This is a genomic window from Nocardia alni (assembly GCF_019038435.1).
In the GTDB taxonomy this organism is placed as follows: Bacteria; Actinomycetota; Actinomycetes; order Mycobacteriales; family Mycobacteriaceae; genus Nocardia; species Nocardia alni.
The window spans coordinates 1-54,614 of sequence record NZ_JAGPOX010000061.1 but is presented as its reverse complement, the minus strand read 5'-3'; the positions used below and the strand labels follow the sequence as shown (position 1 = coordinate 54,614).

Below are 54,614 nucleotides of genomic sequence, written 5' to 3'. Positions count from 1 at the left end.
CACCCGCCCCGCGTGCACGGCCGCGATGACCCCGGCCTCGTCGTCGGACAGCAGAATCGGCACGCAGTCGGCTGTCAGCACCACCAGCGCCAGCCCGGGCACGGTGGTGACCAGCGCGTCGGTCACCGGAACCGGTTCGGCGCGCGGCCCGTCCACGATCGCCACGGTCCGGCTGTGCACCTGTTCCATCCAGACCAGCCGATCCGGCGCGAGCCCGATCCCCTCGGCCAGCCGCACCCGGTTGCGCCGCACGGTCTCCGGATCGTCACCGACGTGATCCCCCAAATTGAACGACCCGTAGGGAGCATGGGAGAACCCGCCCGCCCGCGTCGTGGTAACCCGCCGAGTCTTGACCGTCACAGCCGCTGTCATACCCAGAGATTAGTGGTCCACACCGACCGATCGTCCCCGCGAACCCCTGAACGCACCCTCCGCACATCACTGAGGCTCGACAGCGACTTGTTGCTGCCGAGCCTCGGACGGAACAACCGATTTCCGGGAAGCGGATAACCTGCCGGGGACGGGCCGCCCCGGCCCCGCTTCACCGACGCATGAACGAGGGCACATCGACGTCGTCGTCGGAGTCCTCGTCCGGCGGCTGGATGTGGGTGCGCGGGTTGTGCGCGACCGTGGGCTCCACCGCCGGACGCGGTTCGTAGGACGGGGCCGGACCACGGGACACCGCCGGGGTGGGCGCGGCCGGTTCCGCGGTGTGCGCGGGGAAATCGGCGCTGCGGGACTGGCCCTGGCCGATCTCACCGGCCCGGCTCGCACTGATCGTGGAGCGGCTGATCGGCGCCTCGATCCGGCGGGTGGGTGCGCCGCTGTCGAAGCCCGCCGCGATCACCGTGACGCGCACCTCGTCGCCGAGCGAATCGTCGATCACCGTACCGAAAATGATGTTGGCCTCGATGTGCGCGGCCTCCTGCACCAGCGAGGCGGCCTCGTTGATCTCGAACAGGCCCAGATCCGATCCGCCGGCGATCGACAGCAGCACGCCGTGCGCACCGTCCATCGAAGCCTCGAGCAGCGGTGAATTGATCGCCGCCTCGGCCGCCTTCACCGAGCGGCCCTCGCCGCGTGAGGAGCCGATACCCATCAACGCGGAGCCCGCGCCGCTCATCACGCTCTTCACATCGGCGAAGTCGACGTTGATCAGGCCGGGGGTGGTGATCAGATCGGTGATGCCCTGAACACCGTTGAGCAGCACCTCATCCGCCGAACGGAAGGCGTCCATCAGGCTGACCTGCGCGTCGCCGAGCTGCAGCAGCCGGTCGTTCGGGATGACGATCAGCGTGTCACAGGACTCGCGCAGCCCCTGGATACCGGCCTCGGCCTGGTTGCTGCGGCGCTTGCCCTCGAAGGAGAACGGCCGCGTCACCACACCGATGGTCAGCGCGCCGAGCTTGCGGGCGATGCTGGCCACGACGGGCGCGCCGCCGGTACCCGTGCCGCCGCCCTCCCCCGCGGTGACGAAGACCATGTCGGCGCCCTTGAGCACCTCTTCGATCTCGTCCTTGTGATCCTCGGCGGCCTTGCGGCCCACCTCCGGATCGGCGCCGGCGCCCAGGCCGCGGGTGAGTTCCCGCCCGACGTCGAGCTTGACGTCCGCATCACTCATCAGCAGCGCCTGCGCGTCGGTGTTGACGGCGATGAACTCGACTCCCTTGAGTCCCTGTTCGATCATTCGGTTGACGGCGTTGACGCCGCCGCCGCCGATGCCGACGACCTTGATCACTGCAAGGTAGTTGTGCGGGGGCGTCATGGGCTCTCGCCTTCCTTCGATCTAAGCCTGTCGTTTTCGGATTCTCGGCAGAGGGCCGACCGGTCGGTTTAGGTACGGCATGCCCGAGCCTCATCCCGGGCAAACCCTAAACCTCAACCATAGGGCTAGCATTATGTCAAGTATCCGACTGTTGCGGAACGCTATTCGTACCCGCCGCGATCCGCGCGCAGGCGCGCCGACGCGAGATCCAGAATCTTGCCTGATCCGTCTCGTTCGAGCCCGCCCCGCATCGTATCGCGATCGGCCGCCTACGGCATGCCGAATCGCGCCATGCGCCCGCCGAAACGGACGACATCATCACGACACACACCGAAATCTCCAACGGCACAACGGGTATCATTCACCTTACAGTGACAAGGTCGGGACTCGAAACGTCGTACACCTGACCGGGCCTGGTGAGCACCGGGCCCACCACCGCGGCCTTGCGCGCGGAATCGTCCGAGCCACCCCACAACACGGTGCGCCCGTCCCGCAGATTCAGCGCGATGTCCGAAACCGACCGCGCCACAACCTCACCCACCTGCACCCGCAACCCCGGCGGCAGTGTGGTCGCCACCGCCACCGCGGCCCGAGTGACCGGGTCGCTACCGCCCGGATGCTTCGTTGTGAGCTTGGGCACCCCGGGAGGCGGTGGCTGGATGGCGAATTCGACGCCGTCCGCGTCCAGCAGGTGCGCACCCTGCGGACTGTCGAAGTACAACACCGGGGTGCGCTCCACCACGCTGACGCGCACGGTGGACGGAAACACCCGCTGCACCCGCGCCGAGCGCACCCTGGGTATCGCGGCCACCCGCTCGGCGATGGCGTCCGTGTTCAGCCGCAGCATAGACACGCCGTCGGGCACCTTCAGCACGTCGCGCACCTGCGACTGCGGCACCGCCACCAGACCCTCGATGCTCACGGTGCGCACCGCCAGCACCGGGGTGAACAGGGCCACCGCGGCCGCTACCAGCAGGACCACGACGACCGCCGCGACTCCCAGCAGTATCCGGCGCGCGGACAGACTGGTCATCGCTTACCGCCCGGCGGACGGACGCACCCGCAGTCCGTCCAGGATCTGCCCGCCGAGCATCGTCACGTCGCCCGCCCCCATCGTGATCACGACGTCGCCGGGCCGGGCCAGCCCCGCGGCCTGCCGCCCCACCCGCGACATATCCGGTTGATAATGCACGGGTTTGGTGACCGACTGCGCGACCAGCGCGCCGTTCACCCCGGGCAGCGGCTCCTCCCGCGCGCCGTACACGTCCAGCACCACGACCTCGTCCGCGACGTCCAGGGCCGCGCCGAAGTCGGCCGCGAATGTCGCTGTACGGCTGTATAAATGGGGCTGGAAAACCACGATCACCCGGCCCTGCCGCGAGCGCGCGCCGTCGGCGGCCTCCTGGCGGACCAGTTCGGCCGCCGCGCCCAGCACCACGCGCACCTCGGTCGGATGGTGTGCGTAGTCGTCGAACACGCGCACGCCGTTTTCCCGCCCGACGAACTGGAAGCGCCGGTGCACGCCGCCGAAACCCTCGAGGCCCTGCAGCACCTCGCCCACCTCGGCGCCGGCGTCGCGCGCGGCCAGCAGCGCGGCCAGCGCGTTGAGCGCCATATGCCGCCCGGGCACCGCCAGGCGCAGCGTGCGCGGGGCGGGCTCGTCGGAGAGGTGGAAGGTGGCCATACCGCCCACATCCCGAGGCTCCCAGTCCAGCAGGCGCACCCCGACCGGAACCGGGGCATCGGGCAGCTCGCCCGATCCGTAACCGAGTACGCGGATATCGAGATCCCGGCTCGCGACCCGCTCGGCCAGGGCGCGCGAGCCCGCGTCGTCCAGGCACACCACCAGCAGTCCGCCGGGCTTCAGGCGCTCGACGAAGTCGTCGAAGACCTGCACATATGCCTCGTCGGTGCCGAAGAAGTCCAGGTGATCGGATTCGATGTTGGTGACCACCGCGACGTCGGGATCGTATTGCAGCAGTGAGCCATCGGATTCGTCCGCCTCGGCGACGAAGAAGCCGCCGGTGCCGTGGTGCGCGTTGGTGCCCGCCTCGTTCAGCTCGCCGCCGACGGCGAAGGACGGATCGAACCCGCAGTGCTGCAACGACACCACGAGCATCGAGGTGGTCGAGGTCTTACCGTGCGTCCCGGAGACCAGCAGCGTGTGATGCCCCTGCATCAGCTCCGCCAGCACCGTGGGGCGAAGCAGCACCGGAACCCCGCGCCGCGCGGCCTCCACCAGTTCGGGATTGGTCTTCGGGATGGCGGCGTAGGTGGTGACCACCGCGGTCGGACCGTCCGGCAGCAGATCCAGCGCGCTCGCGTCGTGGCCGATGCGGACCTGTGCGCCCCGGGCACGCAGGGCCAGCACGCCGCGGCTCTCCTTCGCGTCCGATCCGGACACCGCGCCCCCGCGCGCGAGCAGGATCCGGGCGATCCCGGACATCCCGGCCCCGCCGATACCGACCATATGCACCCGGCGCAGCAGCTCTGGTAGTTCCGTCTCCACAACGGTCTTCTTCTCAGCCGTCACCGCCGCGCTACCTCCACTACGATCCGCGCCACCGCGTCGGCGGCGTCCCGATGCCCGGCGCCGGCGGCGGCCGTGGACATCGTCGACAGCCGCGCCGGATCGGTGAGCAGCGGAATCACCTTGTCGATCACATATTTTCCGGTCAGCTCCGCATCGGGCACGATCGTGCCGCCGCCGCGCGCCACGACCGGACGCGCGTTGAGCTCCTGTTCCCCGTTGCCGTGCGGCAACGGGACGTAGAACGCGGGCAGGCCCACCGCCGACACCTCCGCGACTGTCATCGCGCCCGAGCGGCACACCGCCGCGTCGGCCGCCGCATAGGCCAGATCCATGCGCGATACATACGGCACCGCAATATATTTCGCGACATCATCCGCGCCGGGCTCAGGGACGTCGACGACGTTGCGCGGACCGTGCGCGTGCAGCACCGAGATCCCCGCCGCCAGCAACTGCGGCGCGGCCGCGGATACCGCCTCGTTCAACGTGCGCGCGCCCTGCGATCCGCCGAACACCAGCAGCACCGGCCCCTCGGCGGGCAGCCCGAAATGCTCCCGCGCCCGGGCTCGCAGCCCCGCCCGATCCAGCGTCGCGATCGCCTGGCGCACCGGAATCCCCACGATCTCGGCGTCACCGCGCATCCGCACACCCGATTTCGGCACCGCGGCCAGGACTCGCGCGGCGCGCAGCGCGCCGACCTTGTTCGCGATGCCCGCCTTCACATTCGCCTCGTGCACCACCACCGGCACCGGCCGACGACCCCGTCGCGCGGCCAGATACGCGGGCAGCGCCACATATCCACCGAATCCGATGATCACGTCGGCGTGCACCGCGTCGATCACCGCCCGGGTCTGCACCACCGCACTGCGCACCCGTGCGGGCAGGCGCAGCAGATCGGCGGTCGGCTTGCGCGGCAGCGGGACCGGCGGAATCAGCTCCAGCGGATATCCGCGCTCGGGCACCAGCGTGGTCTCCAGACCGCGCTGGGTGCCCAGCGCCGTCACCTGGATCCCCGGATCCAACCGGCGCAGCGCGTCCGCCACCGCCATGGCGGGTTCGATATGTCCGGCGGTACCACCGCCCGCGACGATCACCGAGAGCGTCCGTCCCCCGGCGTCATTCGCACCGGGCCGCTCCGCGGATGTTGTCACCTGGACTTACCCCGTTCTCTCGCGTGTTTGGTCGGATAGGCCGGCTCCCAGGCCCGCGTGGTACGCCACGAGGCCGTGCCTGGTCTGTCACGTCTGGCGGAATCCGAATCTACCCGCCTTCGCGACGGGGGCAGCTCACGTCGGGGCGGCGCGGCCCGCAATCCGCCGCGCGCACCGGCCGCCTGTGGCCGCACGGGGTGGTACAGCTCCGGTTTCGGCAGCCGCAGCAACCGGCTGAACCGGCCGTCCTGTCCGGCGTGCAGCGCCGCGACGGCCTCGGGTTCGTGACGTGCGGCGCTGGCTATGACGCCGAACATCAGCAGCGTGATCGCCAGGGAGGAACCGCCCGCGGACACCAGCGGCAGCTGCAGACCGGTCACCGGCAGCAGCCCGACGACATAGCCGATGTTGATCAGCGCCTGACCGGTGATCCATGTCGTCGCGGTGGCGACCACCAGCCGCAGGAACGGGTCCACCGATCGGGTGGCGACGCGCAGACCGGTGTAGACCAGCAGCGCGAACAGACCCACCACCAGCGCGCATCCCAGGAATCCGAGTTCCTCGCCGATGATCGCGAAGATGAAGTCGTTGTGCGCGTTGGGCAGATAGCTCCACTTGGCCCGGCTCTGCCCCAGCCCGCGACCCCAGATCCCGCCGTCGGCCAGGGAGAACATGGCCTGACGCGCCTGATATCCCATGCCCTGCGGATCGTCGCCGGGATTGAAGAACGCGCGCATGCGATCCGAGCGATATCCGGCGGTCAGCGCCAGCACCACCGCGGCGATCATGCCGGACACCCCGATCGTCACGAACAGCCGCACCGGGAGCCCGCCGAACCACAGCAGCGCCACGAGAATGATGCCCACCGCGATCGTGGTGGAAAGGTTCGGTTCCAGAACGATCAGCAGACAGCACAGCAGGCCCGCCGGGACCAGCGGCATCAGAATCTCTTTATATCCGGCCCGTTCCACCTGACGCGTGGCCAAAAGGTGAGCGCCCCAGATGATCAGGGTCACCTTGACGATTTCCGAGGGCTGCACGTGCAGGAACCCGAAACTGAACCACCGCCGCGAACCCTGCACCTCGGAACCGATCCCCGGAATCAGCACCAGCACCAGCGCCAGCAGCGATATGGCGAACATCGGAAACGACAGCCGCCGCAGCGTGCGCAACGGAATTCGCAGCGCCAGATAGAACAGCACCGCACCCAGCGTCGCGAATACCGCCTGCTGAATGAACAGCGAATAGGCCGAGCCGTCGTCGGCGTACGATTCCACGCTCGACGCCGAGAGCACCATGACCAGCCCGAGCACGGTCAGCAGCGTCGCGATCGTGACGACCAGATGGAACGAGGCCAACGGGCGCGCCAGCCAGGCACCGAACCACGTACCCGAAATTCCGCGCGCCGGACTACTCACTCTGTGCTCCCGATATCTCCTTCGTCGAGCGCCTGCACCGCCGCGACGAAACTGCGTCCTCGGTGGGTGTAGTCGGTGAACATGTCCAGGGACGCCGCGGCGGGCGCCAGTAATACAGCGTCGCCACGGCGGGCGTATCCGGCGGCGATGCGCACCGCGCGGTCCATCACCGCGTCGGCTCCGTCGAATTCGGACGTGAGTTCCGCACCCATACCAGCATCGTCACCCGAACCGAGCTCGACGACCGGTACATCGGAGGCGTGTCGCGCCAACGCCTCGGCGATGACCGGGGCATCCTTGCCGAAAAGCACCACCGCGACGAGCCGATCGGCGATCTCCTCGACCAGATCCTCCACGTGCGCGCCCTTGAGCAGCCCGCCTGCGATCCACACCACGCGCTCGTGCGCGAGCACCGACACCCGCGCGGCGTGCGGGTTGGTCGCCTTGGAGTCGTCGATGAAATCCACGCCCGCCAGCTCCCGCACCGGCGTCGAGCGATGCGGGCCCACCTTGTGCTCCTGCAGACCCTCTTTGACGAATTGCGGTGCCACGTCGATGGATCGGGTCAGCGCCGCGGCGGCGAGCGCGTCGGCTATTCCGGCCGGACCCGGCATGCTGATATCGCGCACCTCGGCCAGGATCGCGGCCTTGGTGAAGGCGCGGTCGAGCAGTTTGCCGTCGACCACACCCAATTCGCCGTCGGCAGGCACGCCGATGCGGAAGCCGACCGTGCGCCGCGCACGGGATTTGCGTGCGAGGGAGGCGGCCACGGCATCGTCCAGTCCGACGATGCCCACCCGGCCCATCAGCGCCCGCGCCTTCGCCGCGGCGTACGCGTCCAGGCCGCCGTGCCAATCGAGGTGATCCTCCGCCACGTTCAGCACCACACCGGCCTCGGGACGAACCGACGGCGCCCAATGCAGTTGGAACGAGGACAGTTCCACCGCCAGCACCTGCGGACCGGGGGTGCGTCGCAGCGCGTCCAGGATGGGCAGCCCGATATTGCCGCAGGCGACGCTGGGGATGCCGGCCGCGCGCAGGATGGCGTGCGTCATCTGGGTCGTGGTGGTCTTGCCGTTGGTTCCGGTGATCACCAACCACTTGCGCACCGGGCCGTACAGCCGGGCCTGATCCACCCACCAGGCGAATTCCACATCGCCCCACACAGGTATGCCCTCGGCCACCGCTGTCGCCAGGACCGGCGAGTCCGGCCGCCAGCCCGGGCTGGTGATCACCAGCGCGAACCGTTGCAGCCCATCGGGTTCCAGGAGGCTGGGTCCGGTGGCGGTGGCCAGCCCCAATTCGGCGGCCTCGGCCATCGCGCCGGGCCCGTCGTCGGTGACGACCGGGCGCGCGCCGATATCGTGCAGCGGTTCGATCAGCGATCGACCCGACACGCCCCACCCGGCCACGAGAACGTCACGGCCGCGCAGGAATTCGAGCATGGGCCCCGGCGATCGAAGGGCCCGCGGAGTATGTTCGACCATTGCTGCTTTACCCGACCTGAGAGAGGTATTCGCTGTAGAACAAGCCCAATCCGATCGCCGAGGCGATCGCCGCCAGCAACCAGAACCGTATGATCACCGTAGTTTCGGCCCATTTGCTGAGTTCGAAGTGGTGATGGAACGGCGCCATCTTGAACAGGCGGTTGCGGGTCGTACGGAACACCACCACCTGTAGCACGACCGAGGCGGCCTCGGCGACGAACAGCGCGCCGATCACGACCATCAGCAGTTCGGTGCGGGTGGTGATGGAGATGCCCGCGATCAGGCCGCCCAGGGCCAGCGAACCGGTGTCGCCCATGAAGATCTTCGCGGGCGCGGCGTTCCACCACAGGAATCCGACGCAGGCCGCGGCGCCCGCCGCGCACACCAGTGCCAGATCCAGCGGGTCGCGCACGTTGTAACAGCCCGCCTCGGCGTGCACCGAGCAGGCGTTGCGGTATTGCCAGAAGGTGATGATCACGTAGGCGCCCAGCACCAGGCTCATCGACCCCGCGGCCAGACCGTCCAGGCCGTCGGTCAGATTCACCGCGTTGGACCAGGCGATCACGACGATGCAGACGAAGACCAGGAAGATGATCACGCCCATCGAGACCGTGGTCATGTCACGCACATACGACAGGTGCCTGCTGCCGGGAGTCTGCTTGTTCATGCCGGGCCACTGCAGGACCAGCACGCCGAAAACCACCGCCGCCGACAACTGGCCGAGGTACTTGCCCGCGGCGGTCAGCCCCAGGTTGCGGCCCTTGCGCAGTTTGATGAAGTCATCGATGAACCCGACCAGGCCCAGCGCGGTGGTCAGCGCCAGCACCAGCAGGCCCGACACCGAGGGGCCGTCGGCGTGATAGCCGATGCCGATCAGATGCGAACCCCAGTATCCGGCCCACAGTCCGGCCAGGATCGCCACGCCGCCCATCGTCGGGGTGCCGCGCTTGCGCTGATGGCTGGCCGGTCCGTCGACACGGATCTCCTGGCCGAAACCGCGCTTGGCGAACAGGCGAACCAGCAGCGGAGTCAGCAGGATCGACACCGCCAATGCGATGGCCGCCGCGAAAAGTATCTGCCTCATGCGCCTGCCCCTGCCAAATGCTCTGCCACCGTCCACAAACCGACGGAGTTCGACGCCTTCACCAGCACGATGTCACCGGCCGCCAGCTCGTCGTCCAGGATCTCGATCGCCGCGGCGATATCCGGGACCAGGATCGACTCCTCGCCCCACGAACCCTCCTGGACCGCGCCCTGATGCAGTGCGCGCGTGGGCCGTCCGGCGCCGACGACGATCAGCCGGTCCACGTCCAAGCGCACCGCCAAGCGTCCGATGCGGTCGTGCTCGACCACCGAATCCTCGCCCAGCTCGCCCATTTCGCCCAGCACCGCCCAACTGCGTCGCGGCTGATCGCTCGCGCGGGACATGGTCACCAGCGCCTTGAGCGCCGCGCGCACCGAATCGGGGTTGGCGTTGTACGAGTCGTTGACGACGGTGACGCCGTCGGCGCGGGTGCGCACGTCCATCCGATGTTTGGAGGCGGCCGACGCGCCCGACAGCGCCGCGGCCACCGTCGCGAGATCCGCGCCGCACTCCAGGGCCACCGCGGCGGCGGACAGGGCGTTGCCGACCTGATGCTCGCCGTGCACGGCCAACTGTACGGGGATCTGAGAACCGTTGGCATGCAAGGTGAATCGGGGACGCGCGGTCTCGTCCAGCTGTACGTCCACCGCGCGGGCATCCGCGTTCTCGGACTGCCCGACTGTGACCACGCGACCGCTCGTCCGTGCGGCCATGGCCGCCACCCTGGGGTCGTCGGCGTTGAGCACAGCCACACCGGTGCTCGAAAGCGCTTCCACGAGTTCACCTTTGGCCTGCGCGATGGCCTCGCGGCTGCCGAACTCGCCCAGATGCGCGGTGCCGACGTTGAGCACCACCGAGATGCTCGGCGGGGCGATTTCGGTGAGCGCCTTGATATGTCCGGGTCCGCGCGCGGAGAACTCCAGCACCAGGAAGCGGGTGCCGGCGTCGGCGCGCAGCGCGGTCCAGGGATGTCCGAGTTCGTTGTTGAACGACTCCGGCGGAGCCACCACCGGGCCGAGCGGTGCCAGCACGGCCGCCAGCAGATCCTTGGTCGAGGTCTTACCGGACGATCCGGTGACCCCGACGACGGTCAGGCCGCCGGCGACCAGGCGCCGCACGCTCGCCCGGGCCAGGTCCGCCAGCGCGGCGAGTACGGCCGCACCCGATCCGTCGTGGTCGTGCGCGAGCACCATCGCCCGGCCGTGCTCGCCCTGCGCCGGTGCGTCACCGGGCGACCGGGGCGACACCACGATCGCCGGGACACCCACCGGCCGGGCCGCCAGCACCGCGACCGCGCCCGCAGCCACCGCGGTGGCCGCATAGTCGTGCCCGTCCACCCGCTCGCCGGGGAGCGCCAGGAACAGGTCACCGGAACCGACGCGACGCGAATCGAATTCGACCGCACCGGTCACCGTCGCCGCGGGGTCGGGCACATCGTGCAGCGTGCCGCCGACGATCTCCGCGATCTCCCGCAGGGTCATCTCGATCATGAAAGCGCAGCCTCCGGGCCGGTCATCTTCCGCGAGAGCGCCTCTGCCAGCACCTCGCGGTCATCGAACGGATACTTCACACCCGAAATCTCCTGCCCTGTCTCATGCCCCTTCCCCGCTATCAAGACCACATCCCCACCGCGGGCCCAGTCCACGGCCGCGGCGATGGCGTCCGCGCGCTCACCGATCTCCAGAACCTCACCGCCGTCACCGCCCTCGCCGTGCGAAATCTCGCGCGCACCGGCGAGGATCGCCGCGCGGATGGCCGCGGGATCCTCGGTGCGTGGATTGTCGTCGGTGATGATCACCAGCTCGGCGCCGCGCGCGGCGGTCGCGCCCATGAGCGGGCGTTTGCCCGGATCGCGGTCGCCGCCCGCGCCGACGACCACGGCCAGCCGTCCCCCGGTGCCGCGCAGATGCCGGCGCAGCGTGCCGATCACCGATTCGACCGCGGCCGGTTTGTGCGCGTAGTCGACCACCGCCAGGAAGTCCTGTCCGCGGTCCACCCGCTGCATGCGGCCGGGCACGTCGACCTCCGCCAGCGCCTGCGCCGCGGCGTCCGGGTCGGCGCCCGCCGCGGCGCACACGGCGATCGCCAGCAGCGCGTTGGCGATGTTGTACCGGCCCGGCAGACGCAGGCGTACACCGAGTTTCACGCTGTGTCGAGTGGACATGATCGGGGGGCTCGCGTGGTTACGCTCCGCTGCCGCCTCCGGTCCTGACTCGACGATGTCGTGTCCGATGGCCGTGAACTGCTGACCGCCGCCGTCCAGGGTGGTCGGCGCGACCGCGGTCCACTGCGGCTCGGCGCCTTCACCGGAGCGGCGTTGCTCGGTGCCCACCGTCACCACGGTGGCCCGCCCGCTCACCTCGCGGACCAGGCGGCGGCCCCACGCGTCGTCCACGCAGATCACGCAGGTCTGCGCGGCGACCGGCGAATCCGGATCGAACAGGCGGCGCTTGGCGGCGTAGTAGTCCTCGAAGTCGGCGTGGAAGTCCAGATGATCCTGCGACAGGTTGGTGAACGCGCCGACCGCGAACCGCACCCCGTCGACCCGGCCGAGGGCCAGCGCGTGACTGGACACCTCCATCACCACCGCCTGCACGCCCTGCTCGACCATCACCGCGAAGATCGCGTGCAGTTGGGGAGCCTCCGGCGTGGTGAGGGCGCTGGGCACGCGCCGACCGCCGATGCGCGTCTCGATGGTGCCGATCAGCGCGGTCCGCAGGCCCGCCGCGGACAGACCCGCTTCGACGAGATAGGCGGTGGTGGTCTTGCCGGACGTGCCGGTGATGCCGAGCACCCGGAGTCGCCGCGAGGGATGGCCGTAGACCGCCGCGGACAGCTCTCCCAGTACCGCGCGCAGATCCTCGCGGACCAGGACGGGCACCGAGACCTCGCCGACCAGCTCGACCCCGGCGGCATCGGTCAGGATCGCCACCGCGCCCCGCGCGATCGCGTCGGCGGCGAACCGCGCCCCGTGCGCGTTCTTACCGTCCAGACCGACGAACAGATCGCCCGGCAGCACCGTCTGCGACCGCTGCTCGATACCGGTGATCACGACATCGCCGAACCGCGCCGCATCCGAGGCACCGGACCAGCGCGCCCCCGCGAGTTCGACGACCTTCTGCAGCGGCGTCGACGGCGGCGCCGCCGGACGCAGCACCTGCGGGCTGGGCTGCACGGGCACGAAGCTCCTCTCGGTCACACTGCGATACTGCTCGGCATGGCGTCCACGGACGGGTGTCGGATCGACGAGTCAGGTTACCGACGCTCGATCACAGCCAGGCAACGCGGCTGGGTATTCTGCCTGTCCCAGCGCATGGTATTAGTCGCTCGCAACCGACGCTCGACCGGCCTGCCGTTCACATCGCCTGCAAGACAAGCTCTTTCGCCGGGGGCGAGGGAGGAACCCGGTCGCGCTGCAGCGCCCAGGAGGCGATGCTGTGGAACAGCGGAGCCGCGGACAGGCCGCCGCTGCCGTCCGAACTGCGGATCGGGGCGTCGAGCATGATGCCGATGACGTATCGAGGATTGTCCGCGGGGGCGATCCCGGCGAAGGTGATCCAGTAGCGGTCGTCGAAATAGCAGCGGCACTTCTGGTTGATCTGCTGGGCGGTGCCGGTCTTGCCGGCGATCTGGTAGCCGTCGATGGCCGCCGGGGTTCCGGTGCCCTGCTGATACCCCATGGGATCGCGCTGCACCACGGCCTCGAACATCTGACGTACCGTCTGCGCGGTCTTCGGGCTGACCACCCGCACGCCGTCGGGCTGCTTCTCCTCGGTGCGGGTGCCGTCCGGGGCGACCTCGGCTTTGACGATGCGCGGCGGAATCCGCACGCCGTCGTTGGCGATGGCCTGATACATCCCGGTCATCTGCAGCAGGCTCATCGACAGACCCTGGCCGATGGGCAGGTTCGCGAAGGTGGAGCCGGACCACTGATCGCGCGGCGGCACCCGGCCCGCACTCTCGCCCGGCAGCCCGACGCCGGTGCGCTGGCCCAGACCGAACCGCTTCAGCATGTCGGCGTAGCGGTCCTCGCCGACGCGCTGCGCGAGCATCAGGGTGCCGACGTTGGAGGACTTACCGAAGATCCCGGTCGTCGTATAGGGCGTGACGCCGTGGTTCCAGGCGTCGTGCACGGTCACCCCGCCCATGCTGATGCTGCCGGGCACCTGATGTACCTCGCCGGGTGTGGTCAGGCCGTATTCGATGGCCGCGGAGGCGTCGACGATCTTGTTCACCGAGCCGGGTTCGAACGCGTCGGTGACCGCCGGGTCACCGATCGAGGACGGATCCCAGTACTGCGCTCCCAGTGAGGGATTGAAGGTGTTGTCGTTGGCCATGGCCAGCACCTGGCCGGTATGGGCGTCCAGCACGACCGCCGAGGCGTCCTGCGCCCCGGAGTTGTCCTTGGCCTGCTGCACCTGTTGCTGCACGTAATACTGCAGATCGGAGTCGAGGGTCAGCTCCACGCTGGTGCCGTTGACCGCGGGCTGGCGGTTGCGCTCGCTGCCCGGGATCATCGCGCCGTCCGAACCGCGGTCGTAGGTGTACGAGCCGTCGGTGCCGGCCAGCGTGGAGTCCATCGACGCCTCCAACCCGATCTGGCCGTGCCCGTCCCAGCCGGTGGCGCCGATGATGTTGGCCGCCAGCGAACCACCCGGGTAGACCGGGCTGTCGTGGCGGTCGCTGCCGATCTCGGGGAACTGGTTGACGATCTGGGTGGCGACGCGCGGGTCGACGTTGCGGGCGAGGTAGACGAACTGGTTGTTGCTGCGCAGTTGGGCCAGCAGATCATCCTGCGACGGCCCGCTCGCGCCCAGCTTGGCGTGAATGGTCTGGGCGATATCCATCAGCCGCTGATCCACGGTGGGAGCCTTGGGGTCCTTGGCGTGCGCGTCCGCGAGTTGTTTGCGGACGATGAGCGGCTGGAAGTTGAGCCACTGGGTGGCGATGGTGAACGCCAGATCCCTGCCGTTGCGGTCCAGCATCGAGCCGCGCAGGGCGTAGTCGGGCTGGTGCACGGTACGCTGCAGGGCCGCCTCGGCGGACAGTTTGGGCGCGGAAACCGTTTGGATCCACAGCAGTTGGAGCACGACGACCAGCAGGGCCGAGAGCATCACGACACGACCGGTGCCGAACCGCAGGCGCGTCGAGGTGTCCAGACCGGATGCGGTCCTGGGTCTCCCCGACGGACGCGGGCGCGCGGACTGGCGGCCGCGCGGTGGAGTACGGCCGCGACCACTCGGACTCACTGGCCGCCTCCGGCCGGTTGGGGTGCGAGGCTCTGGGGCGGGGTCGCCCGGCCCGGCATGGGCACGACCGGAGCCGGGGCCGTACCTTGCTGCGGCACAGACCGATCCACGGCAGCGGCGGCCGCCTGCGGCGCGGGGTTCCCGGCGACCGGGGCGGCGTGCGCCGAGCCGGGTGCGACCGCAGTCGGCACGGCGGGTGCCGGGGCCGAATTCTGTTGTGCGACCGGCCGGTCCACGGGAGCCGCGGAAATCGGCACGCGCGGCGCAGGAGCGGCTTGATTCCGCAGGTCAGCAGCCGGAGCGGCGGCAGGGGCCTGCGGCGCGGGCGCCGGGACCGTGCTCTGAGCCGCGGGAGCGAGCGGAGTGGGCGCCACGGGAGCCGCGGCGGGAGCCGGCGCGGGCGCGGCAGGACTCTGCGCCAGGACCGGAGTCTGGGGAGCCTGCGCCGTGCCCGTCGGCTGCGCCGGATTCGCCTGCGCCGCACCCGGCTGGGCGGAGGCAGCCTGCGCCGCACCCGGGCCACTCGAATTGCGCTGTGCCGCTTGGTCTGCCGGATTCTGGTTCGGCACCGGGTTGACCGGCACCAGACGCTCCCCGTGTGCCTGAGTGAGATTCGGCGGCGGCGGGACGGGATCGGCCGGTGAGGTGTTCAGCGGCGGGGCCGGAGGACCCTCCTGGGCCGTCTCCTTGCCGACCACCGTCACCGTGCCGTCGGGCGCGACGAGCAGCCGGGCGGGATCCTTGGCCGGGATCATGCCCAGTTCCCTTGCCCGGCTGGCCAATTCCGGCGCGGAATCGGCGGCGGCCACCTGACGCTGCAGCTCGGCCTGCTCATCGGTCAGCCGCTGGTTGACCCGGCGGGCGTCGCTGAGCTGATAGCTGTCCTCGGCGGCGCGGGTGGTCAGCAGCAGCGTGCCCATCAGCCCGCAGCCCAGCAGCACGATGATGGCCACCACGAACGGAATTCGCCCGGACACCACCGAGGAGGCGCGACCCGGCGCCGGCGGCCGCGCCGGGCCACCGCCCTCGACCCGGTTGCGGCGGCGGGCGTACGCCCGCTTGGCCGCGCCCGAGCGCACATTCTCCGGGTCGTGCACCCGGCGCGGCGGTTTGGCCGTTGTCCTGGTGCGCGGCGAGTCCACCCGTGTCCGCACGCTCATCGTTGCTCCTCCCCTACTGTCGCCGCGCAGCCCGCCATCATCGCGCCGCCTGGATTCTTTCCGCCGCGCGCATCCGTACCGGGGCCGCTCGGGGGTTGTCGTCGATCTCCGCCGCCGACGCCTTCTCCGCGCCGCGCGTCAGTGCCGTGAACTCCGGCCCCATGCCGGGTAGTTCCATCGGCAGGCCGATCGGTGTACGCGAAGCGGACCGCTCGGCGAGCACATGTTTGACCACCCTGTCCTCCAGGGATTGGTACGACATGACCACGATTCGCCCGCCCACCTCGAGCGCGTCCAGGGCCGCGGGTAACGCGGCCTCGAGCGATTCCAGCTCCCGGTTCACCTCCACGCGCAGAGCCTGGAAGGTGCGTTTGGCGGGATGCCCGCCGGTACGCCGGGTCGCGGCCGGGATCGCCTCGTACAGCAGCTCGACCAGCTCGGCACTGGTGGCGAACGGCCGGCGCTCGCGGCGTTTGAGCACCTCGCTGGCGATGCGCCCCGCGAATCGTTCCTCGCCGTAGGTTTTCAGTACGCGGGCCAGGTCGCCATGGCTATAGGTGTTGAGCACGTCGGCGGCGGTCGGGCCGGTGCTCGGGTCCATTCGCATGTCCAGCGGCGCGTCGACCGAATACGCGAAGCCGCGCTCGGTCTCGTCCAGCTGCATCGAGGACACGCCGAGATCCATCAGGATCGCGCGCACCGAATCGGTGGCCGGTAACCCGGCCTCGGCCAGGGCGTCGGCGATCCCGTCATACCGGGTGTGCACCAGGGTGATCCGGTCTTCGAACGGCGCGAGCCGTGCGGCGGCGAGAGTCAGCGCCGAGGTATCGCGGTCCAATCCGACCAGGCGGATCGTGGGATAGGTACGCAGGAAGTGTTCGGCATGACCGCCCAGACCGAGTGTCGCATCGACCAGGACACCACCGGATTCCAATGCGGGACCGAGAATTTCGTCGGCTCGACGGAGCAGGACCGGAACATGACGGGGGGTGTGGCCCTCATGATCCACATCGACCTCCCGATCCTGCTCACGGTCGTACGCCACCGTCACGACACCTGGTGATTGGATTGCCTCGTCGGTGGGCCAATGCCCCGTGGTCTCTGACCGAAGCACGGCACCTGGCGTTGGGGAAGTACGTCAGGGTCCATGCCCGGGCAGAGGCCGCAGGGCACTCGCCTCGCTCGGGGGTTAGAAGATTCCGCCCAGCGACTCGTCTCCGGCCAGCGAGTAATCCTCCTCGTTCTCGGCGAGGTAGGACTCCCACGCCTGCTTGTCCCATATCTCGAGGAAGTCGACCGAACCGATCACCACGCAGTCCTTGGTCAGGCTCGCGTAGCGGCGGTGTTCCGCCGACAACGTGATGCGCCCCTGGGCATCAGGACGTTGCTCGTCCGTGGAGGCGGCCAGGGCCCGGACGAACGCGCGTGCCTGCGGGTTACTCCGGGACGCCGCGGCGGCTCGCCGCGCCAGCGCGGTGAACTCCTCCTTCGGATACACGGCAAGGCTGTGGTCTTGACCTTTCGTGACCATCAACCCTCCCGCCAACTCGTCCCGAAACTTCGCAGGCAACGTCAGTCGCCCTTTGTCGTCCAGCCGAGGCGTGTAGGTACCGAGAAACATGCTCGACACCTCCCGCTATCGATCTCCTCGTCCGGTCGGCCTCCGCTGGTGCGCGCTCCACATTACCCCACTTTCCCCCACTTTCAATCGAAAGACGTCGTGATCCCTGTCCTCACGAACCAGATTTCGCAGGTCATACCAGCTATCACCAGGGTGGGGAGATTTCTCCGAGATCCGCGACACGCTGACACGACACGACCCGCGACCCGAAAACCGTCAGCAAACCCGCAGATCGAACGAGGTCTCGATCGCCGTGGGGCCGAGTGGGGTATCTCGGTGGGGAAGTGTGGGGAACTCTGGTGGGCCGTGGTGGGGCTGCGCCCGCCGACCGGAAATGGCCCAGAAAAAGAAGCGACACGCCGCACAAGGTGCGGCGTGTCGCATTGAGCCGTGCCCCGGGACGCCCCGGGGTAATGAATTAGTTGTCTTGTTCGAACCGACGCCTGAAGCGATCCTCCATGCGGGCGGCGAACCCGCCCGACTTGCGCGGCTTACCTTTACCAGGGGCAGCCGGCCCCCCGTTACCGGCCTGCGAGGCATCCGCGCCACGACGCCCGCCACCCGTGCTGCCCAGGAGCAGCAGCACACCGGCGCCGAACATCACGATGAAGCCGAACAGGCTGATGATCGGGAACCCGCCGGGCTTGACGGGCAAGGCGATGCCTGCGACGAGTAGGCACAGCCCGAGGACGAAAAGCGCGGCCGACTGAATTCTGCGTCTGCCCGTGGCAGAGCGAAGCCGTCCACCTCGGACGGTCGAGGCGAACTTGGGGTCCTCAGCATAGAGAGCGCTCTCGATTTGTTCGAGCATGCGCTGCTCGTGCTCGGAGAGTGGCACGGTACCTCCCCTGGCACTAGGGCGTGGTGGTCGCCTCCGGGTAGACGACTAGTAGCCGACCTTGGCGGCTACCTGCCACCAATGATACGAGTTCGATCAGCGCGGTACCACCTACTCGCCGATGTTCACTCCGAGCCGTCGGCGAGCCACCCCGTGATCGGCCGCATTCTGCCCGCCGCGTCGATCGAATCCGCCACATCGTGAAGGAATGCGGCCACCCGCGAAACGAACTCGTCGGCCTGGCGCGCGTCGACCGGACGATCCAGTCCGGCCTCGATCGCCGCGCGTGTCTCCGAGAAGGAGCTGAAATAATCCGACCACATCACGAATTCGGGCGCGGCCTGCTGCATCAGCACCCAGGCATTGCGCGAGCGGGCCCGCGGCGCGCGGTCGGCGCCGGTGAGCGCGAGCACAGCGCCCGCACCCCGCAGCGCCGCCAGATACGCGGCGCGCAGGCGCTCGCGCGGATCCGGATCCCCGCTCGCTTCCAACAGCATCGCCTCGGCGCGGTCCAGCAGCCCACCGGCCCGCCCCGGATGCTCGATCCGACCAGCCATCACGGCACCTCCATAGCGTCGATATCCCGATCCCGCGCCGCACTTCGACGACCACACGAACCGAACAGATATTCGAACGTTTCAATTAAGTGTGAATATAGAGACGACCACCGACAAGTTTCGGCGCTCGCGGCCGAGAGGTCCATGCCGAGCGCCCCGGGCCGAACGAGAGCCACGCCGACCGGATATGACTGCCGTCAGACTTCACCCCGCCCCCGCACCCGTCGTCGTCGACCTCTCGGCCGCCGCCCTGCGAGTCCGCCTACACGACGCCCTGGCCGTGTACGTCGCGGCGATGGACTACCCCCGCGGCACCGAACACCACCGCGCCCCGATGTGGGCCGAACACATCTCCCGTCCCGGCTGGCAGGCCGTGGCCGCGGTGATCCCGGACGACAACGGGCGATTCGACCTGCGCAGCGCGCCCATCGTCGGCATCGGCTACGGCTATCACGGCGCGCCGCACCAGTGGTGGCATCAGCAGGTGCACAGCGGTATGCGCCGCTCCGGCTGGGCCGAGTACTCCGCGCGCGAGGTGCTCTCGGACTACTTCGAACTCACCGAACTACACGTCCATCCCGGCGCGCAGGGCCAGGGACTGGGCGAGACGCTGCTGGTTCGGCTGCTGCAGCACCGGCCGGAGCGGGCGACACTGCTGTCCACGCCGGAGGTGTCGTACGAGGACAACCGGGCCTGGCGACTGTACCGGCGGCAGGGATTCACCGACGTGGTGCGTAATTTCGTCTTCTCCGGCGACACCCGGAACTTCGCGGTCCTGGGCCGCCGGCTTCCGCTGTCGCTGCCGGGATCGGCCGCCGCGCTGCCGACACCCCCGCAGGCGCCCCGGACGTGACGATCCTGATCGTCGGTTCCGGCCACAACGCGCTGGTCGCCGGGTGCTATCTGGCTCGCGCGGGCGAGGCGGTCGAGGTGCTCGAACGCGACGAGGTGCTCGGCGGTGCGGTCTCCACGGTGCCGCGGTTCCCCGGACATCTGGTCGACCGCGGATCCTCGGCGCACATCATGATCCGGCACACCGGAATCCTCGAGGAGTTGGAGCTCGAGCGCTTCGGTCTGCGCTATATCGATTGCGATCCCTGGGGTTTCGCGCCCGCACCACAACACACGGACCGTCCGCCGATCGTTTTCCGCCGCGACCTCGACCGCACCTGCGCGGCCGTCGCGGCGGCCTGCGGCGAGCGGGACGCGCAGGCCTACCGGCGGTTCGTGCGAGTGTGGGGTCCGCGCACGCGACGGGTGATGCGCGCGTTCGGCGGCCCGCCCGGACCCGGTCGGCTGCTGCGCGCGTTCTGGGGTCTGGATGCCGGGGCGGGGGGCGGCGCGTTGTCCCGGGAGTTCCTGCAGTCCGGAGATGCCCTGCTGGACAGCTATTTCGACGATGAGCCGCTGAAGGCGGCGCTGGCCTGGTTCGGCGCGCAGTCGGGTCCGCCGATGTCGGAGCCGGGCACCGCGCCGATGGCCGGATTCGCCGCGCTCATGCATACGCTGCCGCCGGGCCGTGCGGTCGGCGGAAGTGGTGCGCTGACAACGGCTCTGGTGCGGCGGCTGCGATCGGACGGCGGGGTGGTCACGTCCGGCGACGCGGTGACCGGTATACGCCGCGAGGGCGCGGGCTGGCGCGTGCGCACGGCATCGGGCCGAAATCTGTTCGCACCCACCGTGATCTCGGGCACACATATTCTGACCACGCTGGACCTGTTGCGGCACGGCGGATTCGACGACGGCGTGCTCGACGACTGGCGGCGGCGGATCCGAGTCGGTCCGGGGATCGGCATGGTGGTGCGGGCGGCCACCAGCGCACTGCCCCGCTACCCGGGCGCCGCGGCGGCCGAATCGGCGCGCGGACTGCAGTTTCTCGCGACCGACCGTCGTCAACTGCGGCTGGCCCACGGCGCCGCGCTGGCCGGGGAGCTGCCGCCGCGGCCGGTCGTGCTGGCGATGAGCTTCAGTGCCCTGGACCCGACGATCGCGCCGCCCGGGCAGCACCAGCTCTCGCTGTGGGCGCAATGGCACCCACGGCACCTGGCCGACGGCAGCGAGTGGGCCGCGCACGCCGAGCGCGAGGGCGATCGAATCATCGCCGAACTCGACGCCGCCGCACCGGGTTTCGCCGACACCGTACTGGACCGGTTCGTGCAGACCCCGGCCGATCTGGAACGCGAGCTCGGGTTGATCGGCGGCAATGTGATGCACGTGGAGATGTCGCTGGATCAGATGTTCTTCTGGCGGCCGCTGCCGGAGCTGTCCGGGCATCGGGTGCCGGGCGCACCGGGCCTGTACCTGACCGGCGCGTCCACCCATCCGGGCGGCGGCGTATCCGGGGCCAGTGGTCGCAGCGCGGCCCAGGTGGCGCTACGAGACCTGCGCCGACCTCGGCTGACCGCGCTGAGCCACCGGCTCGGAAAGCGATGAGCCGCAGGAGGGAACCGGAGATCGCCGGGACACCGGCGTGAGCGGAGCGAACCATCGGCACAGCGTCCGGGGAGCCGACGGAGCCGAACGCCGGCGAGGTGAGGTCGCGAGCCTGCTGACGTGGTCGGCCGGTGCGGCCGTACCGGCGGTCGCCGCGGCGTTGCTGATCCTCGCCCAGATCACCTATCCGCTGACTGCCGGATCGGCACGAGACGGCGTGATCGCCGCGATCGTCGTGCTGTCCGCGCTGACGGCGCTCGCACACGCCTGGGTGACCCGCGGGCCGCGCTACGCGGCCGGGCTGCTGGTGATCGTGTCGGGTATCGGGTTGGTCGCCGAGATCGTGGGTACCGCAACGGGATTCCCTTTCGGCTGCTATCACTACGCGCACCGGCTCGGACCGGAACTCGCGGACGTGCCACTTCTGGTGCCGCTCGCCTGGACCGGCGGACTGTATCCGGTGTGGATCGCGGCCGGACTCGTGTGTTCCCGTTCCCGCCTGCGGATTCCGCTGACAGCGCTGGGAGCGGTCGGCTGGGATCTGTTCCTGGATCCACAGATGGTCGCCGCGGGACAGTGGAGTTGGTGCGCGCCGCGGCCCGGGCCGCCGGGCACGGATATCCCGTACACCAACTATCTCGGCTGGTTCGCCGTGGCGTTGCTCATGGCCGCGCTGCTGACGCTGCTCGACCGCGTCCTCGCGCGGCCCGCCGCCAGCCCGACGGTCCCCGTGCTCGTCCTGCTGTGGACGTGGCTGGGTTCGGCCCTGGCCCACGCGGTATTCCTGGGTTTGCCCGCCTCGGCCGGGTACGGATTCCTCGGACTGGGGATTGTCGGAATTCCGCTGCTGTGGACGCTGGTCAGGACCCGCCACGGCATCTCGGCGACAGTGCGCAGATGAGACGCCACGCCGACCCGCAGCCCGTCGCGTTCCGAAGCAGTCGGCGTGTCATGGCACGATGTGAGCCGTGCAGCCGAGTCCGACACCACCGAAACCCGACGTCACAACGACTTCGACCCGCCGCCGCGCCTGGTCGGCGGTGTTACTGCTGGCGATGTTGATGCCACTGCTGGCGGGATGCCTGCGGGTGCAGGTATCGATGGGGGTGTCCTCGAACGACCGAGTCTCGGGACGCATCGTGGTGGCGGTGGTGCCCGCCAACGCCAAGGACAAGGGCCCGCAGCTCAAGGTCCCGCCGACACTGGCCACCAAGGTGCGCGTGGAGCAGTACACCCAGGACGGCTACGTCGGCAGCCAGGTCTATTTCGACGATCTCACCTTCGGTGAGGTGGGCCAGCTCGGCATGCTGTCCGACCAGACACAGGGCATGTTCAGCCTGCAGTTCGTGCGCACCGGCGATCTGGTCACGCTCAACGGCCGCGCCGACCTGAAATCGGTTCCGCCACAGGGCTCGGACATTCAGCTCACCGTCGCGTTCCCGGCGCGGGTGGCCACCACCAACGGCACTCGCGACGGTGATTCGGTGGTGTCGTGGAAGCTTCCGGCCGGGGATTCGAGCACGGTGCACGCCGAGGCGAGCTACGCCGATCCCAACACCCGCTCCTTCGCGGGCTGGGCGGGGATCGTAGGGGGTATCACCCTCGCCGTCGCCGCGCTCGTCGCCGTGATCGCCTATATGGCACGCAATCCCATGGTGCCCGACCAGCGTGGGAGGGGCTGAACCAACGTCCTTGTGCGCTCAGATGTTCCTGTCGATCGCCTGTCAGGTGTCCTTGCCGGTGGATGTCGATTGGCCGAACGACCGCCCGGCTGGTATGTCCGAACGTAGGAGTGTGCCTTGGGCATTCGGCCGCGATCCCGAGGCGGCGCGATCGCGGGTCATCCGCGAGGACGGAGTGTGTATGCGAGGGACAGGGTGCGTATGAGAACAGCGTTCAGGAGATCCGCGACGGCCGCACGACTGGTGACTCCGGTGGTGGTGAAGACGGGGACGGCGATCGCGGCGAGCGGGTGCGCGCTGGCCGTGCTGAACCGTGTCAGTACCCGGCAGCTCGGGGTGCTGGGGCCACCGGTGATCGAACCGGTGACGGTGTGCATCCCGGCCCGCGACGAGGAGCGCAGACTGCCCGGCCTCATCGCGGACCTGCGCGGACAGCACGGGATTTCGCGCCTGCGGGTACTGATCCTGGACGACGGATCCACCGACAGCACGTACACCGCGGCCGTCGAGGCGATCGGTGACGACGACCGCTTCACCGTGATCTCGACCGGCGCCGACCCCCGACCGGGCTGGACCGGGAAATCCGCCGCCTGCGCCCGCCTGGCCGAGATCGCCACCACAGCAACAGGTTCCGACGACACCCCGAACGGAGTACTGATCTTCCTGGACGCCGATGTGCGGATCGGGGCGGGCGCGCTCGCCGCCGCGGTGGGCGAATTGCGCCGTACCGGTGCGGGTCTGGTGTCACCATGGCCGCGTCAGCGTGCCGGGACCCTGACCGAGGCGGTGGTTCAGCCGCTGCTGTGCTGGTCGTGGGCCTCGACGCTGCCGATGCGGATGGCCGGCCGCAGCCTGCGCGCGGCCACCGCGGTGTCGTGCGGGCAGTTCCTGACCTTCGATGCGGCGGCCTACCGCGCGGTGGGCGGGCACACCGCGGTGGCCGGAGCGATGACAGAGGACCTGGCACTCGCGCGCGCCCTGCGACGCGCCGGGCAACGCACCGTGCTGGTCGCGGCCGGGCGCATCGCGAGTACGCGCATGTACCGGGGGGCAACCGAACTCGATACCGGCTACACCCGTTGGCTGTGGTCGGCGTACGGATCGGCGACCGGCAGCGCGGCCGTCGGGACGGTCGCGGTGCTCGGGTACTGGGTCCCTCCGCTGGCGGCGCTGCTCGGACGCGGCGCCACCCGGCGGATCGGCCTGCTCGGCTACGCCTGCGCCGTCACCGGCCGCCTAGCCGCCCGGTCGCTGGAGTCCGGCGGCGGCCTCGCACCGGCGGATGTGGCGGCGGCCCTTGCCCATCCGGTCTCGGTGGCCGCCTACCTGCGCCTGTCGTACCGATCGCATCGCAGACATCGGGCGGGGCGGCTGAGCTGGAAGGGACGCGCCATCGCCGCCGGATCGGCCTCCGCCGCGCCCGCCGTGTGGATTTCCGCCGACACCATACGGAAATGACAGTGCTGCGATCCTGAGTTCAGCGCACCGCGGTGACGCCTATACCTGGACCGCCGCCGACGCCAAGCTGTACCCGAGGTTCACCAGCACCTCGGTGGTCGCCTTGGCGAAGTTCAAGGTGATGAAATGCAGACATGGCGCACCCTCGGCAATCAGGCGCTGACCGATCTCGGTGGCGATCTCGATACCGACCTCGCGCACCGCGTCGCGGTTGGCCTCCGGATCGTTGCCCGCCGCGCGCTCGAGTCGCGCCAGCAGCGGTGCGGGCAGTGCGCGGCCGGACAGCTCCTCCGCGCGCTGCACCGTCCGCAGCGAGGTGATCGGCATCAGTTCGGGGATGATCGGCTTGGCGCCCTGCGCCGGATCGCATCGCACCACCCGATCCCGCAGCCGCAGATAGTCGTCCACGTCGAAGAACATCTGGGTGATCGAATATTCCGCACCCGCACGCAGTTTCGCGCACAGCTGGCGGGTGTCGTGGTCGAGGTCCGGTGAGCGGTGGTGCCCCTGTGGGAACGAGGCCACCCCGACGTGGAAGTCGCCGAGATCACGAACCATGCGCACGAGTTCCTCGGCGTATTCGAGCCCCTCGGGATGTTTGTGCCACTGCCCCAGCGGATCGCCGGGCGGATCGCCGCGCAGCACGAGCAGATTGCGAATCCCGGAATCGGCGTACACGCCCATGATCGAGCGCAGCTCGGCCACGCTGTGCCCGACCGCTGTGAGATGCGCCACGGTCAGCAGCGTGGTCTCCCGGGCCAGCTGCCCGGTCACCCGCGCCGTGCGGTCACGGGTGGAACCCCCGGCCCCGTAGGTCATCGAGACGAATGCCGGATGCATGCGCTCGAATTCGCGTGCCGCGCGCCACAGCCGCGCCTCGGCGGCCATATCCTTCGGCGGATTGAATTCCACCGAGAACGGCACGGTCCCGTCTGATCGCGGCGCCAACCTCCCCACGACGGATGGAGTTCCGGAAACCTGCGGCGTCCGGGGTCGGCCAGGGCGCAATGTCTTCTCGGCTCCCGGTACGTTGTCGAAACTCACCGACCCAGTGTAATTGGGAATGGTGACGGCCCAGGTGGGCACCGTCCGGGCGCGAAATCAGACACAGTATCGTTCCCATCCGAGACGCCCGCGCGTCCGAACCCTGAGCGTCAGCGTTTCACAACCGAGCTGTCGCGGTGAATCACTCTCTGGGAGGTTCCGTTGTCGGCCGGAGCAGATATCTCGACGCGACCGAACCCGGCCACGGATGACCGGGGCGTGGGGGCGTACATGGACACCGCGTGGTTGGTCGGCGCCGTCGCCGAGGCGCTGAACCGGTACTTCACCACCCAGCGTGAATCCGTCGCCGCGCTCGGACCTGCCTACCTGGACGCGACCGAGACGCTGCGGGATTTCGTACTGCGCGGCGGCAAGCGCACCCGCCCGGCCTTCGCCTGGACAGGCTGGCTGGGCGCGGGCGGCGATCCGGACGGGCCGCAGGCCCCGGCGGTACTGCAGGCCTGCGCGGCGCTGGAACTGGTGCAGGCGTGCGCGCTGATCCACGATGACATCATCGACTCCTCGCGCACCCGGCGCGGCTTCCCGACCGTGCACGTGGACTTCGAACGCCGCCACCGCGCGCGCGGATGGAGCGGCGACGCGGGGCATTTCGGCATCAGCGTCGGCATCCTGATCGGCGATCTGGCGCTGGCCTGGGCCGACGACATGGTCGCCTCCGCGCGCCTGCAGCCGGCCGCGCGCGCCCGCTTCACCCCTGTCTGGGCGGCCATGCGCACCGAGGTGCTGGGCGGGCAACTGCTGGATATCCACGGCGAGGCCGGCGCCGACGATTCGGTCGAATCGGCCATGCGGATCAACCGGTACAAGACCGCCGCGTACACGATCGAGCGGCCGCTGCATCTGGGCGCGGCCCTGGCCGACGCCGATCCGGCGCTGATCGAGGCGTACGGCGCCTTCGGCACCGATATCGGCCTGGCCTTCCAGCTGCGCGACGATCTGCTCGGGGTCTTCGGCGATCCCGAGGTCACCGGCAAACCGTCCGGGGACGATCTGCGCGAGGGCAAGCGCACCGTCCTGATCGCGGAGGCGCTGCGCCGCGCCGATCGCACCGACCCGGCCGCGGCGGCGCTGCTGCGCTCGAGCCTGGGCACCGACGTCTCCGCCGAGGAAGTCACCCGACTACGTGCGGTGATCACCGACCTGGGCGCGGTCGACGACGTCGAGCGCCGCATCGCCGACCTCACCGATCAGGGCCTGGCCGCACTGGCCGCCAGCTCGGCCACCCCTGCCGCCAAGGAGCGCCTCGAGGCCATGGCCCTGGCCGCCACCAAGCGCGTCGCGTGAAAACAGTCCCGGGGAACACCGATCGTGTGGTCGTGGTCGGCGCGGGCCTGGCCGGATTGTCCGCGGCGCTGTACCTGACCGGCGCGGGCCGGGAGGTGACGGTGCTCGAGCGCGCCGACCATCCCGGCGGCCGGGTCGGGGTGTATCGCGGGGCCGATTACGAGATCGATTCCGGAGCAACGGTTCTCACCCTGCCCGGGCTGATCGAGGAGACGCTGGGCGCGGTCGGCGACAGCGCGCGGGCGCGGGGGCTGCGTATCCACCGCCTCGCCCCGGCGTATCGGGCGCGGTTCGCCGACTCCTCGACGATCGCGGTCTACTCCGATCCCGACGAGATGGCGGCCGAGGTCGCCCGCGCCTGCGGCCCGGACGAGGCGCCCCGCTACCGGCGACTGCGCGAGTGGCTGGCCCGCGTCTACGGCGCGGCATACGGCCAGTTCATGGACGCCAACTTCGACTCCCCGCTGGATATGGTCACGATCCCGGAGAAACGCGCGGGACTGACCGAACTGGCCCGCCTGGGTGCGTTCGGGCGGCTCGGGCCGCGGGTGGGCCGGATCCTGCGGGACGAGCGGCTCGCGCGGCTGTTCACCTTCCAGGCCCTGTACGCCGGAATGGCCCCCGCCGAGGCCTTGGCCGTATACGGCGCGATCCCGTACATGGATACCGGCCTCGGCGTGTATTTCCCCGAGGGCGGTATGCGCGCGGTCACCGCGGCCCTGGCCGAGGCGTTCGTCGCGGCCGGAGGGCGGCTGGAGCTGGGCGTGGAGGCGACCGGTATCGACTACCGCGACGGTCGCGCGCGGCGCATTCGGGCCCGAGCCGTCGGCGACCGCGCGAGCGGCGGCCCAGCCGTGGCGGACGACACCGACCGGACGACGAGCCCGGACTCACGCACCAGGGCGTACGACTGCGATGCGGTGGTCCTGACCGCCGACCTGGGCTCCCTGGAACGATTCGGGATCCGGCGCCGCCGCCCGCTGCGCGCCGCTCCCTCGGCCGTGGTGGCCCACGGCACCATTCCCGCCGACATCGCCGCGCGCTGGCCGGTCCAGGCGCATCACACCATCGACTTCGGCCACGCCTGGGACAGCACCTTCACCGAGATCGTCGCCCGGCCCGGACGCGGCCGGTTGATGAGCGACCCCTCGCTGCTGCTGACCCGCCCCGCACTGAGCGACCCCGGCCTGTTCATCGACCGCGCCCTGCGCTGCGAGCCGCTGTCCGTCCTGGCGCCGTGCCCGAATCTGGTTGCCGCGCCACTGGATTGGCCCCGCCTGGGACCGTCCTACCTGCGCGAGGTGCTGACGGTGCTCGAGCGGCGCGGCTATCGCGGCATCGCCGAGCATTTCCGCGTCGACCATCTGGACACGCCGCGGACCTGGGCCGACCGGGGCATGATCGCGGGCAGTCCGTTCTCCGCGGCGCATCTGTTCCGCCAGACCGGCCCCTTCCGCACCCGTAATCTGCCCCGCGTCGCCGCCAACGTGGTGCTCGCCGGTTGCGGCACCACTCCGGGCGTCGGCGTGCCGACCACGCTGCTGTCGGGAAAGCTGGCCGCACAGCGGATCACCGGCCCGGCGCCGGCGGATTCGGCACGATTACCGCACGATTCCGGGGTCGTCGCCGACGCCGCCCGACACTGACCGATGCCCGCCGGATCAATTTCGGCACGCCGCGGTGTGAACCTGGCGAACCGACGCGCTAGTCTTCCCGGTGGACTACTACACTGGCCCGCGACCTATTGACCGCGGTTTCGACCGCACCGGATTGCTGGGGGGAACGACAACCTCTATGCCGACCCCCGAACCGTCTACCGCCACCGCGGTACCCATGGCTACCACCGAGGCTCCCGAGATCGGGGCCACGGCGGTTCCGGCTGTGACGCGCCCGCGCTGGACGCGACTTTCGGCAGATTTCTTCCGTAGCCCCGAGGGCCACGCGGCCATACTGGGCTTCTGGGGTTCAGTCATGATCACCGTGGGCGGCATGGGCGCGGGTGCGACCCGGCGCAGCGACCCGCTCCTGGAGTCCGCGCACCTGTCGTGGCTGCGCTTCGGGCACGGCTACGCGCTGGCGACGATGGTCGTCTGGGTGGGCGTGCTTGCGATGATCTGGGCGTGGGTCCGGCTCGGTCGCATCACCATCGGGCGCGACGCACAGCACAGCACCATAACGCTCAACGAACTGCGCACCATCGTGGTCATGTGGGTCGTCCCGCTGCTGTTCGCCGTGCCGATGTTCAGCCAGGACGTCTACTCCTACCTGGCCCAGGGCGCGCTGCTGCGCGACGGATTCGACCCGTACAAGGTGGGTCCGGTCGCCAACCCGGGCATCCTGCTGGACAACGTGAGCCCGGTCTGGACCAACACCACCGCACCGTACGGCCCGCTGTTCCTGCTGCTCGGCAAGTGGATCACCGCCGTCACCGGGGACAACGTGGTGGCGGGCACCTGGGCCATGCGCCTGGTGATGCTGCCGGGCCTGGCGCTGGTGCTGTGGGCGGTCCCGCACCTGACCAAGCACCTCGGCGGTAAGCCGACGGTCGCGCTGTGGCTGGCGATGCTCAACCCGCTGGTGCTGATCCACCTGATCGGCGGGGTGCACAACGAGATGCTGATGGTCGGCCTGATGGCCGCGGGCATCGCGCTGGTGCTGGAGCGTCAGCACGTCTGGGGCATCGTGGTGATCGCGATCGGCGTCGCGATCAAGGCCACCGCGGGCGTGGCGCTGCCGTTCCTGGTGTGGATCTGGATGATCCACGAGCGAGAACGCAGGGCGGCCCAGAACGAGGGGCCGCTACCGCATCCGATCTGGACATTCGCCAAGATCGGCGGGCTCGGCGTCGCGGTATTCGCGGCGGTGTTCGCCGCGGCGACGGCCGTAGCCGGCGTGGGCATCGGCTGGCTGACCGCGCTGTCCGGGTCCAAGAAGATCATCAACTGGCTCTCGCTGCCGACGATCATGGCGCACATCGTCACCTGGTTCACGCCGTGGCAGCTGGATTCGGTGCTGACCTGGACGCGCATGCTCTGCGGTATCGCGCTGGTGGTGGTGCTGGTCTGGACGTGGTGGCGGTTCAAGCTCACCGAGAAGCAGGCCGTGCTGGGCATCGTGATCGCCCTGGTCGCGATCGTGATCCTGTCCCCGGCCGCACTGCCCTGGTACTACTCGTGGCCGCTGGCGCTGGCCGCCGGCTTCGCGCTGTCCACCGGCACGCTCCAGTGGCTGGTCGGGCTGTGTACGTGGCTGATGCTGGTGTTCGAGCCGGGCGGTGCGATCGGTCTGTACAACTTCTGGCACGTGTCGGTGGCGATCCTGGTCGCGGTGCTGGCGGCGGTGTCGCTGGTCAAGGTCGACCCGCTGCGCTTGCGCGCGGATCCGAACCGGCCACCGGGAGCCGGGCGCAAGAACCGCGGTTTCGTGGCGTCGGTGGTCGAATCCGGGATATCCGCGGCCGGAGGTCCGGTCGGTAACGGGCAGACGGCCATCGATGCCGCCGGTGCGGGCCCCGCGACACGATGACCCTCGTCGACTCCCCCTCGTCGGCACGGTCGGCGGGCGAGAGGTCCGCGTCTGCCGAGATCGGGCGCGGGGAGCTTGCCGACGCATATCGGCAGTGCCGCCGGATCGCCGCGGCACACGGACGCACCTACTTCTTGGCGACCCGGCTGATGTCGCCGGAGCGCCGACCCGCCGTGCACGCGCTGTACGCGTTCGCCCGCACGGTCGATGACATCGTCGACCACGGTACGGTCGATCACGGTACGGTGGACGACATCGTCGATCACGGTGTGGGACCGGACGTTTCAACGGACAGCGCGACGCACGACGACACGGGACTTCCCGACGCGGCGCGAGCACTGAACCGCATCGAGGAACGGCTGCGCGGGCTGCTCGACCGTCCGGTTCCCGGCGGTCCGACGGATCCGGTGCTCGCCGCGGTCGCCGATACGATCACCCGGTACCGCATCGCACCACAACACTTCTGGGTCTTCCTGGACGCGATGCGCATGGATGTGCCAGGCAGCGCACTGTTCCGCAACCGCTACCGCACCATGTCGGAGCTGCGCGGCTACATGCGCGGCTCCGCCGCCGCGATCGGCCTGCAGATGCTGCCGGTGCTGGGCGCGGTGGTCCCGGTGCACGAGGCCGAACCGGCCGCCGCCGCACTCGGCGAGGCCTTCCAACTGACCAACTTCCTGCGCGACGTCGGCGAGGACCTCGACCGCGACCGCATCTACCTGCCAACCGCAGAATTCGCCGCCTTCGGCGTCGACGAAGACCTCCTGCGACATTGCCACCACACCACCCGCACCGACCCCCGCCTACGCCGCGCCCTGGCCCACCTGATCGCAATCAACCGCGACCTCTACCGCATCGCCGCACCAGGCATCGACCTGCTACAACCACGCGTACGCCCCGCGATCCGAACAGCCGCGTCCCTATACGCCGAAATCCTCGACGAGATCGAACACGCCGACTACGAAATCTTCGCCCGCCGCGCAGTAGTCCCCCGCCACCGCCGCCTACTGGTCGCAGCCACCCACCTCGCCACGTCCCGGGCCGAACGCTGACCCACGCGGGGTCAGAACGGGTCGGCGGCGGCGCGGCGGAGCACCTCGCGGGCGAGCGGGCCGTGGATGGCGTCGATGGGACGGCCCGGCAGGGTCTCGTCGTTCAGGTAGATCCACCGCAGGATCTCCTCGTTGCTGTACTTCGCGTCGCGCATCACGGTGATCAAGCCCGGCACGTGTTTGGCGACGGCCCCGGTGGGATCGAAGAAATCCTTGGGGACCCCGGTGAAGCCGTCGCGGCGGACGGCGATGATCTGATGGTCGCGCAGCAGCTGATGCACCCTGCTGATCGCGAGACCCAGCTGATCGGCCACATCGGGTAGCGGGATCAGGGTCACCGACTCCGGCAGGACGTCGTCGCTGCATGGAAATGCACTCACGACGCATACGGTAGCCGGTCGCTCCGACATGGGGAGTTCCCGGTGCCCTGCGGAGAATGCGAACGTGTGATAAGACCGCCGTGCCGAACGTCATGGGACACCCTGTCGGCTCGCGCCTATACGATCGGGGGTGCCGCCACAGGGGCGGCGAGGCCCATTACCGCGCGTGCGCCGCGGATCGGCGCCGTCGTAAGAGGTGAGAGCTTTGTGAACGTCGGAGGAATGCAGTGATCGGTCAGATGCTGGACGGGCGCTACCGCATCGATGCACCGATCGCGCGCGGCGGGATGTCGATGGTGTTCCGGGGGGTGGACACCCGCCTGGACCGCCCGGTCGCGATCAAGGTGATGGATCAGAAGTTCGCCGGTGACCCTCAGTTCCTGACTCGTTTCGAGTTCGAGGCCCGCGCGGTCGCTAAGCTCAAGCACCCTTCCCTGGTCGCGGTGTACGACCAGGGCATCGACGGGGATCATCCGTTCCTGATCATGGAACTGGTCGTGGGCGGCACACTGCGCGAGCTGCTGCGCGAGCGCGGCCCGATGCCGCCGCACGCGGTCGCCGCGGTCGCCGAGCCGGTCCTGGCGGCGATCGGGGTCGCACACCACGCCGGGCTGGTGCACCGGGACGTCAAGCCCGAGAATGTGCTGATCTCCGATGCCGGCGAGGTGAAGATCGCCGACTTCGGCTTGGTCCGCGCGGTCGCCGGGTCGAATATGACCTCCGCGAGCGTGATCCTGGGCACAGCGGCGTACCTGTCGCCCGAACAGGTCACCGACGGCAACGCCGACGCCCGCAGCGACGTCTACTCCTTCGGTCTGCTGATCTTCGAGATGCTCACCGGTCGTACGCCGTTCACCGGCGACACCTCGCTGTCGATCGCCTATCAGCGGGTGGAGAAGGATGTGCCGAGCCCCGGTGCGCTCATCGAGGGCGTGCCGCCGGAATTCGACGCACTGGTCGCCCGGGCCACCGCCCGCGAGCCCGCCCACCGGTACGCCGATGCCGCCGAGATGGCCGCGGATCTGCGGCGCATCGCCCGGGAACTGGATCTACCCGCCTACCGAGTGCCCGCGCCGAAGAATTCGGCCGAACACGCCTCGGCCCGGTTCCGGGCGGTGGCGCCCGCCACGGGCGCGACCCGGGTCGTCGCGGACGCGACCACCCGCTTGGCCGCGGACCCACCCACCCGGCAGGTCGCCGGATCGCCCCACACCAGGGTGCTCACCACCGCCCGGTCGCGCTCCGAACCACCCGGATACGCGGAGCCGGTCGCGCCGGAGACCTACTACCCGGACTACGAGTACGACAACCGGTCTCGATCCCGCCGCCGGGTGTTGATCTGGGCATCGATCGTGGTCGCACTCGCGCTGATCCTCGGCGTGGGCGGCTGGTATCTGGGTGTCGAACGCTACTCGGCCGTTCCGGCAATCGCCGGAATGGACACCACCACCGCGACCACCGAACTGCAGAAGGCCGGATTCGCCGCCACCATCCGCAAGAAGGCCTCGGACACGATCCCCGTCGGCGGTGTGGTGGGCACCGATCCGGACGCCGGAGCCCGGGAGCTCAAGGGGTCCACGGTGGCGGTGCTCGTGTCGAGCGGTAAACCGCGAGTCCCGCAGTTCCAGCCGGGTCAGAATGTGCAAACGGTCGATCAGGCGATCCGCGACGCCGGGCTGATCCCGGTCGACAGCGGCGAGAAGCCGAGTACGGCGCCCGAAGGCAGTGTGGCGGCACTCGAACCGTCCCCGGGCACCGCGCTGCCGGCGAACGCGCAGGTGAAGGTGTTCCGCAGCAAGGGATCCGTGCAGGTCACCCTGCCGGATCTGAGCGGCAAGAGCTCCGGCGACGCCAAGGCGGCGCTGCAAAGCATGGGCATCACGGTGCAGGACACCCGATCCCAGTTCGACGCCCACTACCAGACCGACCAGGTCATCAACACCGACCCGCCCTCGGGCACCTCGGTGCTGTCCGGCACCTCGGTCACCCTGTATGTCTCGAACGCGGTGCAGGTACCCGACGAGACAGGTAAGTCCGCCCTCGACGCCCGCGCCGACCTGGAAAGCCAAGGCTTCAAGGTCAAGGTGGACCGAGTCTTCAGCTCCGAGCAGGGCACGGTTCGCGTACAGTCGCCGTCCGGCGGCGCCAACGTCCAACCGGGAAGCGTGATCAGACTGACGGTCCTACCGTTCTAGCTGTTCCGCCTCTCCGCGATTCAGCGCAGGCAGAGAGCCGTCGCGGGCTGCGTATGCGTGGTGGCGGATGGGTGCCGATCCGATTGTGGGCGTACCCGGCAGCTTGCCGCCGTCCTGACCGCAGTGGTTCTCCCCGCCTCTCCGCGATACAGCGCAAGCAAAGAGCCGTCGCGGGCTGCATATGCGTGGTGGCGGACGGGTGCCAATCCGATTGTGGGCGTACCCGGCAGCTTGCCGCCGTCTTGACCGCAGTGGTTCTGTTGAGATAGCGCGGTGGAGGGCTGTTCGGGTTTCGGGTAGCGGATTAGCTGTATGTCAAGCGACCATCAGCAGGGGGGTGCCGGTTTCCGGATCGTTGATCGCGACCACCGAGTCGGTGGTGAACACGTCCACCGGCGCACCGCCGATGCTCGGGCTGATATTCGTCGTCACCTGCGGCGCCACCGTTGTCGGGTCGTAGCCCCAGGCGATGTTGAAGATCAGCAGGCGGCTACCGTCGCGCAGCACCACCTCCGACGGGATGCCCTCGTGGTCCCGGTCGATCAGCATGCGCAGGATCGTCCGGTCGGCGGGGTCCACCCGCAGCATCCCAGGCAGACGAAAGACGAGATTCATCGCTCGCCTCTGTCCGCCCGCCGCGCTGAGTTCGACTCCTCCAAGATCAGCGCAGCATTTCCGCGACGAGGAAGGCCAGTTCCAGGGACTGCTGGGTATTCAGGCGCGGATCGCACGCTGTCTCGTAGCGGCCCTGGAGGTCCAGATCGGAAATGTCCTGGGCGCCGCCGAGGCATTCGGTGACGTCCTCTCCTGTCAGCTCGATGTGCAGACCGCCCGGGTGGGTGCCCAGCGCGCGGTGCACCTCGAAGAAGCCCTGCACCTCATCGACGATGCGGTCGAAGTGACGGGTCTTGTACCCGGTCGAGGACTCGTGGGTGTTGCCGTGCATCGGATCGCACTGCCAGATCACTCGATGGCCGGTGGCCTGCACCTTCTCGATGATCGGCGGCAGCACCTCGCGCACCTTGTGGTTGCCCATCCGCGCCACCAGCGTCAACCGGCCGGGCTCGTTGTTCGGATCGAGCCGCTCGACGTACGCCACCGCCTGGTCGGGCGTGGTGCCGGGGCCGATCTTGAGCCCGATCGGGTTGGCCAGCAGCTCCGCGAACGCGATGTGCGCGCCCTCGAGCTGGCGGGTGCGCTCACCGATCCACAGGAAGTGCGCGGACAGGTTGTAGAGCTTCGGATCGCCGGAGTCGCTCTGCGACAGGCGCAGCATGGCCCGCTCGTAGTCCAGCACCAGCGCCTCGTGGCTGGCGTAGATCTTGGCCGCCTGCAGGCTCGGATCCTGCACCCGGCAGGCCGTCATGAAACGCAGACCCCGGTCGATCTCCTCGGCCAGCTGCTCGTAGCGGGCGCCGGCGGGCGACTGCGCGACGAAGTCGCGGTTCCAGTCGTGCACCTTGTGCAGATCGGCCATGCCCGCGCCGGTCAGCGCGCGCACCAGGTTCATCGCCGCGCTGGCGTTGGCGTAGGCGCGCACCAGCCGGGACGGATCGTGCTCACGCAGTGCGGGATCGGCGACCAGGGAGTTGATCATGTCGCCGCGGTAGGACCGCAGGCCCATGGCGTCGGTGTCGGCCGAGCGCGGCTTGGCGTACTGCCCGGCGATGCGGCCCACCTTCACCACCGGCAGGCTGGCGCCGTAGGTGAGCACCACCGCCATCTGCAACAGGGTGCGGATGTTGCCGCGAATGTGCGGTTCGGTGTTGTCGGCGAAGGTCTCGGCGCAGTCGCCGCCCTGCAACAGGAACGCCTCGCCGCACGCCACCTCGGCCAGCCGACCGCGTAGCTCCTCGACCTCGGCGGGCACGCAAATCGGTGGCACGCTCTCCAGGACCGTGCGCATATCCGCGGCCACGGCCGGATCCCACGATGGTTGCTGCATCGCGGGGCGCGCGAGCGCCTCGTCGAGCCGACGGCGCAGCTCCGTGGGCAGCGGAGGCAGCTCCGGCAGGCGATCGATCGGTACGTCGACGGTCCAGTTCACCAGATAAGAATAAAGAGCCACACCGACACGCGCGAACCCGGAGTGCCCCCTATACCTCCACCGATGGCGATGGGGCGGCACGAACGCGTGTCGACCGAAGGTAAGGTTGCCTCCGCTTCGCTCCCACGGGGACCGTAACCTCTACCGACGGACGGGCACCGTGCCCACGTCCATAGAACGAGAAGTCAGGAGAGACCGATCCCGCTTCGCTATTTTTACGACTCGGAATTCATCGAGGACGGGGTGACGATCGACCTGATCTCGATCGGCGTGGTCTGCGAGGATGGGCGCGAATATTATGCGGTCTCCAGCGAATTCGACCCGGACAGGGCGGGCCCGTGGGTGCGCCGCAATGTCCTGCCGAAGCTGCCGCCGCCCTCCTCCGCCCTGTGGCGCACCCGCCGCCAGATCCGCGACGAGCTGTACCGGTTCGTGATCCCGCGCCCGGGCGTGGAGCCGGAACTGTGGGCCTGGGTCGGCGCGTACGACCATGTAGCGCTGTGCCAGCTGTGGGGTTCGATGGTCGATCTGCCCACGAACATGCCCCGCTACACCAACGAGCTGCGCCAGCACTGGGAAATGGCGGGCCGCCCGGCCCTGCCGCCGATCCCGCCCGACGCCCACGACGCCCTCGCCGACGCCCGGCACAACCTGGCCAAATTCGAGGCGATCGAGACCGCCCGCCGGATGTGACCGAACGGATTCCGCCTCGGGACCGGTCGTCTAGCTGGCGACCGACTCCGGGACGCGGTCGGCATCGCTGCGGCTCCCGGACGGGACGCCCTTCTTCAGGCTCTGCGCGTACACATCCACGTACTCTCGCTCGGACATCCGCATCAGCGCGTACATGATCTCGTCGGTGACCGCGCGCTCGACGAAACGGTTACCGCCCATGCCCTCGTAGCGGGAGAAGTCGATCGGCTTGCCGAACTTGACCGTCACCTTGCGCAGGCGCCAGCGGAACGGACCGGGCGGGCAGACCTCGTCGGTGCCGATCAGCGCGACCGGGATCACCGGGACGCCCGTCTCCAGCGCCAAGCGCGCGACGCCTGTCTTGCCCTTGTACAGGCGGCCGTCGGGCGAGCGGGTGCCTTCGGGATACAGGCCGACGACGCGACCCGCGTCCAGCAGTGTGCGCGCGGTGTTCAGCGCGCTCTCCGCGGCGTCGGCTCCGCTGCGGTCGATCGGGTACTGGCCGGCGCCGGCGAAGAACCACTTCTGCAGGCGGCCTTTGAGACCGGGAGTGGTGAAGTATTCGGCCTTGGCCAGATAGGTGATGCGGCGCGGACTCATCAGGGGGGTGAACAACCAGTCGGTGAACGACAGGTGATTACCCGCGAGGATGACCGGCCCGTCTGCCGGAATGTTCTCCACACCCTCGGCCGTCGGCCGGTTGAACAGGTGCATGAACGGCCCCGGGAACACGTACTTCAACAGCCAGTAGAACATTGTGTCCTTTCACCCAATGTGTTTTGCCAGGACCGGCCGGAACCAGCATCGTCGCGGGAACCATCATCCGATGCCGACTCTACCGCCGCCGACGAGCCACGACCAAGCCAGCACGGTGATTTCACGACACCCTTACCTCACCGTCAACGATGTGCGCCGTCCGTGCCCGATTTCCGTACGGCACCGGCCGTTTTGCGACCACGGGCGACCGGTTTCCCACCCTGGGCCGACGATGCCTCGGCCTTCCCGTTCGATGCCCGGCCCCGCCCGGCCGACGCCTTGTCGCGGGAGGTGGATGCCGTTGCGCGCCCCGGCGATCCCGGCGCGCGAGTCGGTACGGACGATGTGTCGTCCGGTGCGTCCTCGTCGCCCAGTGCCACGCGGGCCAGTTCGGCGGCCCCGATCATGCCGGCGCCCTCCCCCAGCTGCGTCGTGCGGATACGGGCGAGCGGGCGGTGCCGACCGCCGGTGATCGCCGCCGCGTAGTGCTCGCGGGCGTCGTCCAGATACAGCGCGGCCGAGGAGCTCACCCCGCCCGCGATCACGATCAGATCCGGATCGAAGATGTCGCTGACGAACGCCAGCCCCAGGCCGAGCCAGCGCGCGAAATCCGCGAGCGCCGCGAGCGCCACCGGATCCCCGTCCTGCGCCGCACCCGCCACCTTTCGCCCGGTCAGCGAGCCCGGATCCCGGTACGCCTCACGGGCCAGAATGGTCGAGCTGGCCGGGTCACGAGCCAGCATCTCGATCGCGGTATCCGCCAGAGCCGTTCCGCTGCAATACCTTTCCCAGCAGCCGCGCTTGCCGCAGGGGCAGGCTCGGCCGTGCGGGACGACCTGCAGATGGCCCAGTTCCGGTGCCACACCGTAACTTCCGCGATACAACTCGCCGCCCACCAGCAGCGCCGCGCCGATCCCGGTGCCGAGTGCGACCATCACGCCGTTGTGCGCACCGGCAGCGGCGCCGAACCGATATTCGGCCCACATGGCGGCATTCACATCGTGTTCCAGGATTACCGGCAGCCCGAGCCGGTCGGACAGCTCGTTCGCGACCGGCGAATCCTCCCACGGCAGATGCGGCGCGAAGCGCACGGTGGTCCGGGTCTCGTCGACGAATCCCGCCACCGCCAGGCCTACCGCGCCGATCCGATGCCGCGAACGCAGTTCCCGCACGGCACGTTCGAGCCCGTCCTGCAGTGCCTGTTCCGCGTGCGGGGTCGGGGCCTGCACAGTGTCGAGCACCTCGCCCGCGCCGTCCACGACGGACGCGCGAATATTGGTGCCGCCGACATCGATTCCGACGGTCAGGGGCCGCTCACGCCCGATACGCGTGGTCATCCCTTGATCTGCACCGGAATCGGGACGTACTCGGGTCTGCCGGACGTCATGGGTGGGGCATCGGACGATGGGCGCTCGGCGTCCGGATCTCCGCTGTCTCCGAACGTGTCCCGCGCGTCTGCCGACGGATCGCGCGGCGTCCCGGCATCGGCGCGCGGAACAGGATCGACAGGCACGCCGGCCAGCGCCTCGCGCAGGATCGTGATGATGGTGGCTCCGTATGTGGCGAGGGTCGTGACCATATCGTTGTTTTCGCCGCGGGCGAGCGCCGATGCCGCGCACAGGGGGCACCAGCCGCAACCGCTCCACTCGGCGCCCTCCTCGGCCGCCGCGCGGCGCAGCACCGGCTCGACGCGTTCCAGCACGACCTGGGCCAGCAGCCGCAGTTCCTCGGCGAGTTCGCCGAGATGCGCCTCGTGTCCGCGCGCGTGCCGGTCGTCGGGGCCGCCCGAGCCGTCGAAGTAATCGTTCATCGCGGCCATACCTCGGGGTCGGGGCGAAACCGCACGGTCAACCGGCCGTCGCCGAGTTCGGCGCCGTCGACCATGCATCGCCGCAGCACCGGCGCCAGGCGCAAACGACGCCGGATTCCGTCTGCTCCCACGATCAAATCGTCCTCCACTCGTCCCAGGCGCAATGTCGCCGGGTCGACCACGGGCAGTCGCAGGCGCAGCGTGAACACCGAGCCGAGGCCGGCGCCCGATTCCAGCCGCACCTGCGGTCCGGCCGATCGGGCATCGTCGGCGTCCACGCCGCCGCCGAGCACCCCGTCGCCAGGCATCTCGCCGCCAAGCATAGGGTCTGCCGCGATTTCCGCCCGGTTACCGCGCGTGTCCGCTTCCTGCGCACCCGTAGCCGCACCCAGCGATGCCGTCAACGCACCCAGTGATTCGACGCCCACCGGCTCGGGCCCGCTGTGGTGCACGATCCGCACCGGAACATCGGGCATCCGCCGCCGCAACTCGGCGACGACCTCGAGCTGTTCGGCCTGTCGCTGCGCGTACCACCGCACCGCCGGGTGCTCGTCGCGCGCGGATGCCGCGGCCGAGTCGACCGGTGGCAACACCTTGTTCACCACCACCTCGTCCAAGCGCAGTCCCAGCAGCGCCGCGGCCGAACGCATGCGGGCCGATTCGGCCACCGCGACTCGTTCGGCCACGGTGATCAGCCGCGCGCCGGTGCGATCCGGGTCGGCGAGCAGCTCGCGCACCCGGGTGACCGCCGCGGCGATCCGCTCCACCGTCACCGCCAGGATCGCCCGCCGCAGATCTGGTCCGGCCGCACTCATCGCGCGCGCATGGGCGGGCCAGATCCGCTCGAGATATCCCAGCAGCGTGTCGGGGGCGGTGACGACGCGGAGCATATCCGCCGACGGCGGGCAGTCCAGCACGATCACATCCCACTCACCCGCCTCGGCGAACGCGGTGATCTCCACCAGCATCAGCAGTTCCTGCACGCCCGGCAGACCCGTCAGCTCGGCCGGATCCAGCGCGGACAGATCCATCCCGTGCGCGTGGCCCGCGCCGCCGAGCACACCCATCGTCTCGCGGAACCGAACCTCCAGCAGCGCAAGGGAATCCAGCTCGATCACATCGAGATCAGGCAACACCGAGATTCGCCCGGCGACACTGCCGGGCACGTGCGGGAACCGGATATCCAGCGCATCGCCCAGCGAATGCGCCTGATCAAGCGAGACCAGCAGCACCCGTTCCCCGGCGGCACGCCACGCCATGGCGGCCGCGCAGGCCAGGGTCGTCTTACCGACTCCGCCTTTCCCCGCGAACAGCTCCAGACGGGTCCGGCGTTCGGTACGCGTCGTCGACACGACCTCGCCTCAGCCCTCGACCCGCTTCTTGAGCTCTTTCAGAGCGGTATCGGTGATGACCTTCTCGGCCTTGCGCTTGAACATGCCGATCATCGGGATGGTCAGATCCACGGTGAGCTCGTACACGACCTGGGTCGCGCCGTCCGGCTGATCGATCAGCTCGTAGCTGCCGTCCTGCGCCTTCTGCAGATCACCGCTGGACAGCTGCCAGCTCACCGCCCGGCCGTCGGCACGCCAGGTGTAGGTCAGTACATAGGTGTCCTTGACGACGCCGGCGTCCAGCACGAACCGCGCGGTGCGGGCGCGTCCGTCGGGGAATTTGTCGAGGATCTCCACCGTACGCGCCGCCGCCACCCACTCCGGGTACGACTCCAGGTCGGCGATGACCGCCATCACCCGATCCGACGGGGCATCGATGATGATCGACCTCTGAGTCCGATCTGCCATAACCGACAGCGTTTCCTTTCCGGCGTTACGGTACGGAGGGTGGTTCAGGTGAGCAGGTCGGCTCGCGGTGTCGGGGGCTCACCCGCAGCGCGCCCGGCCTCCAGACGCGCCTTGACCTCGAACGACATCTTCTTGCCCGCGACCCGGCGATCCCGGCTGACCGCGAGCAGTTCGCGCGGCGCGGACAGCGCCCGTACCGGCTCGGCGTGCAGGAAGTAGTGCATGATCACCCCGTCCAGCGACGGTTCGAGCCACACCTCCATCGTGCCGTTCAGCCCACCGGCCACGGCCCACCGGATTCCCTTGTCGGCCCGGTCCTCCCGTACCTCGAGGGTGAGGTCGGGCCACCACCGGCGCCAGCGTGCCCGGTCGGCCAGCACCTCGGCGACCGCTGTTCCGGGCGCCGCGATGAATGTCTGGTCCGCGACCTGGATGGTACTCATGACGGAGCCTCGCTGACGCTCGGCTCCGTCGCGAGTACCACGGTAGCTGTGTTCATTGCCGCTCGCTTCGCTCGCTCATGACTTGCGAGCCTAGCCCACCAGATCCCCGCCGCTCGAAAGCAGATTCCCGGCGAGCAGCGAACGCATGCGGGCGCCGAGAGTATCCCACCGCCACTGCGAACTCACCCACTCCCGCCCGGCCTCGCCCATCCGCGCCGCGGCGTCGCGGTCGGACAGGATGCCGACGATCGCGTCGGTGATCTCCTCGGTCGAACGGCCGTCGACGACGTGCCCGGTGCGGCCCTCCCGCACGGTTTCCGGTGCGCCGCCGGATTTCCCGGCCACCACCGGAACCCCGGTCGCCGATGCCTCCAGGTACACGATGCCCAGGCCCTCGACGTCCAGGCCCGCGCCGCGGGTGCGGCACGGCATCGCGAACACGTCGGCGAGGGTGTGATGGGCGGCGAGTTCCGCCGAGGGCACCCGTCCGGTGAACACGACCTGCTCGGACAGGTCCATGGCCTGGACCAGCGCGCGCAACTTCTCCTCGTGTGGGCCACCGCCGGCGATCACCAGCACCGCGCCATCGATGCGGTCCTTGATCTCGCGCATCGCCAGGATCAGCATGTCCTGCCCCTTGCGCGGCACCAGCCGGGACAGGCACAGGATGGTGGGCCGCTCGCCCAGTCCATAACGCGCCCGCAGTTCCGCCCGGGCGGCCGGATCCGGCCGGAACACCTCGGTGTCCACGCCCGGCGGCAGATACTCCAGCGCGGCCCGCGGGCCGAAGGCCGCCGAGAAGCGGCGGCGCGTGTACTTGCTGACGTAAGTGATGGTGTCGGTGGTGTTGCCGATCACCCGCAGAGCTTGGCGCGCGCCCGGCAGCATCGACCAGCCCACCTCGTGCCCGTGCGTGCTGGCCACGATCTGGTGCGCGCCCGCGGGCCGCAGCAGCGGCGACAGCAGCGCCAACGGTGCGGCCGCGCCGAACCAGACGGTGTCGCACCGCTCGTCGCGCAACAGCTTCGCCGCTCGCCGCAACACCAGCGGCGTCGGCAACATCAGCGTGGTCGGATGACGCACCACCTGGAACGGCTGCTCCGCGTCGAACTTCAGATGCGAGTCGCCCTTCCACCGCGGCGCGTACACCACGAGCTCATCCGGCGGCAGCCGCATCGCCAGCGCGTGCACGTACGACTGGATCCCACCGGGGCGCGGCGGAAAGTCATTGGTGACCAGCAGGGTGCGCGGCATGCGGGGGAGTCTACGAGGCATTCACCGGCGGCCGAGAGGCGGCAGCGAAAGTAATCACGCGGGGCCTCCCACCAGGGCTGCCCGCCCGACCGGAGCCGTCAAATCGGTTGCGCGGCAGCCGCGGCGCGATTGAGATGAACCCATGCCGGAGCCGCGTGATGTCACGCGCCCGCGCGGGATTTGATCCATTCGCGCCAGCGGGTGACGAAGTCCGCCTGGTTCAGGCCGAGGGTGTCGTGCAGGGCGGCGTCGACCGCGGGCCCGTCCTTCGGGCCGGTGGCCATGCGGCGGTAGAGCTCGACCACCGTGTGCTGTCCGTACTGGTCGGCGACGAAAGCGTTCGCGGACCAGCCCGCCTCGTAGGCCAGCGTGGCGTCGTTGGCCGGGCCTGGGGCGAAGGCGCTGTCGGGCGGCAACTCCGCGGGTAGTTCGCCGGCGCGCGCGTCTGCGGTCAGGACGGGGGCGAGTTGTGCGAAGGTGCGATTCTCGCCGCGGTGCGCGGAGTATTCGGCGAACCCCTCGAGGGTCCACAGGGGTGAGCCGTCGACGGTGACGGCGCGGGCGGCCACGTGAGTGAGCTCGTGGCGCAAGGTATCCCGCAGGCCGTCGGCGCCCAGGCGCCGTCCGGCATCGGCGCTGAACACGACGCGCTGGCCGGTCGGGCGGGCGCCCGGGACGAAGGGATCCGAGACCGACGCCGCGGAGACCTGATCGGAGACGTTTCCGGTCGCATGGGTGAGCGCGGCGAATTCGGCGGGACTCGATGCCACCGCGACCACCGCCGCCCGCGCCCAGTCGGTGCCCCAGAGCTGAGTGACGGCCGTGACCGCCGAGCCGATATCCCCGGCCAGGGTGTCGACATCGGCGCGCTGGTACGGATGCCCGAGCACCACGGATAGTCGGCCGTCGTCCTGCGAGACCTCCTGGGTGACAACCGGTCCGTACGACCCCATGATCCGGCGCAGCTCGGGCAGCTGGGGGTCGGCCGGGACCGCGGGCGCGGCCGCCTCGGCCGCGGCGGGCACCGGGCGTAGGTGCAGCGCCGATTTGGGCAGCAGCGCCAGCGCGCCGCCGACGGCGATCAGGGCGATCGCCATCGCGACGGTCGCAACGGATCCGAACCGGCGCTTGGCGGCCAACCGGCCTCCCAGGCGCGTCAACGCAGACAGATCAACGCTCACGCTCACACCTCGGTGTCTTATCGGGTCACCGTGCTGCTATCCGGGCATCGTGCTATGTGCTGTTTGCTGCTATTGAGGCATACCGAGCCAATACCGCCGCGCCCCGTAGTAGGGGAACGACCCCATCGGCATCACCTGTACCGGCACACCGAAAGTCGATGCGTGCAACAACATTCCGTTGCCCGCGTAAATACCCACGTGCGAGACGTCGGAGTAGAAGAACACCACGTCACCAGGCTGCAACTGGTCCCGGGACACCGGGGTGCCGACGGTCACCTGCTCTTCGCTGGTGCGCGGCAGATTGATCCCGACCTGGTGAAACGCCCACTGCACCAGACCGGAACAGTCGAACTCGTCCGGTCCGGTGGCGCCCCAGACATACGGATCGCCCACGCGGGTGAGCGCGGCCGCCAGTGCACTGGTGCTGCTGCCGGGGACCAGGCCGCGCAGCAGCGTCGCCCGATCGAAGCCCGGCGGGAACAGGGAACCGGACAGCGAGGCCCTGTCGCCCGCGGACAGTTGTCCCCACGCCTCGATCACCTGGGCGATCGCACCCTGCAGATCGGCGCGCTTGTGTTCCAGATCCGTCCGCACCGTGTCGGCCTTCTGCGCGGCGTCGTGCGCGGCGTTCGCGGCGTTACGGGACGTGGTCTGCGCGACGTCGGCCGCGTTGGTGGCCTTCGTGTATTGGGCGAGCTGGGCGCTTGTCTGCTGCTGCAACACATCCAGGGTGGACATCTGATCGAGCAGCTGCTGCGGGGAGTTACTGGCCAGCACCGAGAACATGCTGTTGGTGCGCGCACCCATGTACGCGGACAGCACGGTCCGATCGATCGCGGGCTGATACCGATGGACCTGCGCCTCGGCGGCATTCACGGCCTGATCCGCGACAGCGAGCTTGGCGTCGGCGTCGCGTTCGACGGCCTGTTTGCGATTCAGATCCCCCTGAGCGAGCAGGGCCTGCTGGTTGAGCTGTTCCGATTGATGCGACAGCGCCATGAGCTTCTGCACGGCATCGCTGGCGCTGGTCGGCGTGGAGTTCGTCGGTTCGGCCCAGGCGCCGCCGCCCGCGACGCCGAACATCAACGCGCTGACCGCCAGTGACCCTCCTACCAGGCGTCTGGTTCGTTTGTTCCCATGCTGCGCGGTCACTGCCTGCGGCGCCTCTATTCCGTGTTCCGAGCTGATCCTCATGAAGGTCTCGATCAGGTTACGGAACGGCGACCGCCCGTGTCCAGCAGAGCACGGATTGATCACAGTCACTGGCCCTTTCGCGCAGGTCACGTTCCGTCACGGCGCGCGTCAGCTATAGCGGCGCGCCCCGGCGATCGGCATCGAGTACAGCGGCGCGACCGCCACCGGCTCGCCATAGGTGGAGGCGTGCACGATATTGCCGTTGCCGACGTACATGCCCGAGTGGCTGCCGCCGTAGTAGGACACGACATCTCCGGGCTGCAGCGCGTTGAGCCCGACCGGAGCTCCCGCATCGAGCTGGGCGTAGCTGGTGCGCGGCAGTTGCCGGCCGGCTTGCTGATACGACCACTGCACCAGGCCCGAGCAGTCGAAGGCGTTGGGTCCGGTCGCGCCGTAGACATACGGATCGCCGACGCGCGACATCGCGGCCTTCGCCGCGCGCTGCCCGACGGTCTCCACCGGAGCGGGAGGTCGGGTGATGCCCGGGATCTGCGCGCCTCGCGGAATCATGTTCGGCGGCACCACGTTCTTGGGGATCGCGTTGAGGATCGGATCCGGTACGTCGAAGTTGCCCACACCCGGGATGACGACCGGCGCGGCCGAGGCGGCCGGCGTGGACAGCAGCAGTGTGCCGAGGGTGGCAGCGCCAACGGCTCCGGCCGCAACCACCCGGTGGGCACGTCGCTTGATCGCCATGATGCGTGACTCCTCGTCTGCCCCGCGACGCCGCATCGGGTGATGCGTCGAGCTCCGCAAGGTCTCGACAAGATTACGAACACATAACGGCGTGTTGTAAAGCCGCAACCACGCTCAGCGGTGTCTCGCAACTTTTGCGAAGCACATGCCGTGCGATATTTGTCACACCAATCACGAAACCATAACGATCATGGATGACCTGGGTGTTCGCATACGTTCGCCCGTACCCGGGCTCGGCGTGTCGGATTTGTGTTCGAATTGCGATCGATTGGGAAATCGCCTCGTAACTAGGACTGTTTCCAGAAAACACGACCGATCAGTCCGTTATCTGCGGCCTGACTCACCGCGCCTGCGGGATGCGATCGCGCAAGCCCCCTGACGCAACCCTCAACCTGTAGGTGATTCATCACCGAATCGAATCAATGTGACTCCAGTCACATTTATGTGTAAACCAGCGAATCGCGGCCGTTCGCACCTCGTCGCTCGACAGTCGATACCGGCGAAGGCGACACCGACCGAATCTGTCATACCCCCGCAATACGCTGCTGCCCGTGCCCCCGCCCGCTCGACCGGCCCAGCTGGCCTTCGATGATCTCGATACCCCGCTGTACGCCACCACATTCGTCGTCGTCGACCTGGAGACCACCGGCACCAGCCCGGACGACGACTCGATCACCGAGATCGGTGCGGTGAAGGTGTGCGGCGGCGAGGTCCTGGGCGAATTCGCCACCCTCGTCGATCCCGGTCGCGCGATCCCGCCGCAGATCGTGCAGATCACCGGCATCACCACGGCGATGGTGCGGCAGGCCCCGCAGATCGACGCGGTGCTGCCCGGATTTCTGGAATTCGCGTCCGGCGCAGTACTGGTCGCGCACAACGCCCGCTTCGACATCGGCTTCCTGAAGGCCGCCGCGGCGCGCTGTACGACGGCCTGGCCCGCGTTCCAGGTGCTGTGCACGGTGCAGCTGGCGCGGCGGATCCTGTCCCGCGACGAGGCGCCCAGCGTCCGGCTCTCGGCGCTGGCTCAGCTGCTGGGCTCGCAGACCCGGCCCACCCACCGTGCGCTGGACGACGCCCGCGCCACCGTCGACGTATTGCACGCGCTGATCGGCCGGGTCGGCAATCTGGGCGTGCACAGCCTCACCGAGCTGGCCGACTACCTGCCCGCGGTGAACCACCGCCAGCGCGCCAAAAGGGTGCTGGCCGCCGACCTGCCCGCCGTGCCGGGGGTTTATCTGTTCCGCGGTCCCTCCGACGAGGTCCTCTATATAGGCACGGCGGTCAATCTGCGCCGCCGGGTGCGCACCTACTTCACCGGCTCGGAGACCCGTCCGCGCATGCGCGAGATGGTCGCGCTGGCCACCCGGATCGATCACGTGCCGTGCGCGCACGGACTAGAGGCCGGAGTCCGGGAATTGCGTCTGCTGCTCGCGCACACCCCGCCGTACAACCGGCGCTCGAAATTTCCGCAGCGGGCATGGTGGATCACGCTCACCCAGGAGCCGTTCCCACGCTTCACCATCACCCGCACTCCGGGCCGGGATGCGCTGGGGCCGTTCGGATCCCGTGCCAACGCCGCCGAGATCGCGGCCACCGTCGCGGAGTACTGCGGGCTGCGCACGTGCACCACCCGGATCCCCCGGCACGGCCGCCACGGCGCCGATTGCCCGCCCGCCGCGGTCGGCGGCTGCCCGGCCGGACGCATCGGAACACCCACCGACGCAACGCAATACGCGCCCGCGCCCCGCGCGGTACGCGAGTTGTTCACCGGGGGTGACGATCGGCCGCTGCACGCCATGCGCGAGCGGCTCGAAACCTGTTCGGCGGCCGAGAATTTCGAGGCCGCGGCCCGGGCGCGGGACCGCACCGTCGCGGTCGTGCGCGCCCTGCATCGCACCCAGCGCCTGGCCGCGCTGGCCCGCATCGCCGAGCTCGTCGCCGCGCGCCGGGCCGAGGCGGGCGGCTGGGAATTCGCGGTCATCCGCTACGGCCGCCTGGCCGCCGCCGGGACCGCCGCGCGCGGCGTCCCGCCGATGCCCGTCGTCGACTACCTCGTCGCCGCCGCGGAAACCGTGATTCCCACCGGACTCGACGCCCCGGCCGAAATCCCCCTCACACTGTCGAGCCTGGATGCCACGCCCTGTGACGACCCCCGGAGCATCGCGTATCCCCCGCTGCGGGGCGCGCTACCGGAGGAAACGGCCCTGCTCGTCCGCTGGCTCGAACAACCCGGAACCCGCATCGTGCGGACCACCGACGGTTATGGCGGACCCCGCCTCGGCGCGGGCCCCTGGCTGTCCTGGGTCGAACGTGCCGAATCCGCCGTCCGGGTCGAGGCCACCGGCCGGGACTATCTCTCACGCACCGAGGCCTGACCCGTGCATAGCCTGTGCGCCCACCCCATAGACTCGGACCATGATTACCGCGATCGTATTGATCCACGCCGAGGCCGCGCGCATTCCCGAGACCGCGCAGGCGCTGGCGGATATCGAGGGTGTCACCGAGGTGTACTCGTGCGCGGGCGACGTCGATCTGATCGCGACGGTACGGGTGCGCGATCACGAGCAGATCGCCGAGGTGGTCACCGGCCGGATCAACAAGACGGCCGGAGTGCTGCGCACAGCCACCCACATCGCGTTCAAGTCATACTCGCGAGCCGATGTGGAGGCCGGGTTCTCGATCGGCGAATAGCGCGGGCGACTACCCCTCGAGCACGGAGGATCCGATCGGCGCGGCCTTCTCCCCCGCCTCGATGGACTTGGTCACCCCGCCGTGGCAGCCGGGCAGCAGATAGACGCGCGCCTGCTCATCGCTGTTGTTCACGATCCGCAGCCGCAGCGGGAACGATCGCACGGTCAGGCAATTGGTGGTCTTGGCGTAGGCGTGACCGTTGATGTACAGCGCCCCCTGTGCCGCCTGCGCGGGCGCGGCGCAGAGCAGGGCCCCTGCGGCGAGAGTCCCTAGCAGCAGGCCGGTAGTCGACTTCATCGTCACACCTGGACTGTAGCCAAACCGCCGCCGCCACGCGCGCAGTCGCAGCATCATGCTCGGCGTGTCCAAAATAGCGGGCAATTCACATATTTCGGATATCGCCAGAAAAGGCAAGGCCCCGAGCCGTTTCGACTCGGGGCCTCGACGTGGGTGAACTCAGTGGCTGCTGTGCTCGCCGGCTTCCTCGATCGCCTTGTTCTGGTGCTCGGCGAGGATCTCGAGCTGCTTGTGATGCTGCTCGTGCTCGTACGCGGTGAGCTCCTCGGCCTCCGACGCCGGATCCGCTCTGAGGAACGAGCCCATACCCGGCTTGCCCGCCAGGCCCAGCTTGTTCATCTTCTTCGGCACCGGTGCGCCCTGGTACTCCAGCGGGATCGGGTGGCCGTGGCCGTCGACCGGGCCCAGCGGCTGGTGCACCTCGATGTACTCGCCGTGCGGCAGACGCTTGATCACACCGGTCTCGATGCCGTGCTCCAGGATCTCGCGGTCGGCCCGCTGCAGGCCCAGGCACATCCGGTAGGCCAGGAAGTAGGCCAGCGGCGGCGCGATCAGCAGCGCGATACGGAAGAACCAGGTCGTCGCGTTCAGCGACAGGTTGAACTTCAGCGCGATGATGTCGTTGTCACACGCGAAGGTCAGCACCAGGTAGAACGCGATGGACATGGCGCCGATCGCGGTGCGCACCGGCACATCTCGCGGACGCTGCAGCAGGTTGTGCCGGGCGTCGTCGCCGGTCAGGCGCTTCTCGATCCATGGGTAGGCGATCAGCACCATGAACACCAGGCCCATGATCAACGCGACCCAGAACGGCGCGGGCACCGTATATCGGCCCAGATACAGCTCCCAGGGCGGCATCAGACGGGCCAGGCCGTCGGTCCACATCATGTAGAAGTCCGGCTGCGACCCCGCCGACACCTGGGAGGGGTTGTACGGACCCAGGTTCCAGATCGGGTTGATCTGCAGCACGCCACCCATGACCGCCATGACGCCCAGGGTGAACATGAAGAACGCGCCCTGGTCGGCGGCGAACACCGGCACGATGCGCGCGCCGACGACGTTGCGCTCGGTGCGGCCCGGTCCGGGGAACTGGGTGTGCTTCTGGTACCAGACCAGCGCCACGTGCGCGGCGATCAACGCCAGGATGATGCCCGGCAGCAAGAGCACGTGCGCGATGTAGAGGCGCGGAATGATGATCGTGCCCGGGAAGTCACCGCCGAATATCAGCCAGTGCATCCAGGTGCCGATCACCGGAATACCCATGGTGATACCGCCGAACGCGGCGCGCAGGCCGGTGCCCGAGAGCAGGTCGTCCGGGATCGAGTAACCGAAGAAGCCCTCGAACATGGCCAGGATCAGCAGCAGCGAACCGATGACCCAGTTCGCCTCGCGCGGCTTGCGGAACGCACCGGTGAAGAAGATGCGCAGCAGGTGCACGATGATCGAGGCCGCGAACAGCAGGGCAGCCCAGTGGTGCACCTGGCGGACGAACAGACCGCCGCGCACCTCGAAGCTGATGTTCAGCGTGCTCTCGTACGCCTGCGACATGGTGACGCCACGCAGCGGCTGATAGGAGCCGTTGTAGATGACGTCGCTCATGGACGGGTTGAAGTACAGCGTCAGGTAGATACCCGTCAGCAGCAGGATGATGAACGCGTACAGCGCGATCTCACCGAGCAGGAACGACCAGTGGGTCGGGAAGACCTTGTTGATCGACCGCTTGACGAACGCCGCCATGTGGTAGCGCTCGTCCATTTCATTCGCCTGACTCATGAACGACGCTCCCAGTAGGCGGGCCCGAGCGGCTCGATGAAGTCGCCGTTGGCGACCAGGTAGCCGTCGGTGTTGACAGTGATCGGCAGCTGCGGCAGGGCACGCGCGGCGGGACCGAAGATCGGCTTACCCCAGTGGAGCGCGTCGAACTGCGACTGGTGGCAGGGGCACAGGATGTGCTGGTCCTGCTGCTCGTACAGCGAGGTCGGGCAGCCCAGGTGGGTGCAGATCTTCGAATAGGCCCAGTAGTCGCCGAAGTTGAAGCTCTCCTGGCCCTTGCGCTTGACCGCGCGGGCGGCGTCCTCGGGACGGAAGCGAATCAGCATGGCCGCGTTGCGGATGCCGCGCAGCGACTGGAGGGTCTCCTCGTCGTTGCCGCGCCACTCCTCTTTCCACGGGAACACCGTCTCCATGCCGCCCGCGTCGAGATCCTCGGGACGCATCAGCACGATGTCGTCGGGGCGACCGGTGTCCTTGCGCAGGAACACGGTCTGGCCCGCGTAGTCCGGGGTCCAGCCCGACACCCACAGCGGGGACTTCTTGCCCTGCGCCCACGGGTTCTTGATCATGCCGCCGACGAAGACGAACAGCGCGCCGACGCCCAGCACGCCCATGCCCAGGCCGGCGGTGCGGGTGATCAGCTTGCGGCGGGCCAGCGTGGAGGTCTCCAGCGCGTCGGTCAGTTCGGCGACCAGGGTGCGCCGCTCCACCTCGGGCGAGGCGCCGTCGTGGCGATCCTGGATGGAGATCTCGGCCGGGATGAACTTCTTGCGAATCAGCACCATGGCCACGCCGATGGCCAGCACCGCGATGCCCAGCAGCAGGCCGTACAGCGGGGTGGTCAGCGAGTAGATGCCCGCGCCGGACTCGTCGCGGGTCTTGTACCGCCACGGCCAGAACAGGAACACGCCGATCAGCGCGATACCCGCGAGGGTCGACAGGACGAACCAGAACGCCACCTGACGCTCGGCCCGCTTCTCCGCGCGAGTGCCCGGAACCGGCCAGCGCGGGGCGCGGTAGGCGACATCGACGCCGTCCCGCGCGGTGCCGAGTTCGACCAGCTCCTCCTGCGACATCGCATCGAGCTGTTCCTCGGTCGGGTCCAAGTTCACTGTGCGGGTTTCGCCACCGTCGGGATTGACGGCACCGCCGTCGCCTGGCCGACTCATGTCGCCGTTGTGCTCCTTGTCTGTCATGAGCGGGATCCGATCCACATCGCCGAGCCGACCACGGCCACGATGCCGATGATCCACATCGCCAGACCCTCGGTCGCGGGACCGAAGCCGCCGAGGCCGTAGCCGCCCTCGGGGTGGGATTCGGTGCGGTTCTTGATGTACGCGATGATGTCGCGCTTCTCGTCGGGGGTGATCTCGCGGTCGGAGAACTTCGGCATGTTCTGCGGACCGGAGAGCATCGCGGTGTAGATCTGCTGCTCGTTGGCCTCGTTCAGCGCCGGGGCGAACTTGCCGGAGGACAGTGCGCCGCCCTTACCGGTGAAGTTGTGGCAGGACGCGCAGTTCATGCGGAACAGCTCGCCGCCGACGCCGAGGTCGGCGCCCTTGACCAGGGAATCCTGGGCCAGGCTGCCGTCCGGATCGCGAACCACCGAGGGGCCGCCACCGTTCGCGGCGACATAGGCCATCAGCGCGTCGGTCTGCGACTCGTCGAACTTCGGGGGCTTGCGCACGATCTGTCCGGCGTTCCACGGCGCGGGCATGCGGCCGGTGGAGACCTGGAAGTACACCGCGGCAGAACCGACGCCGATCAGGGCGGGGCCGCGGTCCTGCACTCCCTGCAGGTTCGCGCCGTGGCAGGTGATGCAGGAGGTGTCGTAGAGCTGCTTGCCCTGACGGATCAGTGACGACTGGTCCTGGTCGGCGGTGGCGACCTGCGCGTGCGGGGTCAGCAGGGATGCGCCCAGCCCAGCTCCGACGAGAGCCATCACAAGTACCAGACCACCGGCCAGCTTCCGCCGCAGCCTGCGCTGCTTACGAGTCTTGGTTGCTTGGGCGTTCCCGGCGCTGCCTGGCTCTTCTGGCGCTGACGGGGGAGATGAACTCATCTGAAGTCCCTTTGGAGTAGACGGAACCGACTGATGCTGCAGGTCGTTCTGTGGCGTTACCGCCCGGCGGGCTAGCGCACGAAGTAGATCGTGGCGAACAGCCCGATCCACACGATGTCGACGAAGTGCCAGTAGTAGGAGACGACGATCGCCGCCGTGGCCTGCGCCGGGGTGAACTTGCTGACCTTCGTGCGGATCAGCAGGAAGATGAACGCGATGAGACCGCCGATGACGTGCATACCGTGGAAGCCGGTGGTGATGAAGAACACCGAGCCGTAGGAGCTGCTGGAGATCGACGTGCCCTCGGAGTAGAGACCGTGGTACTCGGTGGCCTGGCCGCAGACGAAGAACAGACCCATGAAGAAGGTCACCACGTACCAGCGGCGCAGCCCGAACACGTCGCCCTTCTCGGCCGCGAACACGCCCATCTGGCAGGTGAAGGACGAGGCGATCAGCACGGCGGTGACCGGCACGGCGAGCTTCATGTCGAGCTTGGTCGGCTCCGGCGGCCAGTTCCCGTGCGCCTGGGCGCGCGCGACGAAGTACATGGCGAACAGGCCCGCGAAGAACATCAGCTCGCTCGACAGCCAGATGATGGTACCGACGCTGACCATGTTGGGCCGGTTCAGCGAATGCACGCGCTGAGTTATGGCCGATCCTTGGTTCCCTACTGCGGTCGTCACGCCGGTAAGTATGACCCGTCGTAGTACGACAGGAGTAGCCGGGTGGGAATCTTGGCGGTCCGTGTCGGAATTCGCAGGGCCGGACGGAGACTCACCCGAGGTCCGGCGTGTCCGGCGTGTCGGATGATCATGGCTGGTCGGGGCCGGTTCCGGAGGTGCGGAGCGGGTTTGGGCAAGCGATCGGGTGGGTTGGATCGATCGTGTTCCTGTTATGTCCAACGACACGCGCGCGGATTGGGTTCCCGATCCGCAGGACCGCATGGGGTGCGATGTTCTGAAGCGCTCGTAGTCGCGCGCGGAGTTCGAGTCGCGCGGGGATATTCGGCGATACTCGGGAACGGTTACGCGATGGGTGTGCGGTCGGTGTGGCGGCGGTCGATCGGTGGGGACGAGACGGATTCCGCGACACCGGGTCCGGGGCCGGGTCCGGTCCCGGTATATACACCGGCATAACGCCTTGCGGGCTCCTACTAGGCTGCTAGTCGAGCCGCCGACCGTGCGGCGCTTGCGACAGGAGAGGTCGATGAACGCGCGCACCTGGCCCCAGATCCTCGGGGCCCTCACCGACGGGGTCGATCTGACCACGGAGGAGGCGGCGTGGGTGATCGATGAGATCTTCTCCGACAACGCCACGCCGGCCCAGATCGCCGCGTTCGGGGTGGCGATGAAGATGAAGGGCCCCACCCCCGCCGAACTGTCCGGCCTGGCCGCCGGGATGCTCGCGCGGGCGGTGCGGGTGCCGGTGGACGGTCCGGCGATCGATATCGTCGGCACCGGCGGCGACCGCTCGGGCACGGTCAACATCTCCACCATGTCCTCGATCGTTGTGTCCGCCGCCGGAATTCCGGTGGTCAAGCACGGTAACCGCGCGGCCTCCTCCAAGAGCGGCGGCGCCGACGTGCTCGAGGCACTGGGCGTGAAGATCTCCCTGGGCCCGGAATCGGTGGCGCACTGCGTGCGCGAGGCCGGAATCGGCTTCTGCTTCGCCCCCATGTTCCACTCCGGCCTGCGCTACGCCGGCCCCGCCCGCGCCCAGATCGGCATACCCACGGTCTTCAACGTCCTGGGGCCCCTCACCAACCCCGCCCAGCCCGGCGCGGGCCTGATCGGCTGCGCCTTCGCCGACCTGGTCCCCGTGATCGCGGGCGCCTTCGCCGAGCGCGGCACCAACGCCCTGGTGGTCCGCGGCAACGACGGCCTGGACGAGATCACCACCGCCGACACCACCGACACCTGGGTCGTCACCGGCGGCCGCATCGCCGAAACCACGATCGACCCCACCCGCCTGGGCATCCCCCGCG

The 54,614-nt window shown here is 69.1% G+C and carries 48 protein-coding genes and 1 pseudogene; 14 read left to right on the top strand and 35 right to left on the bottom strand.

Annotation, left to right across the window (positions count from 1 at the left end; all coding sequences use genetic code 11):
• The 16 genes from JZ791_RS22915 to JZ791_RS22840 form a co-directional block, all read right to left on the bottom strand.
• On the bottom strand, nt 1-372 hold a 372-nt coding region (locus tag JZ791_RS22915), incomplete at its 3' end, for a purine nucleoside phosphorylase YfiH/LACC1 family protein (RefSeq protein ID WP_216897241.1).
• 169 nt (nt 373-541) lie between these two features.
• Nucleotides 542-1,765 (bottom strand): cell division protein FtsZ, encoded by a 1,224-nt coding sequence (gene ftsZ / locus JZ791_RS22910; protein ID WP_216897240.1) that lies wholly within the window; start codon nt 1,763-1,765, stop codon nt 542-544.
• 361 nt (nt 1,766-2,126) lie between these two features.
• Nucleotides 2,127-2,798, bottom strand: coding sequence for a cell division protein FtsQ/DivIB (locus tag JZ791_RS22905; protein ID WP_216897239.1), 672 nt, complete (start codon nt 2,796-2,798; stop codon nt 2,127-2,129).
• 3 nt (nt 2,799-2,801) lie between these two features.
• On the bottom strand, nt 2,802-4,235 hold the full coding sequence (gene murC, locus JZ791_RS22900; protein WP_216897254.1) for a UDP-N-acetylmuramate--L-alanine ligase: 1,434 nt from the start codon (nt 4,233-4,235) through the stop codon (nt 2,802-2,804).
• 59 nt (nt 4,236-4,294) lie between these two features.
• A complete protein-coding gene (murG, locus tag JZ791_RS22895; protein WP_216897238.1) occupies nt 4,295-5,446 on the bottom strand; it encodes an undecaprenyldiphospho-muramoylpentapeptide beta-N-acetylglucosaminyltransferase in 1,152 nt (383 codons plus the stop codon).
• On the bottom strand, nt 5,443-6,864 hold the full coding sequence (ftsW, locus tag JZ791_RS22890; protein ID WP_216897237.1) for a putative lipid II flippase FtsW: 1,422 nt from the start codon (nt 6,862-6,864) through the stop codon (nt 5,443-5,445). Before ftsW ends, murG begins: the two co-directional genes overlap by 4 nt.
• On the bottom strand, nt 6,861-8,309 hold the full coding sequence (murD, locus tag JZ791_RS22885; RefSeq protein WP_216897236.1) for a UDP-N-acetylmuramoyl-L-alanine--D-glutamate ligase: 1,449 nt from the start codon (nt 8,307-8,309) through the stop codon (nt 6,861-6,863). The genes ftsW and murD overlap by 4 nt, the downstream gene beginning before the upstream one ends.
• A 49-nt stretch (nt 8,310-8,358) precedes the next feature.
• Nucleotides 8,359-9,435 (bottom strand): phospho-N-acetylmuramoyl-pentapeptide-transferase, encoded by a 1,077-nt coding sequence (gene mraY, locus JZ791_RS22880; RefSeq protein ID WP_216897235.1) that lies wholly within the window; start codon nt 9,433-9,435, stop codon nt 8,359-8,361.
• Nucleotides 9,432-10,925, bottom strand: a complete 1,494-nt coding sequence (locus JZ791_RS22875) for a UDP-N-acetylmuramoyl-tripeptide--D-alanyl-D-alanine ligase (RefSeq protein ID WP_216897234.1) — start codon at nt 10,923-10,925, stop codon at nt 9,432-9,434. Before JZ791_RS22875 ends, mraY begins: the two co-directional genes overlap by 4 nt.
• Complete coding sequence (locus tag JZ791_RS22870) at nt 10,922-12,616, bottom strand: UDP-N-acetylmuramoyl-L-alanyl-D-glutamate--2,6-diaminopimelate ligase (RefSeq protein ID WP_438804558.1); 1,695 nt, start codon at nt 12,614-12,616, stop codon at nt 10,922-10,924. Before JZ791_RS22870 ends, JZ791_RS22875 begins: the two co-directional genes overlap by 4 nt.
• Before the next feature lie 175 nt (nt 12,617-12,791).
• Complete coding sequence (locus tag JZ791_RS22865; RefSeq protein WP_216897252.1) at nt 12,792-14,549, bottom strand: peptidoglycan D,D-transpeptidase FtsI family protein; 1,758 nt, start codon at nt 14,547-14,549, stop codon at nt 12,792-12,794.
• Between the two features lie 131 nt (nt 14,550-14,680).
• Nucleotides 14,681-15,844, bottom strand: a complete 1,164-nt coding sequence (gene ftsL, locus JZ791_RS22860) for a cell division protein FtsL (protein WP_216897233.1) — start codon at nt 15,842-15,844, stop codon at nt 14,681-14,683.
• A gap of 37 nt (nt 15,845-15,881) precedes the next feature.
• Nucleotides 15,882-16,853: a 16S rRNA (cytosine(1402)-N(4))-methyltransferase RsmH gene (rsmH, locus tag JZ791_RS22855; protein ID WP_216897251.1), complete on the bottom strand. Its 972-nt coding sequence runs from the start codon at nt 16,851-16,853 to the stop codon at nt 15,882-15,884.
• A 180-nt stretch (nt 16,854-17,033) separates the two neighbouring features.
• Entirely contained in the window at nt 17,034-17,465 is a 432-nt protein-coding gene (gene mraZ / locus JZ791_RS22850; RefSeq protein WP_216897232.1) for a division/cell wall cluster transcriptional repressor MraZ, read from the bottom strand.
• Between the two features lie 418 nt (nt 17,466-17,883).
• On the bottom strand, nt 17,884-18,303 hold the full coding sequence (locus tag JZ791_RS22845; protein ID WP_216897231.1) for an SCO2097 family morphological protein: 420 nt from the start codon (nt 18,301-18,303) through the stop codon (nt 17,884-17,886).
• A 125-nt stretch (nt 18,304-18,428) separates the two neighbouring features.
• On the bottom strand, nt 18,429-18,860 hold the full coding sequence (locus tag JZ791_RS22840) for an SAV_6107 family HEPN domain-containing protein (RefSeq protein ID WP_216897230.1): 432 nt from the start codon (nt 18,858-18,860) through the stop codon (nt 18,429-18,431).
• Nucleotides 18,861-19,047: 187 nt separating this feature from the next.
• Here JZ791_RS22840 and JZ791_RS22835 point away from each other — a divergent pair, with 187 nt between their 5' ends.
• The 5 genes from JZ791_RS22835 to JZ791_RS22815 all read left to right on the top strand — a co-directional run bounded on the left by JZ791_RS22835 (nt 19,048) and on the right by JZ791_RS22815 (nt 24,433).
• Complete coding sequence (locus tag JZ791_RS22835; protein ID WP_216897229.1) at nt 19,048-19,713, top strand: GNAT family N-acetyltransferase; 666 nt, start codon at nt 19,048-19,050, stop codon at nt 19,711-19,713.
• Entirely contained in the window at nt 19,710-21,293 is a 1,584-nt protein-coding gene (locus JZ791_RS22830) for a phytoene desaturase family protein (protein ID WP_216897228.1), read from the top strand. The genes JZ791_RS22835 and JZ791_RS22830 overlap by 4 nt, the downstream gene beginning before the upstream one ends.
• A 115-nt stretch (nt 21,294-21,408) precedes the next feature.
• Nucleotides 21,409-22,194, top strand: a complete 786-nt coding sequence (locus JZ791_RS22825; RefSeq protein ID WP_216897250.1) for a carotenoid biosynthesis protein — start codon at nt 21,409-21,411, stop codon at nt 22,192-22,194.
• Between the two features lie 67 nt (nt 22,195-22,261).
• The gene (locus tag JZ791_RS22820) at nt 22,262-22,975 is read left to right on the top strand and encodes an LppM family (lipo)protein (RefSeq protein WP_438804555.1); all 714 of its coding nucleotides are present in this window, start codon (nt 22,262-22,264) and stop codon (nt 22,973-22,975) included.
• A 201-nt stretch (nt 22,976-23,176) separates the two neighbouring features.
• Nucleotides 23,177-24,433, top strand: a complete 1,257-nt coding sequence (locus tag JZ791_RS22815) for a glycosyltransferase family 2 protein (RefSeq protein ID WP_216897227.1) — start codon at nt 23,177-23,179, stop codon at nt 24,431-24,433.
• A gap of 39 nt (nt 24,434-24,472) precedes the next feature.
• Here JZ791_RS22815 and JZ791_RS22810 read toward each other — a convergent pair whose 3' ends face one another.
• Complete coding sequence (locus JZ791_RS22810; RefSeq protein WP_438804557.1) at nt 24,473-25,441, bottom strand: methylenetetrahydrofolate reductase; 969 nt, start codon at nt 25,439-25,441, stop codon at nt 24,473-24,475.
• A 267-nt stretch (nt 25,442-25,708) separates the two neighbouring features.
• Here JZ791_RS22810 and JZ791_RS45195 point away from each other — a divergent pair, with 267 nt between their 5' ends.
• From JZ791_RS45195 to JZ791_RS22795, 4 genes are all read left to right on the top strand, one after another.
• Nucleotides 25,709-26,782 (top strand): polyprenyl synthetase family protein, encoded by a 1,074-nt coding sequence (locus tag JZ791_RS45195; RefSeq protein WP_254206143.1) that lies wholly within the window; start codon nt 25,709-25,711, stop codon nt 26,780-26,782.
• Nucleotides 26,779-28,428, top strand: coding sequence for a phytoene desaturase family protein (crtI, locus tag JZ791_RS22805; protein WP_308163043.1), 1,650 nt, complete (start codon nt 26,779-26,781; stop codon nt 28,426-28,428). Before JZ791_RS45195 ends, crtI begins: the two co-directional genes overlap by 4 nt.
• 187 nt (nt 28,429-28,615) lie before the next feature.
• Nucleotides 28,616-30,307, top strand: a complete 1,692-nt coding sequence (locus JZ791_RS22800; protein WP_254206142.1) for an alpha-(1->6)-mannopyranosyltransferase A — start codon at nt 28,616-28,618, stop codon at nt 30,305-30,307.
• The gene (locus JZ791_RS22795; protein ID WP_216897224.1) at nt 30,304-31,359 is read left to right on the top strand and encodes a phytoene/squalene synthase family protein; all 1,056 of its coding nucleotides are present in this window, start codon (nt 30,304-30,306) and stop codon (nt 31,357-31,359) included. The genes JZ791_RS22800 and JZ791_RS22795 overlap by 4 nt, the downstream gene beginning before the upstream one ends.
• A gap of 11 nt (nt 31,360-31,370) precedes the next feature.
• Here JZ791_RS22795 and JZ791_RS22790 read toward each other — a convergent pair whose 3' ends face one another.
• On the bottom strand, nt 31,371-31,739 hold the full coding sequence (locus tag JZ791_RS22790; protein WP_216897223.1) for an Rv2175c family DNA-binding protein: 369 nt from the start codon (nt 31,737-31,739) through the stop codon (nt 31,371-31,373).
• Between the two features lie 239 nt (nt 31,740-31,978).
• On the opposite strand from JZ791_RS22790, the gene pknB reads away from it, so the two are divergent.
• The gene (pknB, locus tag JZ791_RS22785; protein ID WP_216897247.1) at nt 31,979-33,934 is read left to right on the top strand and encodes a Stk1 family PASTA domain-containing Ser/Thr kinase; all 1,956 of its coding nucleotides are present in this window, start codon (nt 31,979-31,981) and stop codon (nt 33,932-33,934) included.
• 315 nt (nt 33,935-34,249) lie between these two features.
• Here the strand turns inward: pknB and JZ791_RS22780 are convergent, their stop codons facing one another.
• Nucleotides 34,250-34,549 carry a hypothetical protein gene (locus JZ791_RS22780; protein ID WP_216897222.1) on the bottom strand — a complete coding sequence of 100 codons (300 nt, stop codon included), beginning with the start codon at nt 34,547-34,549 and terminating at the stop codon, nt 34,250-34,252.
• Nucleotides 34,550-34,595: 46 nt separating this feature from the next.
• Nucleotides 34,596-35,981: a class II 3-deoxy-7-phosphoheptulonate synthase gene (locus JZ791_RS22775; protein ID WP_216897221.1), complete on the bottom strand. Its 1,386-nt coding sequence runs from the start codon at nt 35,979-35,981 to the stop codon at nt 34,596-34,598.
• A 198-nt stretch (nt 35,982-36,179) separates the two neighbouring features.
• Between JZ791_RS22775 and JZ791_RS22770 the strand changes: the two genes are divergently transcribed.
• Complete coding sequence (locus JZ791_RS22770; protein WP_216897246.1) at nt 36,180-36,674, top strand: polyadenylate-specific 3'-exoribonuclease AS; 495 nt, start codon at nt 36,180-36,182, stop codon at nt 36,672-36,674.
• 30 nt (nt 36,675-36,704) lie between these two features.
• On the opposite strand, the gene JZ791_RS22765 is transcribed toward JZ791_RS22770, so the two are convergent.
• From JZ791_RS22765 to JZ791_RS22720, 10 genes and pseudogenes are all read right to left on the bottom strand, one after another.
• Nucleotides 36,705-37,430 carry a lysophospholipid acyltransferase family protein gene (locus JZ791_RS22765; protein ID WP_216897220.1) on the bottom strand — a complete coding sequence of 242 codons (726 nt, stop codon included), beginning with the start codon at nt 37,428-37,430 and terminating at the stop codon, nt 36,705-36,707.
• A gap of 365 nt (nt 37,431-37,795) precedes the next feature.
• Nucleotides 37,796-38,767: pseudogene (locus JZ791_RS22760) on the bottom strand (ROK family protein); the annotation flags it as partial.
• Nucleotides 38,764-39,240 (bottom strand): hypothetical protein, encoded by a 477-nt coding sequence (locus JZ791_RS22755; protein ID WP_216897219.1) that lies wholly within the window; start codon nt 39,238-39,240, stop codon nt 38,764-38,766. The pseudogene JZ791_RS22760 and the gene JZ791_RS22755, both read right to left, overlap by 4 nt.
• A complete protein-coding gene (locus JZ791_RS22750) occupies nt 39,237-40,592 on the bottom strand; it encodes an ArsA family ATPase (RefSeq protein WP_308163042.1) in 1,356 nt (451 codons plus the stop codon). Before JZ791_RS22750 ends, JZ791_RS22755 begins: the two co-directional genes overlap by 4 nt.
• Nucleotides 40,593-40,601: 9 nt before the next feature.
• Entirely contained in the window at nt 40,602-41,039 is a 438-nt protein-coding gene (locus JZ791_RS22745; RefSeq protein ID WP_216897218.1) for an SRPBCC family protein, read from the bottom strand.
• 44 nt (nt 41,040-41,083) lie between these two features.
• Entirely contained in the window at nt 41,084-41,482 is a 399-nt protein-coding gene (locus JZ791_RS22740) for a polyketide cyclase / dehydrase and lipid transport (RefSeq protein WP_216897217.1), read from the bottom strand.
• A gap of 90 nt (nt 41,483-41,572) precedes the next feature.
• Complete coding sequence (locus JZ791_RS22735) at nt 41,573-42,736, bottom strand: glycosyltransferase family 4 protein (RefSeq protein ID WP_216897216.1); 1,164 nt, start codon at nt 42,734-42,736, stop codon at nt 41,573-41,575.
• Between the two features lie 161 nt (nt 42,737-42,897).
• Nucleotides 42,898-43,917, bottom strand: a complete 1,020-nt coding sequence (locus tag JZ791_RS22730; RefSeq protein WP_308163041.1) for a hypothetical protein — start codon at nt 43,915-43,917, stop codon at nt 42,898-42,900.
• Nucleotides 43,918-43,986: 69 nt separating this feature from the next.
• Nucleotides 43,987-45,111, bottom strand: coding sequence for an NlpC/P60 family protein (locus tag JZ791_RS22725; RefSeq protein ID WP_216897215.1), 1,125 nt, complete (start codon nt 45,109-45,111; stop codon nt 43,987-43,989).
• A gap of 108 nt (nt 45,112-45,219) precedes the next feature.
• Nucleotides 45,220-45,807: a C40 family peptidase gene (locus tag JZ791_RS22720; protein WP_216897214.1), complete on the bottom strand. Its 588-nt coding sequence runs from the start codon at nt 45,805-45,807 to the stop codon at nt 45,220-45,222.
• Between the two features lie 545 nt (nt 45,808-46,352).
• Between JZ791_RS22720 and JZ791_RS22715 the strand changes: the two genes are divergently transcribed.
• On the top strand, nt 46,353-48,182 hold the full coding sequence (locus tag JZ791_RS22715) for a DEDD exonuclease domain-containing protein (protein WP_216897243.1): 1,830 nt from the start codon (nt 46,353-46,355) through the stop codon (nt 48,180-48,182).
• 40 nt (nt 48,183-48,222) lie between these two features.
• Nucleotides 48,223-48,498, top strand: a complete 276-nt coding sequence (locus tag JZ791_RS22710; protein ID WP_216897213.1) for an Lrp/AsnC family transcriptional regulator — start codon at nt 48,223-48,225, stop codon at nt 48,496-48,498.
• A gap of 9 nt (nt 48,499-48,507) precedes the next feature.
• Here JZ791_RS22710 and JZ791_RS22705 read toward each other — a convergent pair whose 3' ends face one another.
• The 5 genes from JZ791_RS22705 to ctaE all read right to left on the bottom strand — a co-directional run bounded on the left by JZ791_RS22705 (nt 48,508) and on the right by ctaE (nt 53,313).
• Complete coding sequence (locus JZ791_RS22705; RefSeq protein WP_216897212.1) at nt 48,508-48,795, bottom strand: hypothetical protein; 288 nt, start codon at nt 48,793-48,795, stop codon at nt 48,508-48,510.
• A 159-nt stretch (nt 48,796-48,954) separates the two neighbouring features.
• Nucleotides 48,955-50,568, bottom strand: coding sequence for a cytochrome bc1 complex cytochrome b subunit (qcrB, locus tag JZ791_RS22700; protein WP_254206139.1), 1,614 nt, complete (start codon nt 50,566-50,568; stop codon nt 48,955-48,957).
• The gene (gene qcrA / locus JZ791_RS22695) at nt 50,565-51,737 is read right to left on the bottom strand and encodes a cytochrome bc1 complex Rieske iron-sulfur subunit (RefSeq protein WP_438804556.1); all 1,173 of its coding nucleotides are present in this window, start codon (nt 51,735-51,737) and stop codon (nt 50,565-50,567) included. Before qcrA ends, qcrB begins: the two co-directional genes overlap by 4 nt.
• Nucleotides 51,738-51,760: 23 nt before the next feature.
• Complete coding sequence (gene qcrC / locus JZ791_RS22690; RefSeq protein ID WP_216897210.1) at nt 51,761-52,630, bottom strand: cytochrome bc1 complex diheme cytochrome c subunit; 870 nt, start codon at nt 52,628-52,630, stop codon at nt 51,761-51,763.
• A 71-nt stretch (nt 52,631-52,701) separates the two neighbouring features.
• Entirely contained in the window at nt 52,702-53,313 is a 612-nt protein-coding gene (ctaE, locus tag JZ791_RS22685) for an aa3-type cytochrome oxidase subunit III (RefSeq protein WP_216897209.1), read from the bottom strand.
• 523 nt (nt 53,314-53,836) lie between these two features.
• Between ctaE and trpD the strand changes: the two genes are divergently transcribed.
• Nucleotides 53,837-54,614 (top strand): anthranilate phosphoribosyltransferase (trpD, locus tag JZ791_RS22680; RefSeq protein ID WP_216897208.1); only part of this gene is annotated, 778 nt, incomplete at its 3' end.

Bases quoted from the DNA above. Each gene is read 5' to 3' on its own strand.
- ftsZ (WP_216897240.1), bottom strand. From the start codon at position 1,765: ATGACGCCCCCGCACAACTACCTTGCAGTGATCAAGGTCGTCGGCATC.
- JZ791_RS22905 (WP_216897239.1), bottom strand. From the start codon at position 2,798: ATGACCAGTCTGTCCGCGCGCCGGATACTGCTGGGAGTCGCGGCGGTC.
- murC (WP_216897254.1), bottom strand. From the start codon at position 4,235: ATGGTCGGTATCGGCGGGGCCGGGATGTCCGGGATCGCCCGGATCCTG.
- murD (WP_216897236.1), bottom strand. From the start codon at position 8,309: ATGCTCGAATTCCTGCGCGGCCGTGACGTTCTCGTGGCCGGGTGGGGC.
- mraY (WP_216897235.1), bottom strand. From the start codon at position 9,435: ATGAGGCAGATACTTTTCGCGGCGGCCATCGCATTGGCGGTGTCGATC.
- JZ791_RS22875 (WP_216897234.1), bottom strand. From the start codon at position 10,925: ATGATCGAGATGACCCTGCGGGAGATCGCGGAGATCGTCGGCGGCACG.
- JZ791_RS22865 (WP_216897252.1), bottom strand. From the start codon at position 14,549: ATGCTCTCGGCCCTGCTGGTCGTCGTGCTCCAACTGCTGTGGATCCAA.
- ftsL (WP_216897233.1), bottom strand. From the start codon at position 15,844: ATGAGCGTGCGGACACGGGTGGACTCGCCGCGCACCAGGACAACGGCC.
- mraZ (WP_216897232.1), bottom strand. From the start codon at position 17,465: ATGTTTCTCGGTACCTACACGCCTCGGCTGGACGACAAAGGGCGACTG.
- JZ791_RS22840 (WP_216897230.1), bottom strand. From the start codon at position 18,860: ATGGCTGGTCGGATCGAGCATCCGGGGCGGGCCGGTGGGCTGCTGGAC.
- JZ791_RS22835 (WP_216897229.1), top strand. From the start codon at position 19,048: ATGACTGCCGTCAGACTTCACCCCGCCCCCGCACCCGTCGTCGTCGAC.
- JZ791_RS22815 (WP_216897227.1), top strand. From the start codon at position 23,177: ATGAGAACAGCGTTCAGGAGATCCGCGACGGCCGCACGACTGGTGACT.
- JZ791_RS45195 (WP_254206143.1), top strand. From the start codon at position 25,709: ATGGACACCGCGTGGTTGGTCGGCGCCGTCGCCGAGGCGCTGAACCGG.
- JZ791_RS22800 (WP_254206142.1), top strand. From the start codon at position 28,616: ATGGCTACCACCGAGGCTCCCGAGATCGGGGCCACGGCGGTTCCGGCT.
- JZ791_RS22795 (WP_216897224.1), top strand. From the start codon at position 30,304: ATGACCCTCGTCGACTCCCCCTCGTCGGCACGGTCGGCGGGCGAGAGG.
- pknB (WP_216897247.1), top strand. From the start codon at position 31,979: ATGCTGGACGGGCGCTACCGCATCGATGCACCGATCGCGCGCGGCGGG.
- JZ791_RS22780 (WP_216897222.1), bottom strand. From the start codon at position 34,549: ATGAATCTCGTCTTTCGTCTGCCTGGGATGCTGCGGGTGGACCCCGCC.
- JZ791_RS22765 (WP_216897220.1), bottom strand. From the start codon at position 37,430: ATGTTCTACTGGCTGTTGAAGTACGTGTTCCCGGGGCCGTTCATGCAC.
- JZ791_RS22755 (WP_216897219.1), bottom strand. From the start codon at position 39,240: ATGAACGATTACTTCGACGGCTCGGGCGGCCCCGACGACCGGCACGCG.
- JZ791_RS22745 (WP_216897218.1), bottom strand. From the start codon at position 41,039: ATGGCAGATCGGACTCAGAGGTCGATCATCATCGATGCCCCGTCGGAT.
- JZ791_RS22740 (WP_216897217.1), bottom strand. From the start codon at position 41,482: ATGAGTACCATCCAGGTCGCGGACCAGACATTCATCGCGGCGCCCGGA.
- JZ791_RS22735 (WP_216897216.1), bottom strand. From the start codon at position 42,736: ATGCCGCGCACCCTGCTGGTCACCAATGACTTTCCGCCGCGCCCCGGT.
- JZ791_RS22725 (WP_216897215.1), bottom strand. From the start codon at position 45,111: ATGAGGATCAGCTCGGAACACGGAATAGAGGCGCCGCAGGCAGTGACC.
- JZ791_RS22720 (WP_216897214.1), bottom strand. From the start codon at position 45,807: ATGGCGATCAAGCGACGTGCCCACCGGGTGGTTGCGGCCGGAGCCGTT.
- JZ791_RS22710 (WP_216897213.1), top strand. From the start codon at position 48,223: ATGATTACCGCGATCGTATTGATCCACGCCGAGGCCGCGCGCATTCCC.
- JZ791_RS22705 (WP_216897212.1), bottom strand. From the start codon at position 48,795: ATGAAGTCGACTACCGGCCTGCTGCTAGGGACTCTCGCCGCAGGGGCC.
- qcrB (WP_254206139.1), bottom strand. From the start codon at position 50,568: ATGAGTCAGGCGAATGAAATGGACGAGCGCTACCACATGGCGGCGTTC.
- qcrA (WP_438804556.1), bottom strand. From the start codon at position 51,737: ATGAGTCGGCCAGGCGACGGCGGTGCCGTCAATCCCGACGGTGGCGAA.
- qcrC (WP_216897210.1), bottom strand. From the start codon at position 52,630: ATGAGTTCATCTCCCCCGTCAGCGCCAGAAGAGCCAGGCAGCGCCGGG.